General features: G+C 63.1%; 48 protein-coding genes (1 of these 48 cut by a window edge). 18 read left to right on the top strand and 30 right to left on the bottom strand.

Annotated elements, in window-relative coordinates:
- Positions 1-152 precede the first annotated feature (152 nt).
- Positions 153-1,040, top strand: coding sequence for a threonine/homoserine exporter RhtA (gene rhtA, locus CWE01_RS28740; RefSeq protein WP_100943954.1), 888 nt, complete (start codon positions 153-155; stop codon positions 1,038-1,040).
- Between the two features lie 165 nt (positions 1,041-1,205).
- Positions 1,206-1,529, top strand: coding sequence for a hypothetical protein (locus CWE01_RS28735; RefSeq protein WP_100943953.1), 324 nt, complete (start codon positions 1,206-1,208; stop codon positions 1,527-1,529).
- On the opposite strand, the gene CWE01_RS28730 is transcribed toward CWE01_RS28735, so the two are convergent.
- Positions 1,501-2,064 carry a TetR/AcrR family transcriptional regulator gene (locus tag CWE01_RS28730; protein ID WP_100943952.1) on the bottom strand — a complete coding sequence of 188 codons (564 nt, stop codon included), beginning with the start codon at positions 2,062-2,064 and terminating at the stop codon, positions 1,501-1,503. The genes CWE01_RS28735 and CWE01_RS28730 overlap by 29 nt on opposite strands.
- Before the next feature lie 91 nt (positions 2,065-2,155).
- On the opposite strand from CWE01_RS28730, the gene CWE01_RS28725 reads away from it, so the two are divergent.
- Positions 2,156-2,896: an SDR family oxidoreductase gene (locus CWE01_RS28725; RefSeq protein ID WP_100943951.1), complete on the top strand. Its 741-nt coding sequence runs from the start codon at positions 2,156-2,158 to the stop codon at positions 2,894-2,896.
- 39 nt (positions 2,897-2,935) lie between these two features.
- Positions 2,936-3,532 (top strand): 2-hydroxychromene-2-carboxylate isomerase, encoded by a 597-nt coding sequence (locus CWE01_RS28720; protein ID WP_100943950.1) that lies wholly within the window; start codon positions 2,936-2,938, stop codon positions 3,530-3,532.
- Between the two features lie 5 nt (positions 3,533-3,537).
- On the opposite strand, the gene CWE01_RS28715 is transcribed toward CWE01_RS28720, so the two are convergent.
- On the bottom strand, positions 3,538-4,536 hold the full coding sequence (locus CWE01_RS28715) for a zinc-dependent alcohol dehydrogenase family protein (protein ID WP_100943949.1): 999 nt from the start codon (positions 4,534-4,536) through the stop codon (positions 3,538-3,540).
- A 101-nt stretch (positions 4,537-4,637) separates the two neighbouring features.
- Here CWE01_RS28715 and CWE01_RS28710 point away from each other — a divergent pair, with 101 nt between their 5' ends.
- Positions 4,638-5,534, top strand: a complete 897-nt coding sequence (locus CWE01_RS28710) for a LysR family transcriptional regulator (protein WP_177145132.1) — start codon at positions 4,638-4,640, stop codon at positions 5,532-5,534.
- A gap of 21 nt (positions 5,535-5,555) precedes the next feature.
- Here the strand turns inward: CWE01_RS28710 and CWE01_RS28705 are convergent, their stop codons facing one another.
- Both CWE01_RS28705 and CWE01_RS28700 read right to left on the bottom strand, forming a co-directional pair.
- Positions 5,556-7,364, bottom strand: coding sequence for an aminopeptidase P family protein (locus tag CWE01_RS28705; protein ID WP_100943947.1), 1,809 nt, complete (start codon positions 7,362-7,364; stop codon positions 5,556-5,558).
- A 46-nt stretch (positions 7,365-7,410) separates the two neighbouring features.
- Entirely contained in the window at positions 7,411-8,580 is a 1,170-nt protein-coding gene (locus tag CWE01_RS28700) for a cysteine desulfurase family protein (protein ID WP_100943946.1), read from the bottom strand.
- Between CWE01_RS28700 and CWE01_RS28695 the strand changes: the two genes are divergently transcribed.
- Entirely contained in the window at positions 8,579-8,803 is a 225-nt protein-coding gene (locus CWE01_RS28695; RefSeq protein ID WP_100943945.1) for a hypothetical protein, read from the top strand. The two genes, CWE01_RS28700 and CWE01_RS28695, sit on opposite strands and share 2 nt — an antisense overlap.
- Here the strand turns inward: CWE01_RS28695 and CWE01_RS28690 are convergent.
- Positions 8,794-9,063, bottom strand: coding sequence for a hypothetical protein (locus CWE01_RS28690; protein WP_100943944.1), 270 nt, complete (start codon positions 9,061-9,063; stop codon positions 8,794-8,796). The genes CWE01_RS28695 and CWE01_RS28690 overlap by 10 nt on opposite strands.
- A 399-nt stretch (positions 9,064-9,462) precedes the next feature.
- Here CWE01_RS28690 and msuE point away from each other — a divergent pair, with 399 nt between their 5' ends.
- Genes msuE through CWE01_RS28670 form a run of 4 tightly spaced genes read left to right on the top strand, consistent with a single transcriptional unit; the run spans position 9,463 to position 13,487 of the window.
- Positions 9,463-10,026 carry an FMN reductase gene (gene msuE / locus CWE01_RS28685; protein ID WP_100943943.1) on the top strand — a complete coding sequence of 188 codons (564 nt, stop codon included), beginning with the start codon at positions 9,463-9,465 and terminating at the stop codon, positions 10,024-10,026.
- A gap of 9 nt (positions 10,027-10,035) precedes the next feature.
- Positions 10,036-11,184, top strand: a complete 1,149-nt coding sequence (gene ssuD, locus CWE01_RS28680; RefSeq protein ID WP_100943942.1) for an FMNH2-dependent alkanesulfonate monooxygenase — start codon at positions 10,036-10,038, stop codon at positions 11,182-11,184.
- A gap of 3 nt (positions 11,185-11,187) precedes the next feature.
- Positions 11,188-12,375, top strand: coding sequence for an acyl-CoA dehydrogenase family protein (locus CWE01_RS28675; RefSeq protein ID WP_100943941.1), 1,188 nt, complete (start codon positions 11,188-11,190; stop codon positions 12,373-12,375).
- Between the two features lie 8 nt (positions 12,376-12,383).
- Positions 12,384-13,487, top strand: coding sequence for a sigma-54-dependent Fis family transcriptional regulator (locus CWE01_RS28670; RefSeq protein WP_100943940.1), 1,104 nt, complete (start codon positions 12,384-12,386; stop codon positions 13,485-13,487).
- Here the strand turns inward: CWE01_RS28670 and CWE01_RS28665 are convergent.
- Positions 13,484-13,849, bottom strand: coding sequence for an antibiotic biosynthesis monooxygenase (locus tag CWE01_RS28665; RefSeq protein ID WP_100943939.1), 366 nt, complete (start codon positions 13,847-13,849; stop codon positions 13,484-13,486). The genes CWE01_RS28670 and CWE01_RS28665 overlap by 4 nt on opposite strands.
- 93 nt (positions 13,850-13,942) lie before the next feature.
- On the opposite strand from CWE01_RS28665, the gene soxR reads away from it, so the two are divergent.
- Positions 13,943-14,404 (top strand): redox-sensitive transcriptional activator SoxR, encoded by a 462-nt coding sequence (gene soxR, locus CWE01_RS28660; protein ID WP_100943938.1) that lies wholly within the window; start codon positions 13,943-13,945, stop codon positions 14,402-14,404.
- 13 nt (positions 14,405-14,417) lie between these two features.
- On the opposite strand, the gene CWE01_RS28655 is transcribed toward soxR, so the two are convergent.
- From CWE01_RS28655 to sfnG, 4 genes are all read right to left on the bottom strand, one after another.
- On the bottom strand, positions 14,418-15,188 hold the full coding sequence (locus CWE01_RS28655; RefSeq protein ID WP_100943937.1) for a MetQ/NlpA family ABC transporter substrate-binding protein: 771 nt from the start codon (positions 15,186-15,188) through the stop codon (positions 14,418-14,420).
- A 79-nt stretch (positions 15,189-15,267) separates the two neighbouring features.
- A complete protein-coding gene (locus CWE01_RS28650) occupies positions 15,268-15,933 on the bottom strand; it encodes a methionine ABC transporter permease (RefSeq protein WP_100943936.1) in 666 nt (221 codons plus the stop codon).
- 4 nt (positions 15,934-15,937) lie between these two features.
- The gene (locus CWE01_RS28645; protein WP_100943935.1) at positions 15,938-17,161 is read right to left on the bottom strand and encodes an SfnB family sulfur acquisition oxidoreductase; all 1,224 of its coding nucleotides are present in this window, start codon (positions 17,159-17,161) and stop codon (positions 15,938-15,940) included.
- A 167-nt stretch (positions 17,162-17,328) separates the two neighbouring features.
- Positions 17,329-18,429, bottom strand: a complete 1,101-nt coding sequence (gene sfnG, locus CWE01_RS28640; protein ID WP_100943934.1) for a dimethylsulfone monooxygenase SfnG — start codon at positions 18,427-18,429, stop codon at positions 17,329-17,331.
- A 374-nt stretch (positions 18,430-18,803) separates the two neighbouring features.
- Here sfnG and CWE01_RS28635 point away from each other — a divergent pair, with 374 nt between their 5' ends.
- Together CWE01_RS28635 and CWE01_RS28630 are read left to right on the top strand one after the other, a co-directional pair.
- On the top strand, positions 18,804-20,042 hold the full coding sequence (locus CWE01_RS28635; RefSeq protein WP_100943933.1) for an acyl-CoA dehydrogenase family protein: 1,239 nt from the start codon (positions 18,804-18,806) through the stop codon (positions 20,040-20,042).
- An 85-nt stretch (positions 20,043-20,127) separates the two neighbouring features.
- Positions 20,128-20,907, top strand: coding sequence for a TSUP family transporter (locus tag CWE01_RS28630; RefSeq protein ID WP_100943932.1), 780 nt, complete (start codon positions 20,128-20,130; stop codon positions 20,905-20,907).
- Here CWE01_RS28630 and nudC read toward each other — a convergent pair.
- From nudC to CWE01_RS28590, 8 genes are all read right to left on the bottom strand, one after another.
- The gene (nudC, locus tag CWE01_RS28625) at positions 20,904-21,734 is read right to left on the bottom strand and encodes an NAD(+) diphosphatase (protein WP_100943931.1); all 831 of its coding nucleotides are present in this window, start codon (positions 21,732-21,734) and stop codon (positions 20,904-20,906) included. The two genes, CWE01_RS28630 and nudC, sit on opposite strands and share 4 nt — an antisense overlap.
- A gap of 16 nt (positions 21,735-21,750) precedes the next feature.
- The gene (locus CWE01_RS28620; RefSeq protein WP_100943930.1) at positions 21,751-22,563 is read right to left on the bottom strand and encodes a crotonase/enoyl-CoA hydratase family protein; all 813 of its coding nucleotides are present in this window, start codon (positions 22,561-22,563) and stop codon (positions 21,751-21,753) included.
- Positions 22,564-22,815: 252 nt separating this feature from the next.
- Complete coding sequence (locus CWE01_RS28615) at positions 22,816-23,640, bottom strand: HAD family hydrolase (RefSeq protein ID WP_100943929.1); 825 nt, start codon at positions 23,638-23,640, stop codon at positions 22,816-22,818.
- Positions 23,637-25,160 (bottom strand): glucose-6-phosphate dehydrogenase, encoded by a 1,524-nt coding sequence (gene zwf / locus CWE01_RS28610; RefSeq protein WP_100943928.1) that lies wholly within the window; start codon positions 25,158-25,160, stop codon positions 23,637-23,639. Before zwf ends, CWE01_RS28615 begins: the two co-directional genes overlap by 4 nt.
- Complete coding sequence (gene gnd / locus CWE01_RS28605; protein ID WP_100943927.1) at positions 25,157-26,137, bottom strand: phosphogluconate dehydrogenase (NAD(+)-dependent, decarboxylating); 981 nt, start codon at positions 26,135-26,137, stop codon at positions 25,157-25,159. Before gnd ends, zwf begins: the two co-directional genes overlap by 4 nt.
- 115 nt (positions 26,138-26,252) lie before the next feature.
- The gene (locus tag CWE01_RS28600; RefSeq protein ID WP_100943926.1) at positions 26,253-31,037 is read right to left on the bottom strand and encodes a hypothetical protein; all 4,785 of its coding nucleotides are present in this window, start codon (positions 31,035-31,037) and stop codon (positions 26,253-26,255) included.
- A 102-nt stretch (positions 31,038-31,139) separates the two neighbouring features.
- On the bottom strand, positions 31,140-35,927 hold the full coding sequence (locus CWE01_RS28595; protein WP_100943925.1) for a dermonecrotic toxin domain-containing protein: 4,788 nt from the start codon (positions 35,925-35,927) through the stop codon (positions 31,140-31,142).
- Between the two features lie 192 nt (positions 35,928-36,119).
- Positions 36,120-36,611 carry a GNAT family N-acetyltransferase gene (locus CWE01_RS28590; RefSeq protein ID WP_100943924.1) on the bottom strand — a complete coding sequence of 164 codons (492 nt, stop codon included), beginning with the start codon at positions 36,609-36,611 and terminating at the stop codon, positions 36,120-36,122.
- A 256-nt stretch (positions 36,612-36,867) separates the two neighbouring features.
- On the opposite strand from CWE01_RS28590, the gene CWE01_RS28585 reads away from it, so the two are divergent.
- On the top strand, positions 36,868-38,343 hold the full coding sequence (locus CWE01_RS28585; protein ID WP_100943923.1) for a basic amino acid/polyamine antiporter: 1,476 nt from the start codon (positions 36,868-36,870) through the stop codon (positions 38,341-38,343).
- An 86-nt stretch (positions 38,344-38,429) separates the two neighbouring features.
- Here the strand turns inward: CWE01_RS28585 and CWE01_RS28580 are convergent, their stop codons facing one another.
- Positions 38,430-39,317 (bottom strand): universal stress protein, encoded by an 888-nt coding sequence (locus CWE01_RS28580; protein ID WP_100943922.1) that lies wholly within the window; start codon positions 39,315-39,317, stop codon positions 38,430-38,432.
- A gap of 365 nt (positions 39,318-39,682) precedes the next feature.
- Between CWE01_RS28580 and fnr the strand changes: the two genes are divergently transcribed.
- Entirely contained in the window at positions 39,683-40,438 is a 756-nt protein-coding gene (gene fnr, locus CWE01_RS28575; protein WP_100943921.1) for a fumarate/nitrate reduction transcriptional regulator Fnr, read from the top strand.
- A gap of 111 nt (positions 40,439-40,549) precedes the next feature.
- On the top strand, positions 40,550-41,119 hold the full coding sequence (locus CWE01_RS28570) for a GNAT family N-acetyltransferase (protein ID WP_100943920.1): 570 nt from the start codon (positions 40,550-40,552) through the stop codon (positions 41,117-41,119).
- A gap of 41 nt (positions 41,120-41,160) precedes the next feature.
- On the opposite strand, the gene CWE01_RS28565 is transcribed toward CWE01_RS28570, so the two are convergent.
- The 7 genes from CWE01_RS28565 to CWE01_RS28535 all read right to left on the bottom strand — a co-directional run bounded on the left by CWE01_RS28565 (position 41,161) and on the right by CWE01_RS28535 (position 47,422).
- Positions 41,161-42,075 (bottom strand): universal stress protein, encoded by a 915-nt coding sequence (locus tag CWE01_RS28565; RefSeq protein WP_100943919.1) that lies wholly within the window; start codon positions 42,073-42,075, stop codon positions 41,161-41,163.
- A gap of 155 nt (positions 42,076-42,230) precedes the next feature.
- Positions 42,231-43,361: a cell division protein ZapE gene (gene zapE / locus CWE01_RS28560; RefSeq protein ID WP_100943918.1), complete on the bottom strand. Its 1,131-nt coding sequence runs from the start codon at positions 43,359-43,361 to the stop codon at positions 42,231-42,233.
- A 47-nt stretch (positions 43,362-43,408) separates the two neighbouring features.
- Positions 43,409-43,750 (bottom strand): nuclear transport factor 2 family protein, encoded by a 342-nt coding sequence (locus CWE01_RS28555; RefSeq protein ID WP_100943917.1) that lies wholly within the window; start codon positions 43,748-43,750, stop codon positions 43,409-43,411.
- Positions 43,751-43,805: 55 nt separating this feature from the next.
- Positions 43,806-44,522: a YafY family protein gene (locus CWE01_RS28550; protein WP_100943916.1), complete on the bottom strand. Its 717-nt coding sequence runs from the start codon at positions 44,520-44,522 to the stop codon at positions 43,806-43,808.
- Positions 44,523-44,837: 315 nt separating this feature from the next.
- A complete protein-coding gene (locus CWE01_RS28545; protein WP_100943915.1) occupies positions 44,838-45,479 on the bottom strand; it encodes a hypothetical protein in 642 nt (213 codons plus the stop codon).
- Positions 45,480-45,494: 15 nt separating this feature from the next.
- Positions 45,495-46,268, bottom strand: a complete 774-nt coding sequence (locus CWE01_RS28540) for an OmpA family protein (protein WP_100943914.1) — start codon at positions 46,266-46,268, stop codon at positions 45,495-45,497.
- 227 nt (positions 46,269-46,495) lie between these two features.
- The gene (locus CWE01_RS28535; protein ID WP_100943913.1) at positions 46,496-47,422 is read right to left on the bottom strand and encodes a carbon-nitrogen hydrolase family protein; all 927 of its coding nucleotides are present in this window, start codon (positions 47,420-47,422) and stop codon (positions 46,496-46,498) included.
- Positions 47,423-47,655: 233 nt separating this feature from the next.
- On the opposite strand from CWE01_RS28535, the gene CWE01_RS28530 reads away from it, so the two are divergent.
- Positions 47,656-48,657, top strand: coding sequence for a FecR family protein (locus CWE01_RS28530; RefSeq protein WP_100943956.1), 1,002 nt, complete (start codon positions 47,656-47,658; stop codon positions 48,655-48,657).
- Between the two features lie 84 nt (positions 48,658-48,741).
- Here CWE01_RS28530 and CWE01_RS28525 read toward each other — a convergent pair whose 3' ends face one another.
- On the bottom strand, positions 48,742-51,066 hold the full coding sequence (locus CWE01_RS28525) for an acylase (protein WP_100943912.1): 2,325 nt from the start codon (positions 51,064-51,066) through the stop codon (positions 48,742-48,744).
- A 318-nt stretch (positions 51,067-51,384) separates the two neighbouring features.
- Between CWE01_RS28525 and CWE01_RS28520 the strand changes: the two genes are divergently transcribed.
- Entirely contained in the window at positions 51,385-51,792 is a 408-nt protein-coding gene (locus tag CWE01_RS28520) for a fe2+ zn2+ uptake regulation protein (RefSeq protein ID WP_100943911.1), read from the top strand.
- Positions 51,793-51,794: 2 nt separating this feature from the next.
- On the opposite strand, the gene CWE01_RS28515 is transcribed toward CWE01_RS28520, so the two are convergent.
- The 3 genes from CWE01_RS28515 to CWE01_RS28505 all read right to left on the bottom strand — a co-directional run.
- Entirely contained in the window at positions 51,795-51,983 is a 189-nt protein-coding gene (locus CWE01_RS28515) for a hypothetical protein (RefSeq protein ID WP_100943910.1), read from the bottom strand.
- A 339-nt stretch (positions 51,984-52,322) separates the two neighbouring features.
- On the bottom strand, positions 52,323-52,484 hold the full coding sequence (locus tag CWE01_RS34415; RefSeq protein ID WP_371917165.1) for a gp19.5 family protein: 162 nt from the start codon (positions 52,482-52,484) through the stop codon (positions 52,323-52,325).
- Between the two features lie 591 nt (positions 52,485-53,075).
- Positions 53,076-53,976, bottom strand: the 3' portion of a protein-coding gene (locus CWE01_RS28505) for a tyrosine-type recombinase/integrase (protein ID WP_100943908.1). The gene runs 1,904 nt beyond the window's last position; the window shows 901 of its 2,805 coding nt (coding positions 1,905-2,805); the start codon falls outside the window, past its right edge; it ends in the stop codon at positions 53,076-53,078.

The following is a 53,976-nucleotide window of genomic DNA, read 5'->3' as shown; positions in this document are numbered from 1 at the left end:
CCAGCAAGCCGGCTCCTACAACGGCGAGGTACGCCTCAAGCCCTACCTATATAGAAGAACGCGGGCATCGATGAGCAATATATTGCTCATCAGCAGTTTGTTCCGCATCATATACACCCGCCTCCCTCTATAGCCCGGATGACACCCTCCCCATGACCCAGCCGTCCCGCAGCCTGGCCTCGACACTTTTCCCGGTCGGCCTGCTGCTTATCGCAATGGCCTCGATTCAATCCGGCGCTTCCCTGGCCAAAAGCATGTTCCCGATTGTCGGCGCCCAGGGCACCACCACCCTGCGCCTGGTGTTTGCCAGCATCATCATGGTGTTGGTCCTGCGCCCCTGGCGAGCCAAGTTCACCGCCAAGTCCCTGCGCACCGTGATCATCTACGGCATCGCCCTGGGCGGCATGAACTTCCTCTTCTATATGTCCTTGAGAAGCGTGCCCCTGGGCATCGGCGTCGCCCTGGAATTCACCGGCCCCCTGGCGGTAGCAATCTACGCCTCACGCCGGGCCATCGACTTTCTCTGGATCGCCCTGGCAGTCAGTGGCCTGCTGCTGTTGATCCCCACTGGGGCCGCCAGCGCCAGCCTTGATCTGGTCGGCGTGAGCTATGCACTGGGCGCCGGCGTCTGCTGGGCGCTGTACATCCTCTACGGTCAGAAAGCCGGCCACGACAACGGCGTTCAAACCGCCGCCCTCGGCGTGGTGATTGCAGCCCTGTTCATCGCCCCCATCGGCATCGTCCACGCCGGCGCCGCGCTGCTCACCCCAGCCCTGATCCCGGCGGCCATCGGTGTTGCCATCCTCTCCACCGCCCTGCCCTACAGCCTCGAGATGGTCGCCCTGACGCGCCTGCCCGCGCGCACCTTCGGCACCTTGATGAGCATCGAGCCCTCCTTCGGTGCGCTGTCCGGGATGCTGTTCCTCCACGAGTACCTGTCCGTTGCCCAGTGGCTCGCCATCGCCTGCATTATCTGCGCCTCCGTGGGCGCCACGCTGACCCTGCGCAAGGAGTCCGCACCGCCCGTCGCGGTCGATTGAAACAGAGTGTGAGTCAGCTCTGGTATTTGCCGCTCAAATAAGACATGTTTACACCTAACTCAATGCCAGCCTTGGATATTTTGGACAAGGGCCTCAAGGAAGAATCAGGCGGCACGAAAAAGCCAAACCGGACGAATTGATCCGGGGGCAGAGATAGGGAAGGTAATGAAACGCTTCTTGATAGTCCTGGCAGTACTTGCCGTCGCCGGCTGCGCCGCGACCTCGAAACCGATGAAATACGGTAAGCGTGGCGTGCATATCAACTGTTCCGGGCTGACCTCTTCCTGGGAAAAGTGCTACACCAAAGCCGCCGACTCCTGCAGCGATAACGGCTATAAAGTGCTGGCCAAATCCGGCGACGCCGTGGAAGACCCGGGCGACTACCCGTTCGGCATCAACCCGGCGGGCTATACCAGCCGCAGCATGATCATCATCTGCAAAAAGCCGTCCGCGCTGAGCCCTAGACCGCCCCTGCCAGTTGCCGATTGATTTCGTCATGGCTCGATCGCAACACCTGGCGCTGCATGTCCGCAGTCACCAGCATTCGCGCCACCACCAGTGCCCCCACGCACTGGGACAGAATCGACCAGGCCTGGCTTTCGCTGCCCAGCGCCTGTGCCCAGCGCTGCTGCAACCGGTAGATCCAGTCTTCGGCCTGCTGGCGCACCGCCAGATCCGCCCGCGCGATTTCCGCCCCCAGCGCGGGCAACGCACAACCGTTCTCCGGCTGCTCGACATGGCTCATGCTCAGGTACAGCTTCAGGCAACGCTTGAGCTGCGCTTGATCGGGCTCACCCTCCCCGCCCAGTCGCACCAGGCTCTGGCTCAATTCCCGCTCGACAATTGAACTGAACAGTTCGTCCTTGGACGAGAAGTGGCCATAGAACGCCCCGCCACTGAGGCCGATGGCTTTCATCAGGCCGTCGACGCCGACGCCCGCAAAACCTTCCCGTTTCGCCGACAGCGCGCTGCTTTCGAGTAGCCGCTCACGGGTTTGCTGCTTGTGACTGAGGGAATAACGCATGGTGCCGTTCCTGTTGACCGCCTTGACGCTGGATCAATCGTAGCATAACGTACGTTTAGTTAACGACCGTTTACTAAAGAGCGATCCACACATGACTACTGCCACCCAGAACAAGAAAGTCGTATTGGTCGTCGGCGCCGGCGACGCTACCGGCGGCGCCATCGCCAAACGTTTTGCCGCCGAAGGGTTTATCGCCTGCGTCACGCGGCGCAGTGCCGACAAGTTGCAACCCCTGGTGGAGGCCATCCAGCAGGCTGGCGGCGAAGCCCATGGATTTGCCTGCGATGCGCGCAAGGAAGAGGACGTCATCGCCCTGATCGAACAGATCGAGAGCCAGATCGGCCCGATCGAAGCCTTTGTCTTTAATATCGGCGCCAACGTGCCCTGCAGCATCCTTGAAGAAACCGCGCGCAAGTACTTCAAGATCTGGGAAATGGCCTGTTTCTCAGGGTTCCTCAATGCCCGCGAAGTCGCCAAGCGCATGGTCACCCGGCAACGCGGCACGATCCTGTTCACCGGCGCCACCGCCGGCCTGCGCGGGGCGGCGGGTTTTGCCGCGTTTGCCGGTGCCAAGCACGGTATCCGGGCCTTGGCCCAGAGCATGGCGCGGGAATTGGGCCCGCTGAATATCCATGTGGCCCACGTGGTGGTCGACGGTGCCATCGACACCGACTTCATCCGCACCAGCTTTCCGGAAAAGTATGCCCTCAAGGATCAGGACGGCATTCTCGACCCCGCCCATATCGCCGAGAATTATTGGTACCTGCACAGCCAGCCCCGCGACGCCTGGACCTTCGAGCTCGATCTGCGCCCCTGGAATGAACGCTGGTAAGCTCAAGCCCACGACAATAACAACAAGGATGCTTTATCCATGAAAAAAACCGTCGAGTTCTACTTTGACCTGGGTAGCCCGGCCTCCTACCTGGCGTACACCCAGTTGCCCGGCCTCTGCGAACAGACCGACAGCCAGCTGGTTTATCAGCCGATGCTCCTGGGCGGCGTATTCAAGGCCACGGGCAACGCCTCTCCGGCCGAGATACCGGTCAAGGGGCTCTATATGATCCAGGACCTGACACGCTATGCCCACCGTTACGGCGTCGCCTTTCGCTACAACCCGTACTTTCCGATCAATACCCTGCTGCTGATGCGCGCGACCACCGGCGTGCAGCTGCGCCAACCGGAACGCTTTGTCGAATTCGTCGACACCCTTTATCGCGCCCTATGGGTCGACGGACGCAACCTGAACGACCCGGCCACCGTCGCCCAGGTCTTGGCTGACAAAGGTTTCGACCCACAGCAGATCCTCGCGCTGACCCAGGACGAAGAGGTCAAGGCCGCTCTCAAGGCCAAGACCGACCAGGCCCTGCAGCGTGGTGTATTTGGAGCGCCGAGTCTGTTTGTCGGCGATCAGCTGTTCTTCGGCCAGGACCGCCTCGACTTCGTCCGCGAAGCCCTGCTCCAGGACTGAAGCCCCTAGATCTCGATCACCAGCCGACCTTGCGCCGCGCCACTGGCCAGCAAGGTATAAGCCTCCTCGGCGGTTTGCAGGGTAAACCGCCGAGGATCGAGCAAAGGCTTCAATTGACCGGCTTCGATCAACCGAGTGGCCTGCGCCAGTATTTGCCCGTGATGCTCGCGCCCGTGACCGCTCAGCAACGGCAGCAAGGTAAACACCCCGGAGTAGGTGGCCCCGCGAAAGGACAGCGGTGCCAGGCTGTGCTGCCCCCAACCGAGACAGCTCAGGACATGCCCGTGATAGGTCCGCGCCGCCTGGAACGAGCGGTCCAGGGTTTCGCCGCCCACCGTGTCATAGACAATATCGAAACCCTCGCCAGCGGTATGCTGCGCGACATACTCCTCCACGCCCTGCTGCCGATAATCGATAAAGGTCGCGCCAAAGCCCTCGATCCGGGCCTGATGCCTGGCGGAACCGGTGGCGAAGACCCTGGCGCCGAAAGCCCTGGCAATCTGCACGGCCACATGGCCGACCCCACCGGCTCCGCCATGAATCAACACCGACTGATCGGCGCCTACTCGGGCACGATCGACCAGCCCCTCCCAGGCGGTAATCAGTACCAACGGCAATGCCGCGGCCTCACGCATGCTCAGGTTGGCCGGCTTGCGCGCCAGCAGTCGGGCATCGACTGCGGCAAACTCGGCCAGCGAGCCCTGGGCACCCCCGATCCCGGTGGCCAACCCGTACACCTCGTCACCTACCGCCCAGTCACTGACCCCCTCACCCAGGGATTCAATAACCCCGGCCAGATCCATGCCCAAAACAGCCGGCAACGGTTGGCGGGCATGGCCAGCCTGACCCGCACGGATCTTGGCATCCAACGGATTGATGCCGCTGGCCTTGATACGGACCAACACCTGACCCGCCGCGGGTGCGGGACGGTCGATGGAAACCAGGCGCAGCGGCGCATGGGCGGCGTCGACCAGCAAAGCGTTCATTTCAAGGGAGTGGGACATGTCGGCGATCTCGATCAGTGGAAGTGAGACCGATCATGCGCTCCGCCACTCATGCCGATAAGACGCTCTATTGCTATAGTGATCATGCCCTTTTGGCATGAATGAGGCGTCCCGTGGATAAACTCAATGCAATGGCCATTTTTGTCCGGGTCGTCGAGCGCGGCAGTTTTTCCGCCGTGGCCCGGGAACTGCAAACCAGCCAGCCGACCATCAGCAAAATCCTCAAGGCCCTGGAGACCGAACTGGGTGGCAAGCTGATTGCGCGCAGCACCCGCCAACTGTCACTGACCGATGAGGGGCAGCGCTACTACGCACAATGCCGACAGATCCTCGCTGCCGTGGACAATGCCGAACACAGTTTTCAGTCGGGCCGGGAACAGGTCGCCGGCAGCTTGCGCATCGGCTCCTCGGTGAGTTTCGGTCGTTTGCAGATCGCCAGCCGACTGCCGGACTTCCTCGCCCGCTATCCGCAGTTGGAGATCGACCTGCAACTCAACGACCAGAACCAGGACCTGGTCGAGGAAGGTCTGGATGTCAGCCTGCGCATTGGCGAACTGAGCGACAGCAACCTGATCGCCCGGCGCATCGGCGATACCCAGCGGATCACCGTCGCCAGCGCCGCGTACCTGGCGCGCCGGGGCGAACCGCAAACCCCGGAACAACTGGGCGAGCACAACTGCCTGCAATTCAATCTGCTGAGCAGCCAGAACCTCTGGCACTACGAAAAGGACGGGCAGCGCCACAGCGTACGCATCAAGGGCAATGCCCAGAGCAACAATTCGGAGGCGATTCGGGAAATGGTCCTGGGCGGGCTCGGCATTGCGCTGTCGCCGGTGTGGCTGTTCGCCGAGGATCTGCAGGCGGGGCGGGTCATGGCGATCCTGACGGGTTATCAGACCCAGTCGTTGCCGATCCATGCGGTGTTTCCGGCCAATCGCCGACAGTCCGCCAGGGTGAAGGCGTTTGTCGATTATATGAGTGATGCCCTCGGGGCCTGAGTCAGGCCCCGAGGTCATCGGTCAGATCGCGACCGTACGGGTATTCAACCACTCCAGCCCCGCGCCCTCCAGCAACGGACTCAAACGCTCGCGCACTTCGGCGTGATAGGCGTTGAACCAGTCACGCTCTTCCTGCGTCAGCAACGACGGTTCCAGGCAACGGGTATCGATCGGGCACAGGGTCAGGGTTTCGAACTTGAGGAACTCGCCGAACTCGCTCTTGCCCGCTTCCCGGTTCAACACCAGGTTTTCGATACGCACGCCCCAACGGCCCGGACGGTAGGTCCCTGGCTCGATGGAGGTGATCATCCCCGGCTGCATGGCGGTCTGCGGCGCCGGCACCGCCTGATAGGCGATCACCTGCGGGCCTTCATGCACATTGAGGAAGTAACCGACACCATGGCCGGTACCATGCCCGTAATCCACGCTTTCGGCCCAGATCGGCGCCCGGGCGATGGGGTCCAGCAGCGGCGAAAGAATGCCGCGAGGGAATTGCGCACGGGACAAGGCGATCACGCCCTTGAGCACCCGCGTGCAATCGCGTTTCTGCTCGGCCGTCGGCGTGCCCACCGGCACCATCCGGGTAATGTCGGTGGTGCCGCCCAGGTATTGGCCGCCGGAGTCGATCAGCAGCAGGCCGTCGCCCTCGATCAACGCATGCTCCGCCTGGGTGGCGTGATAGTGCGGCATCGCCCCATTGGCGTTGAAGCCGGCAATGGTATTGAAGCTCAGCGACACATACCCCGGACGTCGCGCACGGGCGGCGGTGAGGCGTTCGTCGATGGTCAGCTCGGTGACCGGCTCGCGACCCAACGCGGTCTCCAGCCAGGCAAAGAATTCACACAGCGCAGCGCCGTCCTGCTCCATGGCCTGGCGGATATGCACCGCATCGTCGAGGCTTTTGCGGGACTTGGCCAGGGTCGTAGGGTTCAACCCTTCGACCAGGGTCACCTCCTTGCCAAGGTTATCCAGCAGGCCGACCGTCACCCGCGCCGGGTCGACCAGCAGGCTCGCCCCCGCCGGCACGCCGGCCAGTACCGCGCCGACATCACGGTAGTCACGCAAGGTCACGCCATCGGTCTTGAGCACCTGCGCAAGCTCGGCACTCACCTTGTCCAGGGCCACGAACAGCGTGGCCTGCTCCTGGCTGACCAGGGCAAAGGAAATGAACACCGGGTTGAAGGTCACGTCGGCACCGCGCAGGTTGAACAACCAGGCGATATCGTCCAGCGTGGCGATGAAGTGCCAGTCGGCACCGCGGTTTTTCAACTCACTGCGCAGCTGCACGAGCTTCTCGCCACGGCTGACCGTCGCTTGCGGCGGCAGGTGCTGGTAGATCGGCTGGTTCGGCAGCGCGTCCCGGTCTTCCCAGATCACGCCCAGCAGGTCGAGGTCAGTGCGCAGTTGCGCGCCGCGGGCCTGCAACTTGTCCTTCAGGGTCCGCGCCGACGCCAGCGCCATGACCGCGCCATCCACCGCGACCACACCGCCTGGCGGGGTCTGTTCGGCCAGCCAGTCCAGCGGACCGGGCAGCCCCGGCGCCAACTTCATCAGCTCGATGCCACTGCCGGCCAACTCCTTGGTCGCCTGCTCCCAGTAGCGGCTATCGGCCCAGACGCCGGCGAACTCCGGCGTCACGATCAAGGTACCGACCGAGCCCTGGAAACCTGACAGCCACTTGCGGCCCTGCCAGTAAGCCGGCATGTATTCCGACAGGTGCGGATCGGCCGACGGTACCAGCAAGGCCTGCACGCCTTCACGGCGCATCAGTTCGCGGGTACGTGCCAGCCGCTCGGGAACGGTTCCTTGACTCGGGGTCTGCGTGCTCATCGTGTCTCCTGCTAACCACTTATTATTCAATTATTATCCGACGCTCTCACGGCTGGGCAATCGCCCAGAACGGCGCCGGTGCACTCAGGCTTGCCTTGATCGCCGCGGCGGCGCGGTCGATGTCCTGCTCAGAGGTAAAACGCCCCAGGCTCAGGCGAATGGTCCGGCCAGCCAGGCGCGCATCGTGCCCCAGTGCCAGCAGCACATGGGACGGCGCCTGGCTCGCGGAGTTGCAGGCCGACGTCGCCGAATAGGCCAGGGCCCGACCCAACGCCGCGCCGTCGAACTCGCCTTCGGCAAAGGTCAGACTCAGGGTATGGGGGATGCGTTCAGTCGGGCTGCCGTTCAGGCGCAGGCCCGGGACATCCGCCAGTTGCTCGAGCAAGCGCTGGCGCAGATGACCGATGCTGGCGATTTCTTCTTCCAGGTGCTCGGTGGCCAGGGCAAAGGCACTGCCCATGCCGGCGATCTGGTGGGTGGCCAGGGTGCCGGAGCGCAGGCCACCTTCATGGCCGCCGCCGTGGATCTGCGCGTGCAGTTTCTGCTGCGCGCGTGGGCCGACGTACAACGCACCGATGCCCTTGGGCCCGTAGACCTTGTGGGCGGAAAACGACATCAGGTCCACCGGCAAGGCGGCCAGGTCGATCGCCACCTTGCCCGCGCCCTGGGCCGCGTCCACATGAAACAGCGCGCCGTGTTCACGCACCCGCTGGCCAATGGCCGCGATGTCATTCAGGGTCCCCAGTTCATTGTTGACCAGCATCAGCGAGACCAGGAAGGTGTCCTCGCGCAGGACCTCACTGACCATCGCCGCGGTGATCAAGCCTTCGGCATTCGGCACCAGGTAGGTGACGGCGACACCGGCTTCCTGAAGCTGCCGGGCGGTATCGAGCACCGCCTTGTGTTCGATCTGGCTGGTGACCACATGCCCGCCGCTGACCCCACGGGCCTGGGCCACACCCTTGAGGGCCAGGTTGTTCGATTCGGTGGCCCCGGAGGTCCAGACGATCTGCTCGGGGCTTGCGCCCACCAGGCTCGCCACCTGTTGCCGGGCCTGCTCGACCGTCTGCCGGGCGCGCTGGCCGAAGGCATGGGAGCTGGACGCCGGGTTGCCAAAATTACCGGAAAAGCCGAGACACTCGACCATCACCCGGATCACCCGCTCATCCACCGGCGTGGTAGCGGCATAGTCGAAATACAGAGGAAGTTCATTCATGGCAAAAAGACTCATAAAGCGTGTCCCGCGGATCGATCTCTTGCTGATCACCAACACGGTGGTTGGGCGGACAGCTATACCCGATGGAAAACGATTAAAGAAAGATAACTTTCATTTAAAAGTGCGTAGGAACGCTCCTGAAATCCAGCTTACAGGCCCGGGGAAAGTGTTGCGAGTGTCAATCGTGCAGGAGCTGGGACAAGCCTTTGGCTTTCAGCTCTGAGGGCTGTGTCGGTGACTGCCGCGATCGGCGCTGATCTCGCCCTGATCGTCAAAACCCTGGGCTTTCCGCGGCTGCCCCATCAGTTGCGCCTTCTGCTGCTGGTATTCATCGAAGGACAGCCCGCGACGGTTCAGGGCTTCCAGCGCCAGTTCCCGGCTCTCTTCAGCACTATAGGGCCGCAGTTCGGGAGACGAATGACTGGCACAGCCGCCCAGCAACGAAAGACCGAGCAGCAGCAAGAGCATGGATGAGTGTTTCATGGTGCAACTCCCAAGAACCTGGCGTGAGGCAATGGACACAGGCTACCCGGCGCGCCGTCAGGGCAAAAATCACCCGTCTCGATAGTCGCTATCGATCGCCTCGGTCGTTCCGGGCCGGGGGCACCATATATTTCCAAACGAACTATAAATATGGAAATACGTTCGTTTACGGAATATCAAAAAACCCTTACAACAGTTCCCACACCTTGTCCGCTGTTGCCCGGGCAACTGTTCGCCCACCAACAGTCGATCAACAAAACAGTCCGCCAGCCAGCACACGGCACCTCGCTCACCACGCCAGACGCCCGTAAACACGGGACCTGGGAGCTTGGTACAGCTCTTGCTGATGCCCTGTCACTGACCCTGCTCGCTGAGCAACTGTTTGAAAAGGAACTGATCATGTCCCGTACACTGAAAGTCGTTGCCCTGTCCGGCGGTACCTACCGCCCCTCCCGCACCCTGGTCCTGACCCAGGCGGTACTGGCGGAGCTGGCGCAACAACTGCCCATCGAAAGCCACCTGATCGAGCTGGGCGATATCGCCCGCCCCCTGGGCTCGGCGTTGTCCCGCGCCGAACTGGGCGCCGAGGTCGAGGCCGAGCTGCAGGCCATTGAAAACGCCGACCTGCTGATCGTCGCCGCGCCGGTCTATCGCGGTTCCTATCCGGGCCTGCTCAAGCACCTGTTCGACCTGATCGACCTCAACGCCCTGATCGACACCCCGGTGCTGCTGGCCGCCACCGGTGGCAGCGAGCGACATGCGCTGGTGCTGGATCACCAGTTGCGCCCGCTGTTCAGTTTCTTCCAGGCGCTGACCCTGCCCATCGGCGTCTACGCCACCGAGGCCGATTTTGCCAACTATCAAATCACCAGCGAACCCTTGAAGGCTCGAATCCGCCTGGCCGCCGACCGCGCCACCGCCCTGTTCGGCGTACACGCCAAACCCCTGCTGAAAATCGCCTGAGGAACTGTCATGGATGTTTTCTGGTTTCTCCCGACCCACGGCGATGGCCATTACCTGGGGACCACCCAGGGCGCGCGCCCGGTGACCCTCAACTACCTGAAACAAGTGGCCCAGGCCGCCGACAACCTCGGCTACCACGGCGTGTTGATTCCCACCGGACGCTCCTGCGAGGACTCCTGGGTCATCGCCTCGGCCCTGGTGCCGTTGACCGAACGCCTGCGTTACCTGGTGGCGATCCGTCCCGGGATCATCTCGCCGACGGTCTCGGCACGCATGGCCGCGACCCTCGACCGCTTGTCCAACGGCCGCTTGCTGATCAACGTGGTGACCGGCGGCGATCCCGACGAGAACCGTGGCGATGGCAGTTTTCTCGACCATGGCGAACGCTACGAAGTGACCGACGAATTCCTCCAGATCTGGCGCCGGGTACTGCAAGGCGAAGCGGTGGACTTCGAAGGCAAGCACCTTCGCGTACAGAACGCCAAGGCGCTCTACCCGCCGGTACAGAAACCTTATCCGCCACTGTATTTCGGCGGCTCGTCCGAAGCTGCCCACGACCTGGCCGCCGATCAGGTCGATGTCTACCTGACCTGGGGCGAACCACCGGCCGCCGTGGCGGCGAAGCTGGCCGACGTGCGTGAGCGCGCCGCCCGCAAGGGCCGCACCGTGCGCTTCGGCATCCGCCTGCATGTGATCGTCCGGGAAACCGCGGAAGACGCCTGGAAGGCCGCGGACAAACTGATCGAACATATCAGCGACGAAACCATCGCCGCCGCCCAGAAATCCTTTTCGCGTTTCGATTCCGAAGGCCAGCGGCGCATGGCCGCGCTGCATGACGGACGGCGTGACAACCTGGAGATCGCGCCGAACCTGTGGGCCGGTGTCGGCCTGGTCCGTGGCGGCGCCGGTACGGCCCTGGTCGGCAATCCGCAGCAGGTGGCCGAGCGCATCAAGGAATACGCCGACCTGGGTATCGAGAGCTTCATCTTCTCCGGCTACCCGCACCTGGAAGAAGCCTATCGCTTTGCCGAGCTGGTGTTCCCGCTGCTGCCCGAGCCCTATGCCAGCCTGGCCGGACGCGGCATCACCAACCTGACCGGGCCGTTTGGCGAAATGATCGCCAACGATGTGTTGCCGACCCAAGCCACAGGATCCTGAACCGTGACCGCCCAGCCACGCAACGCCCTGTTGAGTCCTCTGCAAACCGCCCGGCAGCTGGCCGCCGAATTTGCCCTGACCGCCGTCGAGCGCGACGAGCGCGGTGGCACGCCGAAAGCCGAACGTGACGCCTTGCGCCACAGCGGCCTGCTGGCCCTGAGCATCCCCACCCAGTACGGCGGCCTCGGGGCCCGTTGGAGCGAGACGCTGAACGTGGTCCGCGAATTCGCCAAGGTCGACAGCTCGATTGCCCATGTCTTCGGCTTCCATCACCTGATGCTGGCCACCGTGCGCCTGTTCTCCCGTCCGGAACAATGGCAACCCTGGTTCGAACAGACCGCACGCAAGAACTGGTTCTGGGGCAACGCCCTCAATCCGCTGGACACCCGCACGGTGGTGCGCAACCTCGGCGGCTGGCGCGAATTCTCCGGCAAGAAAAGCTTCTGCTCCGGCGCCAGCGACTCGCAGATGCTGATCGCCTCGGCGGTGGATGAAAGTGCCGGCGGCAAGTTGCTGATCGCCGCCATTCCCAGCGGGCGCAGCGGTATCACCCTGCATGACGACTGGCACAACATGGGCCAGCGCCAGACAGACAGCGGCAGCGCCAGCTTCGAGCGGGTGCGGGTCGAGGAATCCGAGCTGCTGCTCGATCCCGGTCCCTTGAGCACACCCTTTGCCTGTCTGCGGCCACTGATCGCGCAACTGACCCTGACCCATATGTTCCTCGGCATTGCCGAAGGCGCTTTCGAAGAGGCACGGCAATACACCCTCGACGAAACCCGGCCCTGGTTCAAATCCACCGCGCGGGATATTCGCCAGGACCCTTACGTACTCAACCACTACGGTGACTTCTGGGTCGCCCTCGAAGGTGTCCGCTTGCTGGTGGAGCGCGCCGCCGGACTGTTGGACCAGGCCTGGGCCAAGGGCCAGAACCTCAGCAGCGAAGAACGTGGAAACCTGGCGATCGCCATCGCCACCGCCAAGGTCGCCGCCAACCGCGAAGGCCTGGCCCTGTGCAGCAAACTGTTCGAAGTCACCGGTGCCCGCTCGACCCACGCCTCCCTGCGGCTGGACCGCCATTGGCGCAACCTGCGGACCCAGAGCCTGCACGACCCGCTGGACTACAAACTCCAGGAACTCGGCGACTGGGCTTTGAACCAGACGCTGCCGATCCCCACTTTTTATTCCTAGAGAAGCCTATGCAGCTGCTAACGTTACCGCCCTCGCCGGCCCTGGCCACGTCCATCCGCGCCACCGCCCAGGTCTTCGAAGACCCCAAGTCCCAGGCCTTGCTTGCCCACCTGCAGCAGGTCGCGCCGAGCGAAGCCAGCGTGCTGATCATCGGTGAAACCGGCACCGGCAAGGAACTGGTGGCCCGGCATATCCATAACCTCAGCGCCCGCCGTAACCGCCCGTTTGTCGCGGTCAACTGCGGAGCCTTCTCCGAATCACTGGTGGAAGCCGAGCTGTTCGGCCATGAAAAAGGCGCGTTTACCGGCGCCCTCAGTGCCAAGGCCGGCTGGTTCGAAGAGGCCGATGGCGGCACCCTGTTCCTCGACGAGATCGGCGACCTGCCGATGCCGATCCAGGTCAAGCTGTTGCGGGTCCTGCAGGAGCGCGAAGTGGTGCGCCTGGGCTCGCGCAAAAGCATCCCGATCAATGTGCGGGTACTGGCGGCCACCAACGTGCAGCTGGAAAAAGCCATCAACGCCGGGCACTTTCGCGAGGACCTGTACTACCGCCTCAACGTCGTCAGCCTGGAGCTCAGCCCCCTGCGCGAACGTCCCGGCGACATCCTGCCGCTGACCCGGCACTTTATCGAGAGCTACAGCCAGCGCCTGGGTTATGGCGATATCCGCATCAGCCCCGGTGCCGAACAGAAACTCAGGAGCTACGGCTGGCCGGGCAATATCCGCGAGCTGGAAAACGTTATCCACCACACCTTGCTGATCTGCCATGACGGCGTGATCGAGCGCGACGACCTGCGTCTGTCGAACCTGCGCATCGAGCGCCAGGACGACAGCAGTGGCGCCCTCGATGACTCGGCCGAGGCCTTGCTCAACCGGGCCTTCCAGAAACTCTTCGAGGAGCAGGCCGGCGCACTCCATGAAAAGGTCGAGGACGCGCTGCTGCGTGCCGCCTACCGCTTCAGTCACTACAACCAGGTGCACACCGCCAGCCTGCTGGGCCTGAGCCGCAATGTGACACGCACGCGGCTGATCAAGATCGGCGAGCTGGCGGTGAACAAGCGCCGTGCAGGCGAAAACGTCCAGGGTGACCGCATGTTGCAACTGTCGATCTAGCCCACCAGGGCACACTGCAAGGCGTCGTCCTGGCTGCGCTCGATGCTGCGTAGCACCTGGAACGAATCGAAGCTCACCGCCTTGGCGTGGTGGGCGCGGATCAGTGCCCAGAAATCCTCTTCGCCGCTTTCGAAACGGGCGAATGCCGCCTCGCCATCTTCCCTGGAACGCCATTGCAACGCGTTGAGCACGCGCCGGCCGTCGTCGCTGGCCTGCACCGTGCCGCTGATAAAACCGCCCTCGACCCGGGCCAACCGCTCGGTCTGTCCGGCCAGGGCAAGCACCAGCGCCTCGAGTTGTCCGGGCTCGATCTCGAACTGGATCAATTGGGTAAAACTGCGATTTTGCGCTGTCGACGGCATGAAAGGCTCCCCAGGAAGTCGAACAGGATCTTGTGATCCGAGGCCACGCAGGGTAAAACCTCCAGTTAACTCAAGGTCAAGAGGTTTCTCGCCATGGCAACGCAAAAGCCCCTGCCCACGGACAAGGCCCTGACGGTCGGCCAACTGGCAGCCCGCAGCGGCGTGGCGGTGACCGCCCTGCACTTCTATGAAACCAAAGGGTTGATCCAGAGTTATCGCAATGCCGGTAACCAGCGTCGTTATCCGCGCGAGGTGTTGCGCCGGGTATCCCTGATCAAGGTCGCCCAGCGCCTGGGCATTCCGTTGGCGGAGATTCACCAGGCCTTGCAGAGCCTGCCCGAAGGCCGTACGCCTACGGCCGAGGACTGGAGGCGCTTATCGGAAAACTGGAAGACCGGACTGGACGAACGCATCGCCCAGTTGACCCGCCTGCGGGACAAGCTCAATGGCTGTATCGGCTGTGGCTGCCTGTCGATGGAGAACTGCCCGCTACGCAACTATGGCGATATGCTGGGTGCCCATGGGACAGGCGCGCGGCTGCTGGAGCCGCGGTGAGCCTGTCCGTGGCTCAGAACCCCGGGGCGATCTGGCCCTTGTAGCGGGTCAGGATAAATTGCCGCACCGCATCGGAATTCAGCGCCTTGGCCAGTTTCTGGATACGTGGGTCATTGATATTGTCCGGCCGTGCCACCAGGAACTCGACGTACAGGTCCTTGCCCTTCTCGACGATCAGCGCGCTATGGGTGTCGATCCCGGCTTCCAGCGCATAGTTGGCAAACACGAACGCCAGATCCACCTGGCTCACCGAACGGGCCAGCATCGCCCCTTCCAGTTCGCGGATCTTCAGGTGCTTGGGGTTCTCGACGATATCGTGCTGGGTCGCCAGGGTATTGCTCGGGTCCTTCAGCTTGATCAAACCGGCTTCGTGCAGCAGCACCAGGGCCCGTCCGGTATTAACCGGGTCATTGGGAATCGACACCGAGGCGCCGTCCTTCAGTTCGGAAATATTCTTGATCTTGGTCGAGTAAGCGCCGAACGGCTCGATATGCACGCCGACCACCGGCACCAGGTTGGTGTGGCGGGTCTTGTTGTAGTCATCGAGGAACGGTCGGTACTGGTAGTAGTTGGCGTCCAGGTTCTTCAACGCCAGCTGCTGGTTGGGCTGGATAAAGTCATTGAACACCTTGATCTCCAGGTCCACGCCTTCCTTGGCCAGTTCCGGTTTGACGAACTCGAGGATCTCCGCGTGGGGCACCGGGGTGGCGCCGACAATCAGTTTTTCATTGGCGTGAACCGCCAGGGACATCAGGGCAGCCAGGATGGCCAGGGTCTTTTTCATGCTGTGCTCCAGAGAGGCAAAAGGGGCCGGCGTGTGGCGGACGTTGGGCCAGGGTTGTTCAGGGTTATGGGTAATGAATTCAACGATGGCTGTAGCGGGCCACCAGGCGATCACCGGTCATTTGCAGGCCCTGGACCAGGACCAGCAGCAGGATCACGGTGACCACCATCACATCGGTCTGGAAACGCTGGTAGCCGTAGCGGATCGCCAGGTCCCCGAGCCCGCCACCGCCGATCACCCCGGCCATGGCGGTGTAGTCCACCAGCACGATGGCGGTCACCGTCACCGCCGCCAGCAGACCCGCACGGGCTTCGGGCAACAGGGTGTGGCGGATCACCTGCCAGGTGCTGGCGCCCATGGCCTGGGTCGCCTCGACCACGCCGCGGTCGACTTCGCGCAAGGCGGTTTCCACCAACCGGGCGAAAAACGGCGTGCAGCCCACCACCAACGGCGGGATGGTCCCCGGCACACCGAGGGACGTGCCCACCAGCAAGGTGGTCAGGGGAATCAGCACGATCAGCAGGATGATGAACGGCAGCGAACGCAGGATATTCACCAGCACCGACAGGCTGCGGTACACCAGCAGGGTTTCATGCAACTGGCGCTTGCCGGTGAGAAACAGCAGCACGCCCAGGGGCAAGCCCAGCAATACGGTGAAACCCAGGGCCGCGGCGAGCATGCTCAGGGTATCGAGGCAGGCCTGGGCGATGTCCGCCCAGTAGATGTTTTTCAGCAATTCAGCCATGGGCTCAGGACCAGTCGTGACGCGGTGGCTTGATGCCGTTGAGCAGCCAGTTGCCAACCACGTGATACTTCCAGCGCACCGGGTCGTGCAGGGTGTGGACCCGGGCATTGCGCCAGTGACGGTCGAAGTTGTGCTTTTTCAAGGTCGAGCGGGTGCCACCCAGTTCGAAGAGTTTGTTGCTGGCCTCGATGGCGATCTCGGTGGTCAACACCTTGGCCTTGGCCACCGCCAGCGAGGCCCGCGCGACGTTGTCTTCATCGGGAGCCGGGCGCGCGGCATCCAGGGCTTTGCCGGCCCGTTCGAGCAAGGCTTCGGCGGCTTCGAGACGGATCTCCAGGCCGCCGACCTGAATGATGGTCAGCGGGTCTTCACTGGCCTTTTCCACCCCGGCATCGATCCACGGACGGGCGTGTTCGCGCACAAAAGCCACGGTGTCACGCAGGGCCGCCCGGGCGATGCCGGCGTCGATGGCGGCGGTGGTCAGTTGGGCGAAAGGCCCGGCCAGGGTCGGGCTTTCGTAGGAGCGATACGTGGGGAACAGGTTGAAGGCCGACACCTTCAGATCCTGCGCCAGCACCGTTCCGCTGGAAGTGGTGCGCTGGCCGATGCTGTCCCAGTCATCGACGATCACCAGCCCCGGAGTACCCCGCGGGACAAACGCCAGTTGGCCTTTCTGCTCTTCATCCAGGGCCAGTACCGCCAGCCAGTGGGCGTACAACGAGCCGGTGCAGTAGCCCTTGCGACCGTTGATCACATGCCCGTCACCGTGACGACGGATCGTCGCCTGGATGTCCTGGACATGCTTGCCGCCGGTTTCCGACAGGGCATTGGCAAACCGATGACCCTGCAAGGCCAGGGCGAAGAAATGCGCTTGCTGCTCGGGAGTGCCCTGCAAGCGGATATCTTCCAGCAGGCAGTAATGATTCTGCGGGATCTGGCCCAGGGACGGATCGGCTGCCGAGATGATCGCGATCACTTCGGCCAACACCGCATAGGAGACCTGGGCGCCGCCGAATTCACGGGGCACGCTGATGCCCCAGAGGCCACTGTTGGAATAACGATCCACCACTTCGGCGGGCACCTGACGGGTGCGATCACGTTCGGCGTCGTGCTCCAGCAGATAAGCGGCGACGCTGTGGGCAACCGCGAGCGCTTCGTGCTCGTCACGGATCAGATGGGCATTGGGGGAATGGATCGGGTAGACGGCAGATTCAGGCAGGGACGACATGGAACGCTCTCGGGCGAATAGTGTTACCTGAGTCATTGCAGCTTCTGTGCCTGAATTATTATTTGTTTATTTTCATTGGGTTATGGAGTTTCCCAAGCAACAGCGAGCGCACGCTGACGAGCACAATGCGGCTTCACTGTTGCTGGGTGAACACCTGGATCGAGACCTCAGGCCAGTGCCTCTTCCGTCCGCCCGACCTTCTTCGCTTCCAGCTCGCGCACCAGCGGCAACACCCGTTTGCCGAAGTACTCCACCTCTTCCTGGAAGTGCAGGAACCCCGCCAGCACCAGGTCCACGCCCACGGCTTTCAAGGCGACGATCCGCTCGGCGATCTGCTGCGGCGTACCGATCAGGTTGGTCTTGAAGCCGTCGTTGTACTGCACCAGGTCCTCGAAGCTGGACTTGGCCCAGTTGCCCTCGCCTTCCGGCGACGACTTGCCCGCCTGTTTCGCCGCATCGCCAAACGCGCCGACGGCCTCGGGATCGGCCTTGTCGATGATTTCCGCCAGCACCGAACGGGCCTCTTCCTCGGTGTCGCGGGCGATGACAAAGGCGTTCACCCCGACTTTCACCGAGTGGCCGTTGGCGGCCGCCTTGGCGCGGATATCATCGACCTGGGCCTTGATCCCTTCGGGCGTGTTGCCGTTGGTGAAATACCAATCCGAGACCCGCGCGGCCATATCCCGCGCCGCCCGGGAGCTGCCGCCCTGGAAGATCTCCGGGTGTGGTTGGCTGAGGGGCTTGGGTTTGAGGCTGTAGTCATTGAAGCGGTAGAAATCGCCCTTGAAGGTGAACTGCTCCTCGGTCCAGATGCCTTTCAGCGCACGGATGAACTCTTCGGAACGGCGATAACGTTCGTCATGCTCCAGCCAGTGTTCACCGATGGCGTGGAACTCGCCGCGGAACCAGCCGCTGACGATATTGACGGCGATCCGGCCTCCGGTGAGCTGATCGATGGTTGCCAGTTGCTTGGCCGCCAACGCCGGCTGCCAGGGGCCGGGCAGGATCGCGGCGATCACTTTCAGTTTGCTGGTGGCGGCCAGCAGGGCATGGCTGAAGGCAACCGACTCATGCTGGTACTCGGCCCCGTAGCCGGCGGTGAAACGGATCTGGGTCAGGCCGTACTCGAACCCCGCCGCCTCCGCCAATTGCGCCAGCTTGCGGTTGTAGTCGATGTCCCAGCTGGTGCGCTGTTCGATCTTGCTGACCACCAGGCCGCCACTGACATTGGGCACCCAGTAGGCGAATTTTACGGCTTGCTGACTCATGGCGTTGAACCTCGGACCAGGGAATGTCAGAGGGTCAGAGCAGCAAGCGTGCCAGTGACCGGGAACCTTCCTCGCGGCGCTGATAGCAGGCTTGCCGCAATCCCCTGTAGGAGCCGGCTTGCTGGCGATGACGGCCGATCAGACGATGCAAGGCTCACGGGCCCCATCGCCAGCAAGCCGGCTCCTGCAAGGGACGGTGCAGACCGCAGATTTGTGGCGTGGCGGGACGATTTGCTGATGCACTGTTCGCCAGGCAACAGTTGTCCCCAGCCGGCCCCGACAAACACCCGCCCCGCCGGGCTCCTCGCCCTCGGCATGGACCGTGCAACCGCCCCTGGCAAGTCCCTCTTTCTCTGCCCTCAAGGAGCTGTCCCATGACCGAACACCAGGTGATCAACCCGCTGTCCCTTGGCGTCGACTACGAATCCCTGGCCGAACGCTTTCGGCCGATCTTCGCCCGCATCGCCGCCGGAGCGCTGGAACGGGAACAATCGCGCAACCTGCCCCACGAGCCGATCCAGTGGCTCAAGCAGGCCGGCTTCGGCGCCGTGCGGGTACCGCTGGAATATGGTGGCGGCGGCGCTTCCCTGCCCCAGCTGTTCCAACTGCTGATCGAACTGGCCGAGGCCGACTCCAATGTGCCCCAGGCCCTGCGCGGGCATTTCGCCTTTGCCGAGGACCGCTTGAATGCCGCGCCCGGGCCGAATCGCGACCTGTGGTTCAAGCGCTTCGTCGACGGCGATATCGTCGGCTGCGCCTGGACCGAAATCGGCAACGTGGTGATTGGCGATGTCGGCACCAAAGTCACCCCGGATGGCGAACACTGGCGCCTCAATGGCGAGAAGTTCTACAGCACCGGGAGCATTTTTGCCGACTGGATCGACGTCTACGCCCGCCGCAGCGACACCGGCGGCAATGTGATCGCCGCCGTGCGCGCACGCCAACCGGGGGTCGAACACAGCGACGACTGGGATGGTTTCGGCCAACGCACCACCGGCAGCGGGACCTCGCGGTTTATCGATGCCCCGGTGGAAGCCGGGCATGTGATCGACTTCGCCACACGGTTCAAATACCAGACCGCGTTCTATCAGTTGGTGTTGCTGGCGACCCTGGCAGGAATCGGCCGGGCGGCGTTGAAGGATGTGGAACATCAGGTACGCGCGCGCAAGCGGATCTACAGCCACGGCAATGCCCCCCATGTCAGTGGGGATGCCCAGGTGCAACAGGTGGTGGGCGAAGTCGCGGCCCTGGTCTATGCCGCCGAAGCCAGTGCGGTGCGGGCCGCACAGCCGGCGCAACGGGCCTATATTGCCCGCTTTGGCGCTGACGCCGAGGTTGAACGGCAAGCCAATGTGGACGCGGAAATCGAATCGGCCACGGCCCAGGTGGTGGTGTCCGAGTTGATCCAGCGGGCCACCAGCGAATTGTTCAATGCCCTGGGGGCCTCGGATGTCCGCCAGGGCAAAGCGCTGGATCGACACTGGCGTAACGCACGCACGGTGTCGTCGCACAACCCGGTGATCTACAAGGCAAGGATTGTCGGGGACTGGGTGATCAACGGGACTGAGCCGCCCTATGATTGGCAGATCGGTAACGGCCCGCAGGCCAAGTAAGGTCGCAGCAACATTCGGTAATAGGTAAGATGGCGGCCTTTCAGCGCGGCCCTGCCGCGCCACTTGCCGACAGTAAGCCGACCCCATGCCCTTCGATCTCAGCGTAGACCTGACCACCCTCGCCATTCTCACCGTTGTTGCCTTTATCGCCGGATTCATCGACGCCATTGCCGGCGGCGGCGGCCTGCTGACCACCCCGGCCCTGCTCACCGCGGGGCTACCGCCGCACCTGGTGCTGGGTACCAACAAGCTCAGTTCGACCTTCGGCTCGGCCACCGCCGGTTTCACCTTCTATCGGCGCAAGCTGTTTCAGCCGGGGCAATGGAAACTGGCGATCCTCGGCACCTTCATCGGCGCGCTGATCGGCGCCGTGACCGCGCACTTCATGCCGGCCGAATGGCTGAACAAGATGCTCCCGGTGATCGTCTTCGCCTGTGGCCTGTACCTGTTGTTCGGCGGCACGCCCAAGGCGCCATTGGACAGCAACGCGCCGATCAGGAAGAAATGGCAATTGCCCCAGGGCCTCGGCCTGGGTTTCTACGACGGCGTGGCCGGCCCCGGTACCGGCGCCTTCTGGACCGTCAGCAGCCTGCTGCTCTACCCCATCGACCTGGTCAAGGCCAGCGGCGTGGCGCGCAGCCTGAACTTCGTCAGCAATGCCGCCGCGTTGTCGGTGTTCGTGTTTTCCGGCCAGGTGGACTGGGTGATCGGCCTGTGCATGGGCGTGTCGGTGATGGTCGGCGCCTTCTTCGGCGCGCGCACCGCCATCAGTGGCGGCGCGAAATTTATCCGCCCGGTGTTTATCACCGTGGTCCTCGGCCTGACCGTGCGCCTGGCCTGGCAACACTGGTTCAGCGTAGCCTAGACCGGCAGCACCGGTTCCGCATACCCCAGGCGCTTGGCCAGGTACAGGTCGATCAGGTAGCGGGCAATCGAGCGCGAAGCCGGCAACGGCGGCATATTGTGGATGCTGAACCATTGCGCATCCTCGATTTCATCCGCCTGCGGGACGATATCGCCACCGGCATACTCGGCGTGAAAACCCAGCATCATCGAGTGCGGGAACGGCCAGCACTGGCTGCCCATGTACTCGATGTTCTTCACCTCGACCTGCACTTCCTCGCGCACTTCGCGAATCAGGCATTCTTCCGCCGACTCACCGGGCTCGGCGAAACCGGCCAGGGTGCTGTAGACCCCGGGGACAAAACGCGGCGAACGGGCCAGCAGCACTTCGTCACCGCGGGTCACCAGCACGATCATGCTCGGCGAGATCCGCGGGTAGCTGCGCAGGTCGCAGGACTGGCAGAACATCGCCCGCTCCAGATGCACCTGGGTCATGGCCTGGCCGCAGCTGCCGCAGAAACGGTGTTCGCGCGCCCAGGTGCCGATCTGCGCGGCATAACCGAGCATGCGGTAGATCGTGTGATCGCCCTCGAGCATGAATGCCCGCAGGCCCTGCCAACGACCGCCCGGCAGTTCGAAGCCGGACTTCAGCTCCAGCAGGTAGACCGGCTCGCCGTCCAGATGCCCGATGCCGTGCTCGGCCAACAGCGACAGGTCCTGGCGCTTGAGCCACTCACGGGGAAACAGCACCCCGTTGTCGTCCAGCAGAAAACCGGCGGGGCTGTGCACCACGGCCCAGCCACCGGCCTGCTCGATATCCAGTACAGCGGTTGTCCAGCGTTGAGTCATCGGGGAGTCCTAGGCGTCAATCAGGGAATTCGGCTTTCTGCTTGCTCATGTGCGCGGCGATGGCGACGCGCAAGTCAGTGGATTGCAACATGGCGGCGTTCCAGGTGGCAACGTATTCCAGCCCGTCATCGATCCGATGATCGCGCATGTAGCTGATCATCGCCTTGGTCCCGGTGACGGCAATCGGTGACTTGCCGGCAATTTCCCGGGCGATCGCCATCACGCCGTCGAGCAACCCGGCATGATCGGGGTAGACGCGATTGACCAGGCCGATGCGGATCGCTTCGTCGGCCCCGAACTGACGACCGGTGTAAGCCAGCTCACGCAGCATGCCGTCGCCGATGATACGCGGCAAACGTTGCAGAGTGCCGACATCGGCGGCCATGCCGATATCCACTTCCTTGATGGAGAACTGCACGTCCTCGGCGCAGTAGCGCATGTCGCAGGCGGCGATCAGGTCGACGGCACCGCCCAGGCAATAACCCTGGATCGCCGCCAGGACCGGCTTGCGGCAGTTGTCGACGGCGTTGAAGGAAGCTTGCAGCTCCTGGATCTTGCGCCGCAGCAGGCGGGCGTTGCGGCCGACATCCTTGCCCAGTTCGTTGGCCACCGAGGCCAGCATCATCAGGTCGATCCCGGAGGAGAAGTGTTTGCCGTTGCCGCTGATGACCACCACGCGCACGGCGTCGGTGTCCTCGATCCATTGGAAGATCTCGATGATTTCGCTCCAGAAGGCGGCGTTCATCGAGTTGATCTTTTCCGGGCGATTGATCCGCACATGGGCGATGTTGTCTACCAGTTCGACTTGGAAGGCTTGGTATTCGGACATGAAGGGCATCCTTGGCAGGGCACTGGAAAGGTTGGAACTATAGCAAGCAGGCAGGCGTGGCTGGAGGAAGCGGATGTGCCAAAAGCAGGACCGGGCAGTTCTTCGGTTCAGAGGGGAATGGCCGCCTGCGGCGGTTCGCGGGCAAGCACCGCTCCCACTGGTTTTTCGTCGTACGCAAAACCGGGAGCGGCTCGGACATTGTGGGAGCGGTGCTTGCCCGCGAACCGCCAGAGGCGGCCATCCACAGCTGATCTATCGCCTGGCCAGAATAAATTGCTCGATGGCCTGCGCCGCGCCATCCTCGTCGTTGCTACCGGTCACCACATCGGCCTGGCGCTTGACCACCTCCTCCGCCTGCCCCATGGCAATCGCCAACCCCGCCCGGTGGAACATCGCCGGGTCGTTGCCGCCATCGCCGATGGCCGCCGTCTGCGCCAAGGGCACGCCGAGGTATTTCGCCAACGTCAGCAACGCCTCGCCCTTGTTCGCCTGCATCGCCGTGATATCCAGGTAGGAACGTTGCGAACGACTGGCCAGCGCCTGGTCCGCCACCAGCGGTTGCAACACCGCTTCCAGATCGATCAGCAGTTGCCCGTTGCCACTGGCACCGACGATCTTGTCGATACGGTCCAGGTACGCGGTGAAATCCTCCACCACCGTCGGCGCATAACCCAGGGCATGCTGTTCCCGCGGGACCATGCTGCCGTGGGGATTACGCAGCAGCCAATGGTTGTCGGCAAACACCCAGACCTCGACCTCCTCATGCCGCGACAACAACTCCAGGGTGGTCACCGCCGCCTCACGGGGGATGTAATGCGTCACCAGATAACTGCCGTCGGGATTGACCAGCGTGCCGCCATTGAACGCGGCGGTGGGAATATCCACCCCCAGCGCCTCGATCTGCTCGCGCATGGCTCGCGGCGGGCGCCCGGTGGCGAGGCTGAAAAACACCCCCGCCGCGCGCAACGCCCGCACGGCCTCGACCGTGCGCGGGCTGAGGCTGTGATCAGACCCCAACAAGGTGCCGTCCATATCGCTGAGCAACAAACGAATCGGGTACTGCACCACAGCCTTCATTCGAGGCTGTGCCAGACACGGCCATCACGACCCAGCAGTTCGTCAGCCGCTTGCGGGCCGTTTTCCCCGGCCTTGTAGCCCTGCACCTGATTGTCCTCCTGCCAGGCATCGAGGAACGGCTGCACTGCCCGCCAGCCGTTCTCGATATTGTCGGCGCGCTGGAACAGCGTCTGGTCACCGGTCAGGCAATCGTAGATCAGGGTTTCATAGCCGGTGGACGGCTGCATCTCGAAGAAATCCTTGTAGGCAAAACCCAGCTCGACATTGGTCATCGCCAACGCCGGCCCCGGACGCTTGGCCAGCAGGTCGAACCACATGCCTTCGTTGGGCTGGATCTGGATCTTCAGGTAGGTCGGCTGCAGACGCTCGACGTCGGTGTCACGGAACTGCGCATACGGCGCCGGCTTGAAGCAGATGGCGATTTCCGTATTGCGCACTTTCATGCGCTTGCCGGTGCGCAGATAGAACGGCACGCCGACCCAGCGCCAGTTGTCGATCATCACCTTGAGCGCGACATAGGTCTCGGTGTTGCTGTCCGGCGCCACGTTGCTTTCTTCACGGTAACCGGGCAAGGCCTTGCCGCCCGACTCACCGGCCCGGTACTGGCCACGGACCGAGTTGGCCCGGGCCTCCTCGACCGTCCAGGGACGGATCGCGCCGACCACCTTGGCCTTTTCACCGCGCACCGCGTCTGCGCCGAACGCCGCCGGCGGTTCCATCGCAACCATCGCCAGCAACTGGAACAGGTGATTGGGTACCATGTCCCGCAGGGCGCCGGTGTGTTCGTAGAAACTGCCACGGGTTTCGACGCCGACGGTTTCCGCGGCGGTGATCTGCACGTGGTCGATGTAATGGTTGTTCCAGAACGCTTCGAACAGGCCGTTGGAGAAGCGGCTGACCAGGATGTTCTGGACCGTTTCCTTGCCCAGGTAATGGTCGATGCGATAGATCTGCTTCTCGCTCATCACCTTGAGCAGGCAGACGTTCAAGGCTTCGGCGGTGGCGAGATCGGAACCGAAGGGCTTCTCGATCACCACCCGGCGAAACGCCTCGGGGGTTTCCTCAAGCAGCTTCGACGAACCCAGCCGCCGCGCCACTTCGCTGAAGAAACGTGGCGCGGTCGCCAGGTAGAACACCGCGTTGCCGGTGCCGCTGGCGGCGATCTTCTCGGCCAGGGCGGCGTAAGTCGAGTCGTCGAGAAAGTCGCCCTGGACGTAGCTGATGTTCTTCGCCAGCTTGCTCCAGAGCCCGGCGTCCAGCGCTGTCTCCGCGCCTTCCCCGGTTTTCGCGGCGACTTCGGCGCGACTGAAGTCCTCGAGTTTCTTGGCGAAATCGGCGTCGCTGATGGCGTTGTGATCGACCCCGACGATATGCAGGTTGTCGCCCACCAGACCATCGCGCGTCAGGTTGTAGAGCGCCGGCATCAACAGGCGCTTGACCAGGTCACCGTGGGCGCCAAAGAGAAACAGGGTGGTCGGCGGTGCCGGCTCAACCTTGCGTTTTGTCCGGGTGGCATTCATTTTTTCGGTGTCTCCACGTGGCCGCCGAAGCCGAAACGCATCGCCGACAGCAGTTTGTCACCATAGGTGCTTTGCTGGCGGGAACGGAAGCGGGCAAACAGCGAGTTGGACAGCACCGGTACCGGCACCGCTTGTTCCATGGCCGCCTCGATGGTCCAGCGCCCTTCGCCGCTGTCGGCCACCGCGCCGCTGTAACCGTCGAGTTTCGGATCAGTGGCCAGGGCGTCGGCGGTCAGGTCCAGCAGCCAGGACGAAACCACGCTGCCGCGCCGCCAGACTTCGGCGATATCCCCCAGGTTCAGGTCGAAACGCTGGTCCTCGGGCAGGCTCGGCGAGTTCTTGGTCTTGAGGATATCGAAGCCCTCGGCGAAGGCCTGCATCATGCCGTACTCGATACCGTTGTGGATCATCTTGACGAAGTGCCCGGAGCCCGGTGGGCCGGCATGGATATAACCACGCTCGGCGCGGTCGTCGGTGCTGACCCGGTCGCGGGTGCGGGGAATGCTGCCGAGCCCGGGAGCCAGGCTGGCGAACAGCGGATCGAGGCGTTCGACGACCTTGGCGTCACCGCCGATCATCATGCAGTAACCGCGTTCCAGGCCCCAGACCCCGCCGGAAGTGCCGACGTCGATATAGTCGATGCCCTTTTGCGCCAGCTCCTGGCCGCGACGGATATCGTCCTTGTAGAAGGTGTTGCCGCCGTCGATGATCACATCACCGGCTTCCAGCAATTTGCTCAACTCGGTGATGGTGTCCTCGGTCGGCGCACCGGCCGGCAGCATCACCCAGACCGCACGCGGCTTGTCCAGGCCGGCTACCAGTGCCGACAGGTCGGCGACGCCATTGGCGCCCTCCTTGCCCAGGGCCGCGACAAAGTCGCTATTGCGGTCATACACCACTGTCTGATGGCCATCAAGCATCAGGCGCCGCGCGATATTGCCGCCCATGCGGCCCAGTCCGATGATTCCCAGTTGCATGCAGGGTACTCCCGATATCGATGAAAAAGCTCTGACACACCTTAGCCCAGCGGCAGACGGATGTCTGTCTGGATATCGGCCGAGACGCTCATTGCAGACGCCAAGCGATCTGTTTTCAAGCGGCCGTATCCACTTCGCCAGTATTGAAAAACAGCGCCTGGGCCACGCTCCGGTCGAGAATCCGGCCCCGGTGGATATCCAGTGTCAACTGCGCCCGGCCACCCTGCCCGGCTTCGATCCGCGCCGCCGCGCGCTGCCGGGCCGTGGCCTGGGCCTTGCTGCCCAGGCGCCGTTGCGCGAGGGTCTTCAAGTGCGCGCTGACAAACCCGGGATCCGCCGTGGTGGCCGCCGGGTAGTGGAAATGCGCGTACCACAGGGGGCGGCCATCCTTGTGGCTGATCACATACTCTTGCAGGAAATCGCCCTGTTCTTGCGCCTGTCGTTCGCCGGCGCGGTGAATATCCACCTGGTCCTGTTCTTTCAGGTACTGCAGACGCGCCAACTGCGGCGCATTGCGCTTGATCGCGGCGATACGCGCCTGACGCCCTTCGCCGATCAGCCGGGCAGCTTCCTGGCGCAGGCTGTCCTTGAGCGCCTGAGCGGTTTTAGCATGCGCCGATGTGCCGCTACCCTCACTGAGGGCCTGTTGGATGTCGTCGGCCAGGGTGTTCAGTTTCTGCGCCTTCAACTCCAGGATACCTTGTAGATCGCGCGGGTCCTTGGAGGTTCCGGTCAATGCCATGACTTGTCGAATCAACGCTTCGACGCCACCAAGCCCGGCCTGTCCCTGGGTCACCAGCCTGGACAGGCCGACCTTGCGCGGGCTTGGTTGTGCCGGCGCCGGCTCGGCCTTCACTTCCTCCCAGAACCTGTCCTGGGCATCTTCCTTGTTCTCCTTGAAGGCCGACACCAGTTCGCCGTTGGGATCGGTGATTTCGACGATTTCATCCTCCTGCTCGGGCGTGCGCTCGCGGACCCGGCCGACAAACACCTCGCGGTTGCGGGTCCGGATAAACTTCTTCCGCGTACCGCCAGCCACCGGGACCGGGCCAGGCTTGGGCACCGGTTCGGGTTCAGCCGGCGCACTGTCCTCCCACAAGTCGAACAGTCGGCTCAGCGCCCCTTCACGCAACTGCGCCAGCAGCCCCGACAGGCGCGTGGCGTATTCGAGCAGACGCTGTTGCGGCATCAGGCCCCGCAAGTAATTCAGCAGGTCGTGGGTCTCGTCGTAACGATTGACCGCCGTCAGCAAGGCATCGATGCGGTCCTGGCGCGGATCTTCGGCACTCAGGCGATTGATCGTGTTGGTCACGTACCGGGTCTGCTCGGCACTCTGCTTGATCGCCGAGAAGATCTGATCTTCCAGCTGCAATGTGATCTGCAAGGGCAGTTCGTCCAGGGTCAAGGCCAGCAGGGTCGGCAGTTGCACCGCCTGCCAGTCCAACGGCGTGAACGGTTGCGGCACGGCCTGCTCCAGTGCAGCGGCTTGCGCCGGCCCCGGCTCGGGAAGCGTGCGCAACTCATCGAGCGCGGCATATTCCCGGGTGCTCCAGAGGATCTGCTTGTCAGTGATATCGACATTGTTCTTCAGGTTGGCGACGACCTGGGCATATCGGGCATCCGAGTCAGCGGCGATCAGCTCGTTGATCTCCCGAGCACTCAGGCTGCCTTCGCGTCCCACCGCCAGGGACACGGTCAACAACGTCCGGCAATTGCGCACGCTGTCGGCCAGGGCAGTGACCAGCATTCGCGGCTGCGGTACCACCTGGCGATTGTCATTGTATTCCTTGATAAGGCGAATCTTGTCTTCGAGGGCAAGCTGCAAGCCCTCCAGCTTGCCCAGGTATTCACGGCGCTTGTCGCTGCGTTGCCGGGCGCTGAAGTTCTTCGCGGTCTTGCCCTCGCTCATGGTCTCAAGTCGCCTGCAGAGTATTTCGGCCTCGTTGAGCAGGACGCCGATCCGCGCCGAGGCCTGCGTCATCTGCCCGTGCAGCGCGCTGGCCCGGTCGCGCAGCTTGCGCTGCAGGCGCGCCTGCACGGTTTCACGGCCGCTGCCACCGCGCAGGCGCAGGCGCAGATCGAAGCGCCAGCGACCTTGCTCATCGCGGTCCAGAAACGGCCCCGGGGCTCCCGAACCATCGACCACACGAGGACCGTCATCGCTCCACGCAACCCGATACAGGGCCTTCTCGATCAGCACGTGCCAGTCTCTGTCCCCGGGGCCGCCGAGATGCACCAGTCCCTTGTTCGGACCGCTTGCCGAGACCGAACCGAGGCTATCGAGTCGCGGTGGCGTGTCGAAGACCCTGACGCTGAATTTCTCCAGGGCTTTGCGCGAGGCCGCCGACAGGGCCCGGCGCGGATTCGACCAGGACAAGTCGAAAGGCAGTGGCGGTGAATCATCGGCCGCCAGAGGCGCTGTCATCCGCTCAAGCGACACCTCCCCCTCGCTCGCCAGGGGCTCGCGCTGATCCGCCGACTCCGGCAACGGTTCGCGTTCGCCCGCTGTCACCTCATGCAAGAGCACCGCCGCCAGGTTGCTCAGCATATCGGCCCAGGCCTGGGCCCGGGCCTCCTCGTCGTCACCCAGCAACCCCGGCAGATCCTGGCGAACACCCCGGTAGAGCAGGATCAGCCAACTGGCCTGGGTCAACGGGCCGCTGGCAAACATCAGCAGTGAACTGAACAGTTGCCAGCCGCTGTCCTTCAAACGCGCCCAGCGTTTTTCCGCGTTCGACAACAACTGCATGTCGGCCTGGCGGATCACCGCATTGATGCAGGCATGAAACAGATGGTGGACATAGTCCTCGCTGACCTCCTCGCTGCCCAGGGTTGCCGGTGCCGGTGGTGCCGACAACGGCGCGGCTTCATCACCCGGCAGGACCGAGGCGAGATGGGGCTGACGGAATCCGCCGTTGGCATACACCGCGCGTCGATTGGCGGCGAGCCAGGCCAGCACACTGTCCTGCAATGCCCCCGATTGCCCGATCGCCTCCAGCAGCGCCGGCCGGCTGACATGTTCGCTCAGGGGCGGGTCGAACAGCGGCCGGTAAAGCAGATGCGGCCCACGGCTGGTGTCCCGGGGCTCGATAAGAAACATGCCCGCCGCCTTGTCCGGGCTCGCGTCGGGACTGGCCTGAAAGGCCAGCGGCCGGAGCACGATCGGCAGACCATCGACCTGGCGCTCACGGGCGTCAACGGCCAACACCGCCCGGACCAACCGATAACCCCTCTCGGTCATCCCCTGCTCGCCACGGAGCTTGAGTTCCAGTGCCGCGAGGGGCAGTTGGGCCTGGATCTGGTGGAAAAAACGTTGCTGGCGGAACACCGCATAACGCGTATCGTCCAACAGCCGCTGCCGCAAGTAGGCCGGGTAGCCGGCACCGATATCCACCTCGCTGATCAGTTCCAGCAGGTAGCCGGCCGTCATCCAATCCGGTAGCGGGACATCAGTGGCGAGCCGGACACGCATCCGCGTCGCGCCGAAACGAAAGTCATCGAGGTTTTCCAGCGCCAGTTCGGGCAGCGTCAGCCGGACCTCCTCGAACTCACCCAGCACGTCCGGCAACAGTGGCTTGCGCCGGTACTTCTCAAGCGTCAGCAGGATGTCCTGCATGCGGATCGCCGGCATCTGCGGATGCCGCCGCGCCATGGCCTCCCTCAGCGCCTGCCGGCTATAGCGCGACAGCGAAGCCACCTCGTCGAAAATACTGTGGGACGATGACTTGCCCAGCGCCGTAACCAGGCTCGATAACAGCCCGGCATAACCGCGCCGGTCCGCGTCCGCGGCGTTCAGCAGCCACAGCGGCGCCGTCTCGCGCACCCGCCGTTGCAGAGGGGTGAGCGGCGCGGGTGCGGGCGCAGCGAACCAACCTCCCGGATCGGTGATCCGCTCGACTCGCGCCGACCAGGATTCGCCAGTTCCCTGCGTAACGCCGCGCGGCAAACGCTCCAGCGCGCGCAACTGGTTTTCCAGCAAGGCCCCGGCCAGGTTGTCGAAGACATTCAGTTGCGAGGGGATCAGTTCGACCTTCCCCGGATCCGGCAGTTGCCCACGCAACAGCGTCCAGAGTTCATCGACAGGCTGCAAGCGCTGCACGTCATGGCCTGGACGGAGCAGGAAATAGGCAAAGTCCGACGCTGATAACTGGCGGGCGAAGACCACTGCGACGGGCATGACCGCAAACCGTTCCCGACGGCCCTTGGCATATAACAGATAAGTCGCCAGGACATTCTTGCCCAGCAGGCTGTCACGTATCGACTGGTCTTCGCTGACCAGCGCCTTGGGCAGCAACTGGTTGGCCTGGAGCGCCAGGCTATTGGGCAGGTTTCCTGCACCGTACATCGAAACGAACAGCAGGTTCGAGAGCGCCGCGCAACGGCTGGGAATCTCCGGCATGTGCCGATCCCAGCCAGGCACCCAGGCGTCCGATCCCGGCACCTTGCCCGCCCAGTCGGGCACCGGTTCATTCCAGAACGCGACCAGTTGCGCCTTGAACACTTCGAGCAGGGCATCGCCCCACTGATCGAGCGTCGCGCCCAGCCGTTTCAGATCCACCGTCGAGACGGGCACATCGACCCGCGAGCCGGGCCCCCGGCTCACCAGTCTCGAATCGGGAGCGTCATAACGCGGACTCCGGCCCTCGCTGAAACGGCGCCACAAGACTTCGGACAAGCCGCTGTATCGATAGCCGGAGGCCGGCTCCCGCTCTCCCAGCCAAAGGCTTTCAGCCTTGATCGGTTGTCCCTGGACCCTGAGGTCGGGAGCGTGCTGGTCCAGCGCCGCCTGCACCAGCGAGCGCAGCACCGACGACAGGGTCGGTCGAGCGGCGAAGAGCCCGCGGGCAGTGTTTCGATAGTGTTGAAGTGAAGTCTCCAGCGAGGTCGGCGGGGAGGTCATGAGGTCGCAATCCTTGATGTGGGAAAGCGACCAGCTAACAAGAACCCCGAAACCCTCAAGCGGTAGCCGGGTATACCGCATCACCCGGCTCGATCACCGGGACTAACGGGAACCCGGAAAAAAATGCTGTTGAGCCGCGGCCAGGTCGATCCGGCTGCGATAGATCTGCAACGCCAGGTTGGCATTGCCGCCCTTCCCCGTCTGGATCTTCTTGAAGGCCTTTTCCTGCTCCAGCGACTGGTATTTGCCGCCGAGCTTGCGCTGCTCGGCAGTTTTCAAGTGGGCGGCCTCGAAAGCCGAGTCGAGTGCCGACAGGCTCGGGTAGTGAAAGTGCGCGTACCACAGCGGCTTGCCGTCCTTGTCGAGCAGCGCATACTCCTGCAGGAAGTCATTCTTGCCGAGCGGGACCCGCTCGCCTTCCTTGCGAATGCTCACTTCGCCCAGTCCCAACAGGTAGTCGATACGCGGCATTTCCGGCGGGTTGGCCTTGATCGCGAGGATCCGTGCGTACTGCCCGGAGGCCCGCAGTCTCGGTACCGCGTCACGCAGTTGTTGCGCCACCGCCTGGGCATTCCTGACCCGCTCCGGGTTGCGCGGCGGTGTTTGCGCCACGCCGAGGAGCTTGTCGATCTCCGTGGCCTGGTGCTCCATCGCCTCGGCCTGCAAGCGCAGGATGTCCTCCTGCGCCCTCGGCGCATTGGAGCGCACGGCCTGGCGCATGACCCGATCGATCGCCGAGGCTTCGTCATTGAGCAACTGGCGTGCGCTCGACACCCGCTTTTCCAGTCCGACCTCGGGCCTGATCACTGCGGGTTTGGCCGGTTTGTCCGGGGCGACGACCGCCTCCCAGAGGCCATCGGCGGTATTTTGCCGGTAGGTTTCGATCACCTGCCCATAGACATCGCTGATCTGCACGGTCTCTTCGCCATCCGCCGATGCCGGTGCCTGGACTTCACCGGACAACAGCTGTCGGTGGCGCGTACGGATGACTTTTCTCGTGGTCTTTTTCGCCGATGGGCCAGCAACCGGCAGGGGCGGCAGCTCCCAATCATCCTGGCCCAGCAACTGGCGCAGATCTTCCCGGGTCTCCTGCCCGAGTGCCTTCAGTGCCGCGAGCACCTGGTCGAGTTTTTCCGTAGGCAGGCGACGACTGACCAGCGTCGCCAGATAGAACTCGAGTTTTTCCTGAAGATCACTGGATTGCTCGACCACCGACTCCAGCAGCTCGATACGCTCGCCGGCCAACAATTTGACCTCATCAAGGGCATCGAGGGAGGAGTAATAGGACACATACGACCGTTGGATCTGATCCCAGATGTCCTCAAACATTTCCTGCCCGAGATGCTCGGGCGTCAGCTCGCCCAGGGCAAAACGGTTCTTCAACTGTGCAATCTTCCAGGCGCGGACTTCCACTTCGATGGAGCCCCAGCCGACCGTTTTGATCAACCGCTGATAACTTTCCCGGCCATCGCGCATCTGTCTCAGTTGATCGAGCCAGTCCTTCTGCAAAAGGGCCCAGTCGACCGCCTTGTCCGTGGCCGCGGCATCACGCTCCCACTCGGCCTGAACCAAAGCCGGCGCCAGCTGCTCTGCCTCAGGCAGTTGGGAAGCCCTCGAATAGGGCATACCCAGTCTCTCCAACAACCAGGTTTGCTGGGCATGGAGCAAGGTCTGCAGTCCGTTCACCCCATTGTCCAGCGCATTGATCTGAAAGGGCCGCACGGCCTTGATCAGCCGGGTATCGGCCATCAACTTCTTGCTCAGGTCCATTTGTTGGCGATAGTTCTGCAGGTTTTCCTCCAGCAAGGCGGTCATCTCGCCAAGCAGTTCGGTTCGACGCTCATAAGTGATCCGCTTGGCCGTCTCGCCCTCGGTCGCCAGCCTCCAGCGCTTGACACTGTTGTTGATCAACGGCGCGCTATCCTTGGTCTGCTGGTTGAGTGCTATCAGTGTCTCGCGCGCCTCGACGAGGTTTTGCGATCCACCGGCCTGGGCCCGCTTGGGCGGACTGCCACCGCGCAAACGCATATCCAGGCTCCAGCGCCCCTGCTCGTCGCTGCGCACCCAGGGTCCGGCATTGCCGTGCTCGTCGACGACTCGGATGCCCTCTTCGTCGGCCTCCCAGGCCACTTCGTAAAGATCGCCCTGGATCAAGGCGCACCATTTGCCCTTGCCGGCATCCTCGATATGGACCAATCCCCGAGCCGCCCCCGAGTCCGCCACGCGGCCCAGTTCGGCCAAGGCCGATACCGGCTTGTCAAACGGGCGCAAACGATAGGCGCGAACCCGCCTCATCAGCGAATCGGGGATTGGCCAACCGGACATCGACCACCCACTCAGTTCGGCACGGGGCAAGTCGGGCGCCCGCGCGATGGTCGGCGCGGGCAATACCTGCTCACGCGGCGGCTCGAGCCTGGGCAACGGCGGCACCTCGGTCTCGCCGGGGGCGGAAGCGGCGCGATAGTGCAGCAGCAGGGCCGCAAGATTGAACAACAGGTCCGCCGCCCCCGCCGACTGTTCCGCCCGATTGTCGCTGTCCAGCGCCCGCAGATCGTCGTGGCCGATCTTCAGGATCACCAGCCAGCCGAGCATCTCCACCAGACGCCCGACATAAGGCAGCAGGCCGGCAAACGGCAGCTGGGTGATGCCCAGCAACACCCGCCAGGCGCCCTCCTTCCAGTCCGCCCAGCGCTGTTCGGCATTGGACACCGACTGCCGGTCGGCCTGCTCGACCTGGGCCTTGACCATGGCGGTGAAGATCGCCGCCAGATAATCACCTTCGACAGTGCCCTCGGCGAGCGTCGCGGGGACAGGCCTGGACGGTGCCGGGGCGAACTCGTCGCCACCGAGGAACTGCTCGATATGCGGCGCGTCGAAGCCGCCGTGGCCATAACGCTGGCGTGCCGTTTCGGTCATCCAGGTCAAGACGCCGCGCTGCAGATCGCCGGGCTGGCGGATCGCGGCGAGCAACGCCTGGCGGGTTTCGAATTGGCGCAACGGTTGTTGCAGGAACAACGGGCGGTACAGAATCAGCGGGCCGCGGCTCATGTCCCGTGGACCGATCAGGAACATCGCCTGCACCTCGTCCGCCTGCCAGTCGGCCCTGGCCTTGAACGCCAGGGGCCGCAGGACGATTTCCACGCTATCGACAAACCGCCCCCGGCCCGCCGGCTGGACCAGCGCCTGCACGTAACGGAAGCCGTCGAGGCTGAACCCCGACTCGCCCTTGATCTTCAACTCCAGGGCCTGGAGCGGCAAACGCACCCGCCACTGCGCGACGAACAATACCTCGCGCCGCCTGGCCTCGGCGGCATCAGTGATCAAATGCGCCTTGAGCAGGTCCGGGTAGGCCTGGCCGATGTCCGCACGGGTCACCAGGCCACGCAGGTAATCCGCCGTCATCCATTGCGGGACGGGCTCCGGCAACCCGCGCACTTCGATGCGAATCCGCATACCGGTATGGCGCATGCCCCCCAGGTTGGCCAACGCCAGTTCCACCAGGGTCATGTCGACCGGTACCGTGACCTGCGCCTGTTGCGGATCGAGGGTCTGGGTAGTGCTGTAGTCGAGTTTATCGATATTGAGCTTGACTGCATTCGGGTCGATGACGCTGGCCGTGGGATGGTCCTGGTGCATCAGTTCCTGCAATCGTCGCGCGGCAAATTCATTGAGGGTGCCGATGTCTTCGAGGAAATGCCGGCCTCCAGACTCACACTGCTGGCGCGCCAGTTCGCGCAGCAGAGCGCTGTAGCTTGAACGATCGGCAACCGATGCACCGAGCAGCCAGTCCGGCAGCGACTCGCTCGTCAACCCCAGGGCCGCCGGGCCACAACGTTCTTGCCTGAGCACCTGGAAACGGCTGGCATCGTAGGTCCTGGCGGGCACGGCGAACCATTTGCCCGGATCGGTAATGTCGTCCACCCAACGCTGAAGATGAGCCCTGGCCTCCCAGTCGCCCGGAGGCGTCGCGCTCAACGCCTGCAATTGATATTCGAGCAAACCTCTTGCCAGGCTGTCACCGATCACTTCGGCGGGTTCATTCCAGCGCCAGACCAGCGACTCCCTTATTTCCAGATTGCGCCCGGCGGTCCGGCTGCCGATCAGCATCGCGACCAGCTCGGCACTGTCCATCTTGCCCTGGCGCAGGCCGCCTTCGCCCGGATGAAAATAGAGCGGATAGGGCAATGGCTGCAAACTCTCTTCATAACGCAGGAAGTCGATCACCGGAAACAACTCCGGGTAGCGTCGCCCCTGGGCATCCACGCTGAAGACCCGGGTCTCGAAGGCGCGAATATCCAGGGCCGGGCTTTCGTCGGGCGCATCGCCAGGCGAGTAGCCCATGTAGAACGGCAGGCGACTCAGGTCAGGAAGCCCTGTGCGGCCAGGCGTCTGCCCCGGCACGAGCAAGCGTCCGATCGCCGCCGCCAGCCGCGCCCAACGGCTCGGCCCGTGCCCCTCCGGCGATTGATTCCAACGCTCGATCAGCTGCTGTTTCAGGCGCTCGAGCAGCAGTGACCGCGCCGCCTGGTCCAGGCGCTTGAGCAACCCGTCGAGATCGATCGCCAGGGGTTTCTTCGCAGCCGGTGGCTGCTCGCGCCAGAGCAGGTTATGGGTCTCCAGACGCAAGCTCCTGGAAGCCCCCCAGACCGGAACCCGCAGGGCGAAGCGCTCGACCATGACCTCACTGAGGCTGTAATAGTTATGCCCTGCCGGGGCTCCGTCGATACCCTGGGCCAGGACCCAATAGGGCACGGCGAGGCGGACCCGCTCGGCCGACAGATCGAATTGGCCATAGTGCTCGTCCAGCACCCCCTGAACCAGCGGTGTCGCGACCGAGAGCAAACTGGGGCTGTCGGCGAAAAGTGCCTTGGCGACCGAAGTCGGATCCATTGATTGACTGTCCGGAACCGGCGACTGCGTTGACATGGTTGGCGTCCTCGTTCGAATGATAGGAACGAGTCGTTACCGGGAGCATCGGTTTGCCGGCCACGACTCCAGGAGGATTCAAACCTCCCGGCAGGCACCGTGTGCGGTAGATGGATAGGCCCTCTTCCGGCAGAGGGCCTGGGCGCTGCGGCGGGACTAGAGGTACTTGTTCCAGAACAGCATCTGGCCGTGCTCCGGATCGAGCTGCGCGCCGCTGAAACCGAACTTTTTGTAGGAAGCCTGGGCCACGCCGTTGCCTTCCAGCACCTCCAGGGTGATCTTGCAGCAGCCACGTTGACGGGCGATGTCCTCGACCTTCTGCAGCATCTTCTGGCTCAGCCCGAGGCCACGAAACTTGCTCACCACCGAGACATCATGCACGTTCACCAGGGGCCGGCAGGCAAAGGTGGAAAAGCCTTCGAAGCAGTTCACCAGCCCGGCCGGTTCGCCGCCGACAAAGGCCAGTACGCTGAAGGCGTGGGGCCGCTTGGCCAGTTCGCCGGGCAACTGTTGCAGCATGTCCGGTGCCAGGCTCTGACCGCCGCCCATCGGGTCTTCGGCATAGTGATTGAGCACCAGTCCAATCGCCTCGGCGTGTACCGGGTTGGTGTAGCTCGCTTGCAATACCAGTATGTCTGCAACGTCCATGTCAGTCCTCGGCGAAACCATTAAAGGGAGCTCTTGCGTGTCAGGAGCCCGATTGTAACCACGCCCGGCGCGGGAAAAGGAAGAAAATTCATGCGTCGCCCCCCGGCTGCGGGAGGCAGCAACGCCTATCCCTCCGAGCCTTGATAAAAATCAACAGCCCCGGGCTCCCGGGCGTAGACATTCGCACCATGCGTTCAAAGCGCGTCGCCGTTGCTGATCGGCGCACACGAACGCCCCGCCCCCTGGAGGTGTCATCATGGCAACGCCCCTGCAACAGGCTTCATCCCCCGGCACGACCGCGCCCTTATTGAAAGCGGCGCCCCTCGTGCAATCGGCCCGCTTGTCCCTGAGCCTGCTGATCGCCCTGGTGGTGGGCTCGATCATCGGCAGCGGCGCCTACAGCCTGCCGCAAAACATGGCGGCGGGTGCCGGTGCCGGCGCGATCCTGATCGGCTGGCTGGTCACCGGGGTCGGCATGTTGTCCCTGGCCCTGGTCTACCAGATGCTCTCCAACCGCAAACCGGAACTGGACAACGGCGTCTTCGCCTACGCCAGGGCCCTGGGTGGCGACTTTGTCGGTTTCAACTCGGCCTGGGGCTACTGGATCAGCGCCTGGATCGGCAACGCCGGCTACCTGGTCATCCTGTTCGCCGCCGCCAGCTATTTTTTCCCGGCCTTCGGCGAGGGCAACAACAAGGTGGCAATCATTGCCGCGTCGCTGCTGCTCTGGGCCATGCACTTCATGATCCTGCGGGGCGTACGCACCGCGGCACGGGCCAATGCCATCACCACGGTGGCCAAGATCGTTCCGGTCCTGGTGTTTATCGGTTTCGCCGCCGCCGCCTTTCATCGCGAGACCTTTGTCAGCGGTTTGTGGGGCGCACCGGCCCTGGGCTCGATCCTCGACCAGGTCAAGAGCACCATGCTGGTGACCGTCTGGGTCTTTATCGGCATCGAGGGCGCCAATGTCTATTCCGCCCGGGCGGCGGAGCGGGTCAACGTCGGCCGGGCCACCATCATTGGTTTTGTCATTACCCTGTTGCTGCTGATTTCGGTCTCACTGCTGTCGCTGGGCATCCTTGGCCAGCCCGAGCTGGCGGCCATGAAAAACCCTTCGACCGCCGGCGTGCTGCAAGCCATTGCCGGTCCCTGGGGCGCCATGATGATCAGCCTGGGCCTGATGGTTTCCGTGGGCGGCGCCCTGCTGGCCTGGACCCTGCTCTCGGCCGAATCCTTGTTCAGTCCGGCCAGGGCCAGTGTGATGCCTGCGCTCCTGGCCAGGGAAAACAGCCATGGCGTGCCGGCCAATGCCCTGTGGGTCACCAACGGTTGCATTCAGCTGTTCCTGATCCTCACGCTGTATTCGAACGCCACCTACCTGGCGCTGATCTCCCTGGCCACCTCGATGATCCTGCTGCCCTACCTGTTCAGCGGCCTCTATGCACTCAAGGTCAGCTGGCAGGCACGTGACCAGGACGGGCACGGCGGCCTGAGATTGCGCGACCTGGCCATCGCCCTCGTGGCCAGCGTCTACTGTTTCTGGCTGTTGTACGCGGCCGGTCCCAAGTACCTGCTGCTCAGTGCCCTGCTCTACGCCCCCGGCTCGCTGATCTACCTGGTCACCCCTCAGCGCAAACCGCTCAATGGTTTCGCCAAAGGCCTGCTGGTGCTGATCTGGCTGGCCGCCGCAGTGGCCGCCTGGATGCTCTGGCAGGGCCTGTTGAGCCTCTGACACACCTTGGCGTGGCGTCATGAAAAAGCCCCTTGCCGGTCACCGGCAAGGGGCTTTTCGATTGACGCCACAGGGCAAGCCGCGACTCAGTCGGGCTTGACCGTCAACACACTGCATTCGGGAATCAGCAAGGTCCGCTCGGTGGTATCGCCGATCAGCTTGCCCAGCCCCTTGGGCTGGACCGAGCCCATGACCACCACATCGATTGCCTGGTCACGGACAAAGTCGGTGATCACCCCCACCGGCGAGCCCATCAGGAAATGCCGGCGCTCGGCCGGCACGCCATAGTCGTCCGCGAGCCTGGCGAAAGGTTCGAGCAAGGCGACACGCAGCTCCTCGACCCAGACCAGCGTGACACAGGGATCGGCCATGAGCGCCGGAGCCAGGTCGTAGGCATACAGCACATGCAGCTCGGCATCGCATTGCAGCGCCAGGGACTCGGCCTGACGGATGATCTTGCGGTTGAACTCGCTGATACCCGCCTCCCCCGTGGAGGTATCGACGGCTGCCAGCACCCGCCGGGGCAACGCCGAGGCGATCTGGTTGACCAGGTGCACCGGCACCGGACTTTCCTGCAACAGTTGCCAATCCAGCGGCGTGGTGAAGACCCGCTTGAGCAGCGGCTCCAGGTACACATCCTTGATCAGCAGATCGGGTTTTATCTCGCGGGCGTGGATCAGGATGTCGCGCAAGGGATGGGTGGTCCAGAGCGCTTCGGTGGTCAGTTGCAGGCCACTGTCGCGCAAGCTCGCGGTCACCCCCTCCAGCCAGGTCCGGTATGTTTCCATATAGGCGAGCCGGGCCTGTTCATCCAGGTTCGACTCGATCAGATGAGTGCGCGGCGGCGGCTCGACCAGGGCGGTGATATGCAACGCCGCACCGCTGGCCGCGGCGAGGGCGGCGGCCCGCCTGGCCGCCGGAGAATGGGGCAGATGCTGATCGGTGATCAGCAGCAGACGCTGGTATTGACTCATGACACACCTCCAAGGGCAGGACGTTCGGCGCTCCGGATAGCGGGCGGTGCCTTCACAAGACAAGGATTGAAAGTGTCCGCCCGAAGAGAGTCGGTCATCCTCGATTCTGCGACGCCCAGCCGACCGGGCCTTGATTTACATCAAGTGCCGACGGCTTGCCTGCTCGCCCGGTAGTCAGCGCACTCGCCCCGCGCGGCCTCGGCTTGATCTGTATCAAACCGCCGCCCAGGGCGGGACGAAACAAGGCCGTGGCCTGATTTATCTCAAGCCGCCCTCCGTACCTGCTAGGCTGGTCCGACTGGCCCTGCTGTATCGGTGTGCTTGCCCGAGGTGGACCTCTCCTTTTCCGATACAGAGGAATCCCCATGAACGATTGCGACGACCTCAAGCTCAAACCCGCGAGCCTGAAGTCAGCCTGTGCCAATTGCAGCGTGCTGGAGCTGTGTCTGCCCCTGGGCTTGAACGATTCCGAAGTCAAACGCCTGGACGACCTGATCGTCCAGCGTGTCAGGATCAAGAAAGGCAACACCCTCTACCGCCAGGGCGATCCCCTGCATGCCCTGTACGCGGTACGCCTGGGCTTTTTCAAGACCACCCTGACCTCGGAAGATGGCCGCGAGCAGGTCACCGGCTTTCAGATGACCGGGGAAATGCTCGGCATGGATGCCATCAGCGAGGACCGCCACGCCTGCAATGCCGTGGCGCTGGAGGACAGCGAAGTCTGCCCGATCCATTTCTCGCAGTTGGAACGCTTGTCCCGGGACCTGCCCTCCCTGCAGCACAACCTGAACAAACTGATGAGCCGGGAAATCGTCAGGGACCACAGCCTGCTGCTGATGATGGGCAATATGAATTCGGATGAGCGTCTCGCGGCGTTTTTTCTCAACCTCTCGCAACGCTTGTCCTTGCGCGGTTACTCGCCCTTCAGCTTCGTCCTGAGAATGCGCCGTGAAGAAATCGGCTCCTACCTGGGCCTGCGCCTGGAAACCATCAGCCGCGGGATCGCCCGGCTGCGGGAGCTGGGCCTGCTGGAGGTCCATGCACGGGAGGTGCGGATCCTTGACGTGGGAGGCTTGAAGGCGCTGATCGCCGGTTGCAGCCAGCAGGCCAAACCGCTGTAGCCAGGCCGTTGTGCCCGGGCTTGACTTGAATCAAACGCGAACACCCGCCGTGGCGTAGAAAAAGAACACCGATACCGGCCTACGACCGTACCTGTTCGAGGAGTTCTGATCATGCCCGACCTCAATAGCCCCACCCTGTCCCCGCCCGGCTTTCCCTCCGTGACAGGCGAACACTGGATCGAAACCCTGCAGGACGGTACTCCGGTCCTGATCAGGCCCCTGCGCGCCGAGGACCGGGAGCGGGAAAAAGCTTTTATCCTGCGGCTGTCCCCGGAATCGCGCCATCAGCGTTTTCTGGGAGAAATCGTTGAGCCCGGTACCAGCTTGATGGATCAACTGATGGATGTCGACGCGCACAACCGCGTCGCCTACGTGGCCCTGGCCCATGACAATGGCCTGTTGCTGGAAGTCGGAATCAGCCGCTATGCGGCCTCGGGCGTCGAACACGAATGCGAGTGCGCCATTACCGTTGCCGATGACTGGCAACAGCGCGGCCTGGGCACACGCTTGATGAACCACCTGATCGCCACGGCACGCCTGAATCACTTCAAGCGAATGTACTCCATCGACAGTGCTTCCAACACCCACATGCGGGCGTTGGCCGACGCCCTGCACTTCAGCCGCGAACGCGATCCCGACGATGCAACCCAGGTTATTCATCGGTTGTCGCTGCAATCCTGATCGCCCCCCCTGGCGCGGACCGATCCGCGCCAGACGCCTGTTCAGGCCGTGCACTCCGGGCTCAGGGTCAGGAGGCTGCAGGTACTGCGATACAGGACATTTTCCGCCGTACTGCCGAGGATGCTGTCCAGGCCGTGGGAATGGCGGGTGCCCATCACCATGACATCCACCGCGTTGTGCTCGACGAAAGCGCCAAGGGCGTCGATAACCGACCCTGTGAGAAAATGCCGCTGGGTCTTCGCGACCCCGTTGCGCTCCGCCAGGGCCTTGAACCCCTGTTGCTCATCGGCACGGCTGGCCATTTCCAGGCCTTCGGCCATCGGCAAGGTGCCCCAGCCCATTTCGTGGATATAGGAACGGGACTTGTCATGCACATGCACCAGGCTGAACGTCGCCGCGCATTGCCGGGCAAACGCCTGCCCCGCCCGGACCAGTGTGTCGTTGAAGCGCTCCTCGGACTTTTCCCCGCCCAGGTCCACCGCTACCAGGACATGGCGCGGCAACGGCCGGGTCTCGCCGGCCACCAGATGCACGGGCACCGGGCAATCGCGCAACAACTGCCAGTCCAGCGGTGTGGCGAACAGTCGCTTGAGCCCCGACTCCAGGTGGACATCCTTGATCAGCAGGTCGATCTCCAGGTCGCGGACGTACTCGAGAATGAGTTGCAACGGATGATGCTGCCAGAAAATATTGCAGCTCACATCCAGGCCCCGACCACGCAGACGATCCGCCTCCTGGTGCAGCCAGCGGCGATGCAGGTCCAGATAGCCCTCGCGGGCCTGGGTCATGGCTTTCTGATCGAACAGCGTGACCCCGTCAAGACTCGGGACATAGGCGAAGGCCAGGATATACAAGGCGGCCCCCGTGGACAGGGCCAGCTCGGTAGCCCGCTCGAAGGCGGGGCTGCGGTTCATCTCGGCGGGAGCCAGCAGCAGAATACGGTGGTAGTCGGACATGGCGCACCTCTGGAGCAACAGGGTCCCGGCCCACAGCGGCACTGGTTGACGAGCACCGGGCAAATCTCGCCATCATCGGGAGATCGGGACATTGCATGCATGATGGCGCGCGCCGGCCGCACAGGCTTGATTTACATCAAGGCGCACCGGCAGCCTTATTCAGGACCGGCAGATGCCTGGCCGAAACGCTGCAATTGCATCTCGCGCAAACGACTGAGGGTGCGACGGAACGGGAACGCCAGGTAGCCTTCGGTGTACAGCTCATCCAGCGGCACCTGGGCGGCTATATACAGCGGCACCTTGCGGTCGTAGCACTCGTCCACCAGGGCGATAAAGCGCCGCACGCTATCGTCGTGGACCGACAACTGCGGCAATTCGCGGTCCCCGGCATCGACACGCTGCGCCGCGTCTTCGGTGCCACGGGCGATCCGTCCGGAACGCTGGCGGGCACTGAGGTTCGGCACCTCGCTGAGGAAAATCGCCGTGTAACGATCACACAGCGCCATGAAGTCCATGGCCGCCAGGGGCTGCTCGCACAGCTCGGCATAGCGGCACCAGAGCACCGTCGGTGAAGCCTGCACCACCGCCAGGGTCCGATAGCCCATGGCGACCGGTTCGGCGGACAGCGGCTGCCCGGCCGTCAGCGCCTTGAACGCCTCGGCCAACGCCGCCGATTGCTCCTCGGGCTCGACCCAGTAACGCTGGACGCCGGTCCCCGGATGCAGACGATGATCCTCGCCGCCATCGACATCCACCACCTCCATATGCTGCTCGATGGCGGCAATCGCCGGCAGGAACCGCTCGCGATTGAAGCCATCGGCATAGAGCTGCCGCGGTGGCTGGTTGGAAGTGGCAACGATCACCACGCCCTCGTCGAACATCACCTGGAACAGCCGGCCGAGGATGATCGCATCGCCGATATCGTTGACGAACAGCTCATCGAAACACAGCACCCGGACCTCTGCGGCCAGCTCACGGGCCAGGGCCCGCAGCGGGTCGGCGATGCCGCTGAGCTGGAACGAGCGCTGGTGCACCCAGCCCATGAAGTGATGGAAATGCTGGCGTCGCGACGGCACGCGCAAGGTCTGGTGGAATTGATCCATCAGCCAGGTCTTGCCACGCCCGACCGGCCCCCAGAGGTAAACGCCCTGCGGAACCTGGCCCCGGTGCAACGCCTCGTGGCAGCGCTGCAAGGCCTGCACCGCCTGCCATTGGGCCGGGTCATGGAGAAAGCCGCGCTGCTCGACGGCCGCGCGGTAGGCACTCAGGGGAGAATCGACAGTCATGGCGTCGTGCAGGCTCGCAACCGGGGCTCGCAGTATGCCAGCTTGTCCTAGAGGGAAATATCCAACCGGGCGATCTTGCCCTGCTCGTTGAGCCGGAACACGTAGCGCAACTCCACCGAGCCGCCAGGGAACGTCCCCGAGACCAGTTGCTTGACCAGCACTTTGCCGGTGCGTTGCGCCACGTCGAGGACTTCGACCCGTGGCTGGTATTTACGCGCGGTTTCATCCATCCACTGGGCGATGGCGAGGGTGCCGACCCGATGATGGCCTTCATCGAAGACATTCGCGTCTTCGGCGAAGAAACTCGCCACCGTCGAACTGTCGCGGGCATTGGCGGCGCTGATATAGGCCTCGATGGCCGGGGCGAGCACCGAAGTTTGAGTGGTCATGCTGTTCACAGCTCCTTGCTGGTAGAAGGTGGAGCCATCCTAGAACAGCGCTCCGTCAATTCTTGTCAGGAGTGAAGCGCTCGTGTTCGTCCTGGTCGAACAGCTTGCGCCATTGCCTCAGCAGGTCGCTGCGCCGGCCCGGATAACGCTCGCCCTGCTCCCGGGCCGCGGCGATACGGTCGGTGCGAAAGGTCCGGAAGGCCTGGCGCAACTCACACCAGGCGACCACCACCCGCGCCTCGTTCATGAAACCCAGGGCCAGGGGCCAGATCAGCCGCTGGCTGGGCACCTGGTGCACATCGGCGTAATCGATATGCAGCTTGGCCTGGTCGCGAATGGCCTGGCGAAACACATTCAACGGCACGGCATTGTCCGGGTAGCCATACCCACGCGGCCCCGGCAGCAGGGTCGGATTGCGCAGGGCCTCCTGGGCGGCCGGCGCCAGCACCGCGGCGATCTTGGCCAGGGCATCGGAAGCGGCCTTGCTCAGCACCTCGTCGCCACGCTGATCGACATATTGCAGGCCAAGGACAATGGCCTCGGTTTCATCGGCATTGAGCATCAGCGGCGGCAGGAACAAGCCACTACGCAGGATGTAGCCGACACCCGCCTCACCCTGGATCGGCGCGCCGAGGGCGGTGAGTTCGGCGATATCGCGATAGACCGTACGCTCGGAAATCTCCAGCTCGCAGGCCAGCGCCGCAGCGGTGGTCGGACGGCTTTTGGCACGCAATACCTGGAGCAAGGTGAGTAAACGCGAAGTGCGGGACACGGTGGACGACCTCTGGCCGGATCAAGGGCCGCAGCTTAGCAGAGCCCCCTGTCAGGAATTGTCAGGAGCGCGGCGGCCTGGATGAAGTCAGCGCGGAGGCGTTGCGGGGCAAGGCCCGATGCACGATTTTTGAGGCGAGCGCGATCTTGTGGCGAGCGGGGCGCTCGCTGCGAAGCAGTCGCAAAACCGGCTATCTCAGCCTACCTGATGGACCGAGCTCTCTGGTTTTAGGGCCGCTTCGCGTCCCAACGCGGGCAAGCCCGCTCGCCACAAATTTAGACCAGGCCTGAGATCGCACCCAACGGCATAGGGGCATCAATCTTCAGACGTATCGACCTCGCCTCTTCTCACCCGCTTGGCAAACTCGGTCTCGATACCTTGCGCCAGTATCCGTGCCTGGCCTCGCCAGTCCTCGCGCTCGACCCGCCCTGGAAAGCTGAAGTAATGCTCTATCCAGTGCACCTGCGGCTCCGTCCATTGGGCAATCTGGGAAAACCGGTAAATACCCAGCTCATGCAGCACGGCTTCATTTTTATGACCCACCCCTGAAATCAGCTTCAGGTTATCGAGGGCGCCGGTGGGTTTTTCCATGACCAGCGGACGACTGCCCACCCCGGCGGCATCGATTGCCGCCGCCCGGGTTCCAGGCTGTGGAGCGGTGGTGCTGGTGGCGGCATCGGCCGCCAGCAGGGTGTGAACCCAGGCACTGAACCAGCAACCGACCAGGTAAGCCGCAAACAACAGCAAGGCACTTTCCAGCCACAAGCCGGCACGCCCCGGTAACAACTTGAGCACGGCGATCACCACACCGACGGCAAAGATCCATAACGCCCCATGCAACCAACCGGCGACCCAGCGGGCATGACGCTCGGTCTCACTGACGATCCAGCCCACCAGCAAACCCAGGATCCCGGCTATCAGCATCCAGCCCCAATACTGTTCAAATAAATAACTCATGATGGTTGCTCCTGGTTATTTAGCGTCAGTCGGGGCTGTGACAGCGTTGTCATCCGATACCTTTATTTCTATCCGACGATTTTGTGCCTGGCCCTGCGGCGTATCGTTCGACGCCACCGGATCAGCCTCGCCAAATCCCGCGGCTTTCAGGTGTTGCGCAGTGACGCCATGTTTGGCCAGATAAGTGACCACGGCTTCGGCCCGGCGCTTGGAAAGTCCCAGGTTGAAGGCAGCATTGCCGGTGTTGTCGGTGTAGCCATCCACTTCGAACTGCTCGTCGGGACACTGTTTGGCCGTGGTCACCAACGCATCCAGCGCCGTTTGCGAAGCCGGTGACAAGATGTCCTGGGCGGTATCGAACAGCACTTTGTATTGATTCAGGGCTGCGTCGAACTGTTGTTCGCAAGCCTTGGCATCAATAACACCGGTTGAGTTCTGTGCATTGGCCTGGGGCTCCTCGACAACGCCGGTCGTCGGTGCGGCCGGCGCGGGAGGGACAACTTCGGGAGGGCTGCCGATATCGCTATCGGGCGGTGTCACGGGCTCGTCGCCCAGGGTGCCGATCACCTGTCTGACACCATAGGTTTGACCGGCTGTGTCACGGGTTTTTGATGTTGCATTGGGCAGGGTCACGTCACGTCCGGCGACAGCAACGGGAGCACTATCAATCGCACTCCCCACGCGGGTCTGCAAATCCTGTTCGACTTCAGGCGTTGTTATCCAAAGAGCGGCCAACCACAGCAAAGCGAGTAACGGTAAACCCCACCACCACTTTTTCGAGCGTGCCATTTGTCTTCTCCTTAACGTAGAAAAACCAACGGACTGCGAAAAATGCTGTAGCAGGTGATACTCAAGTGTAGGTAATAGTGGCCGACCGTCAATATAACGACAATGAACACCCAGAGTGTCAAAGTATTGTTCCGCTCGACAAGTAAGCCGAACCCCCTGTGGACACCCCTGAACTCAGCACCGAACGACTGCTGCCATGTCTCGTGAACAGGCCTGTGCCGCGTTGATCAGTCCTGGATAAAACGCACGCCGGGCTTGGCTCGCTCATCGACCTGCAACTCGAACACATCGGGGCGGGCATAGTGGCCGGTGACGTCAAAATCATAACGGGCGCGAACCAGTTGCTCGGTATCGATCTGCGCGGTCAGCAGGCCGGCCTGGCCGACCAATGGCCCGGCCAGCACCTCGCCCATGGGCCCGACAATCAGGCTGCCGCCGTTGATCAACGGACGTTCGGCCGGCCAGTTGGCCACCTCGACACCCAGCGCCTGCGGCGAAGGCTGGACCTGGCAGGCCGTAACCACAAAGCAGCGGCCCTCACAGGCGATATGACGCATCGTCACCTGCCACATCTCCCGCTCATCCACCGTCGGCGCGCACCAGACCTCGACGCCCTTGGCGTACATGGCCGTGCGCAACAGCGGCATATAGTTTTCCCAGCACACCGCCGAACCGATCCGCCCGGCCTTGCCCTCCACCACCGGCAGGGTCGAGCCATCGCCCTTGCCCCAGATCAGCCGCTCGGTGCCGGTGGGCATCAGCTTGCGGTGTTTGGCCACCAACCCGCCCTGGGGCTCGAAGAACAATACCGTGCAATACAAGGTAGAACCTGCACGCTCGATGACCCCGAGCACCAGGCTCGCCCCGGTGCGGGCGGACAGTTGCGCCAGCGCATCGGTCTCGGCGCCCGGTACATCGATGGCATTGGCGTGATAACGGGCGAAGGCCTCACGGCCCTCGGGCAGCCGATAACCCAGCTGGGTGCCGAAGGTCTCGCCCTTGGGGTAGCCGCCCAGCAAGGCTTCGGGCATCACCACCAGGCAGGCGCCGGACTCGATGATCGCGCGCTCATAGCCGAGGATCTGCTCCAGGGTGTCGCCCTTGCCGCCCGGCAGGGAACCGATTTGCAACGCGGCAACGATGGACTTGGACATGACGTGAACTCCATGAAGATGGGCTGCCGATTGTCATGCCGGCCGCCATCATGAATAAAGCCACGCTCGGAACTGAATGATATTAACTAAATAAATATCGAACCCGGACGTCACACCCTGTTCCAGGATCTTCGAAGACGCGCGGTGCGAGCCATCAAATTGACATGTTTGTTATCCGCTGTTCTCGACAGCGACTGCCGAGGGTTAGAATGGCCGAAACCAGGGAAGAATTCATGAGCGAACCGATCCTTTCAGAAGCCGAGTACGACGCCATCACCGACGCTGCCGCGCATTGGTGCATGCGGCTGCATGAAGAGGATTGCACCGGCGCCGAGCGCGAAGCCTTCGCCGCCTGGCTCAAGGCCGACCCGCTGCATGCCTTCGAATACGAAGCCATGCTGGAAATCTGGGACGTGGCCGATCAACTGCCACCGACCGCCGCGCCCCAGGTGGTGGCCCTGGTACCGAAGCGCCCTAGCTGGCAACGCTACGGCATGGCCGCGGCCATCAGCCTGTTGGCGGTTCCTGTCGCCGGCTACCTGGGCTGGAACCTCGGCTGGATTCCCAATACCTACCAGAGCTTCGAGGCCTCGAACCAGTTGCGCCAGGTCACCCTGGCCGACGGCAGCCAGGTGGAACTGAACCTGGGAACGCAACTGACCTACAGCAACTACAAGGATCAGCGCCGGGTGACCTTGAAAAAGGGCGAGGCCTATTTCGAGGTGCGCCACGACGCCGAGCATCCCTTCGTGGTGAAGGCCGCCGAGGGTCAGGTGCGAGTCACCGGAACCAAGTTCAACGTGTGGATGTACCAGGACCAGGTTCGCGTGACCTTGCTGCAAGGCTCGGTGCTGGTCAGCAGCAACACCGCCCGTCCCGGCGATGGCTATCGCCTGGACCCGGGCATGCAGGCCCGCTACAAATCCGGCGACTATGAACCGCAGATCAGCCAGACCTATGCGCAAGACGCCAACCTGGCCTGGCGCACCGGCAAGCTGGTGCTCGACAACCTGATGCTGAGCGATGCCCTGCCGTTGATCAACCGCTACCTGGAGCGTCCGGCACTGCTGGCCGACAAGACCACCGGGGCGATTCGTATCGGCGGGATCTACAGCACCGGGGAAGTGCAGCGGTTGCTGACCTCCCTGCCCAAGGTCCTGCCGGTGTACCTGACGCAGAACAAGGAAGGCCAGGCAGTGATCAACGCAATCCCGCAGGATACCCCCAAGGGCTGATCAGCCTCTTGAGCGTGTCGCAAAACCTGTAGGAGCCGGCTTGCTGGCTCCTACAAGGGACCGCGTTGCCCATCGCCTTCTAGGTTACTGCTGCGGTTCGCGGATCACCTGCACGCGGTACTCGGCATCCGCCTTGATCTGCTGTTCGGTGAACGGCAACACACTCCACTGCTTCTTCGAGAACGCGTCGGTCTGATCGCGGAAGTGCGGCGATGTCGGGTCAGTGGACAACGAAAACGCCAGCAACCCCAGCGCCTGGGGTCCCTTGTCGTCAAAACTCACTACCTGCAGATAGCTGGTGCCACCCACGACTTCGCGCTTGCCACTCTCCCCCGGCACACTCTGAATCGCGTTGTAGATGCCCAGGGTCGCCGGACCGCCATGCACCGGCACCGGCTGCCCGCCCTGGCTGACCTGCTGCACATCGCCCCAGTGACTGTCGGCCGTCAGCCCCGCCGCCTTCACCTGTTCCAGCGACGCCAGCATCGCCGCGTGCAGCGCCCTGGCCACCTTGATCTGCTCGAAAGCCAGGCCACGCGGGGTGTGCTGCGGATCGGCCGGATCGAACCTGACCCGCCAGAAGTTTTCACCTTCGGACAAATGCGCCAGGATGTTCTGGAAATGCACCATGCCCAGCCCGCTTTGCAGGTTTGCGTGGGCGTCCCAGTCCTTGAGGCTGGCGCACACCGGCGCCAACGCCGCGGCATCGCTGCCCAGGTCGCCGGCGCAGAAACGCAGCAGGTCCGGTAGCACCAGGCTGGCCAGGTATACCTGATCGTCCATCACCATCGCCTGCAAGTCCGCGACCTTGATCGCCGCGGGCCGGTCCAGCCGCGCCAGGCGCTCGAGGGCAAAGCGCGCCCGTGGCCCGAGGGGCTCGCCCTCACGACTGACCAGCGGCGAAAAGCCCTTGAGCGGCGCCCGCGGGTTGACCATCCAGGCCGAATCGTTGGAGTTCTGCAGATAGTCGCCACGCTCCAGTTGCGGCAACTGGTCCGCCGGGAAGATGCCTTTCTGCGCGGCATTTGCCGCCACGTCCCAGGCACAGGTCTTGCGCGAGCCGTCGAGCACCACCAGCGGCCCGCTGCCACGGGGGTCGCCGCACAAGGCCAGCTTGGCTGCATTCACATAAGGCACCACCGACAGGTTCATATACAGCGCCTTCCCCTGGTCATCCACCGCCAGGGTATTGACCCACGGAATGCCCTGAATCCGCTGCACCGACGCCTGCAACGCCTGGAGGTTGTCGGCATGATCCATCGCGTACCACTGCTGCAATACGCGGTCGTTGTCCTGGTTGGCATCGCGCAGGCTGAACGCCACCTCGCGGTTCCAGTCGAGCTTGCCGGGCCATTGCACCACCGGCCCGAACACCGAGCTGTAGAGCACCCGCTCAACCGTCCTGGTGCTGCCATCGGCCTGCTTGACCTCGACCTTGACCAGGCGCTTGTCCATCGCCGTGGATTGGCCATCGAGCAGGTAACGGGTCGGGTCCTTGGGGTCGAGCTGCAACCGATACAGGGTGAAATGCCTGGACGTGTCCACCGTGTGGGTCCAGGCCAGGTGCCGGTTGAAGCCGATATTGATCATCGGCAGGCCCGGCAAGGCCGCGCCCATCACATCAAGCTGGCCGGGAATGGTCAGGTGCATCTGATAGAAACGCAGGCCGCCGACCCAGGGGAAATGCGGGTTGCCGAGCAACAACCCACGACCGTTGAACGAACGCTCGCCGCCGACCGCCACCGCATTGCTGCCACGGTCCAGGGCAAAACGTTGCAGGCGTTCGGCCGCCAACTGGAACGACGGGCTCGCCACCTGGGCGGTCTGCTGGGGTGGCGTGGCGGCGGCCAGGGCTTCGGCGAACTGCCCGGCACCGCCTTCCATCAGCAGGCGGCGGGTCAGCCTGACCAGGTCCTGCGGCGTGATCGGCCGTACCCACTCGCCCCGGCACTGCTCCGGCAAGCCCCCGGCCTGGCGCTCGCTGAGCTGGCGGTTGTAGCCGGCGACATAACCTTCGATCAACTGCGCGACCTGCGGGGTTTGCGCCTTCCAGAAGGCCGCTACCGCCTCCGGCGTATTGAGCCAGTTGAAGAACAGGTCGCTGGTGAGGTTGTCACGCCGCTCGAGGGTCATCTGCTCGGGGCCGAAGTAACGCGAGCGCTGGCCATTGACCGTGACGATTTCGTTGGCCAGCAGGCACAGATTGTCCTGGGCATAGGCGTAGCCGATGCCGTAGCCCAGCCCGCGCTCGTCGCTGGCGCGAATATGCGGTACGCCAAAAGTGGTGCGACGGATCTCGGCGCTCAGGTCGCGACTCCCGTCAGCCCCCACGCGGGCCACGGCGTGGGTACCGAGGCCGATCAACAACGTCGCCAGGCACAGCCTGGATAGCGAGCGGGTAATAATCACACTGACTCCTGATGGAATATCGAACACCAGGCGAGCGCGCGCGCGACAGCGAACGGCAGCCCGGAAATCGGCCACCGTGCAAATCAAACAAGGGACGGCCGATGCCTGCCCATAAAGACGAGTCTGAACATGAAAATTTAGGGGTATCCAGGAGCCCGAACATGAAAGTTTGGGGATATCGGGGTGCCATCGCCTGTCTGCGACCTGATACTGACAAATTTTCTACATTCGAAGCTTCATGATTTATCCGTCTCGCTCGTCCTTATCAAGGAGAGCCGACATCACCTTCCTGATCAGGCTCTGAAAAGGAGTTTTTGCATGTACGACCAGCACAGGTCAACGGACGGTATTTCCTTGCAACGCGATCCTTCCTACAGCTCGGGCGCCATGTTGGCCAAACCTGCCGAACGCAGCGGTAACCACCGTATTCGTCAGTTGCTCAAACACTTCGGTTTGCGCACCAGCCTGATCCGCCTCAAAGTCATCGATGCGCTCTTGAGCGCCGGCGAAGACCATCGCCGGCTGGGTGTGCGCGGGGTTCACAGTCACTTGCTGGAGCTGGGCATTCCCTTGTCCTTTCTCAGCGTGCGCGAGGTGCTCAAGCGCCTGTGCAGCGAGGGCGTCGTGGTGCTCAACGCGGACAAGAGCTACAGCCTGCACCCGGATGCGACCGCGACCCTGGAGCTACAGGACGCCGAGCCGCAGGCCACGGGTCTCGATACCTGAGTTCAGGGCTTGACCTTGCGGCGCATGACACCGTTGATCACCACCACGAGCACCGCCACGCCAATGGCGATGTACTGGAACAGCTTCTCGCTGATGACCCCGGTGTTTTGCAGATAGGACAGGCCGAACATGATCCCCAGCACCACTAGGGAAATCAGAATCGAGTACTTCAGACGCTGCGATTGAGTCATTACCTATTCCTGAATAGTTAAAACTTGAAACGATAAATGTATCCGATTGATTGGGAGAGCGCGGGCGGCCATGCTACGGGCCTGTTTGCCGGGGGGTCAAGCCTGTTTGTAACACTCTTGACGCATCCCTGTGACACCTGGGAGGCGGCTGAACGACCAGCCTACAGAGGCGCGCATGGGCGCACGATAAGGACCCATGCGCGCACGCCATAAGGCTCAGGCGCGCGCGCGAGGGCCCTACGGGGGAACTTGGCGCACCGCCCTGACTGAGGTGGTCACTCAGATTTTTCTGTCAGATTCTCATTGGCCCTAACGGCCCCTGCAAGTATACCCAACACGTCACCCATCACAGCCACCAAGTAGAAGGCACATGACATCCCCAAAGGCTTCGACCAGTGGACCACCTTGAACAGCTCCAAGAGAGACAACGAGTAAAGCAAGAAATCGGTAGGTGACACGGTGGGTCAGCAGGGTCCGAAGGATGCTTAGTGCTGCCTTCATGTCCATGTGTGCTCCTTTGTGCCTGCCCTTAGAAGGTGATGCTTATCAGCATAATCACCCACCTATGAGGGTCTTTAAGTAGAGGGTCTCTTAGAGGCCTGAAAGGACCTGTAAGAGACCCTAAAGGGCCCTACCAGTAATGCCCTAACGGGCCCCTATCCTAATAGTGAGGGGTTTTGAGAGGCCCGGTCTGTAAGGCTTCCAGCCTGTACATAAAGTAACCAATTGCTGAAATAAAGGGCCCCGTTAAGGACCCTCTATGGTTACCACTCGATAAAGCTTCCGGTGTCCGTGTCGTCCTCCCAGGACATGACAACCTCCCCGGTCACAGCCAACTGCATAGCTGACTCGAAACCGTGGAGGTGACGCTCCATGTGTTCTTCTATGAAATCCGAGAGCATCTCCTGAGCGCCTACTTCGGAGTCTCGCTCCATGGATTCTGTGAAGAACTGCACCCCGATTGCCAGGGCGTCTAAACGGTCATCATGTGCCAGGGCTCCCCGGTCCTTGGTGATCCTCGTGAGCTGGTAGAAGCCGCTGTATTTAACATCCGTGGTCCCATCAGGGTTCAGGGCGGTCTGGTAGTCCCGCTCAATGACAGACTCGTGGACACACAGTTGAGCATGAACTGAAGAGCGAAGCCGCCCTGCCCAGCGCCCCGAAGGCGTTGTAGCCAGTCTGATAACCGTTCGCCAGGACGCCCATTGCGGGGACCTGCTCAGTGACTCGACCGAGGAACCCGGTGAATCGCTTGTCCTGGGTGGCGCTGTACTTCATTGCGCCCAGCTCGGGCTTCTCCTTGGGCCCCCGTGGGAGGATCGACGAACGTACAGCCGCGCCCTGATCGAAACCGAAAGGCGCCGCTACGATGTTCAGTAGACCCAATGGGGCCCCGATATGGGAACTACGGGACAGACCCGCGTAACCCAGCATCTTGGGATCAAGCGAGTTCTTTAGGAAGCCATCACGCTGGTCCTTGGGCATGCCTGCCGCTTGGCTGTACTTCATTGCCACATAGGTGGAAACGGCGAGGCCAGTAGACAGGACCGCTTGCATCGTCTGGTCAATCGCTCGACCGTTCTTCGTTGCATCGTGGAAGCCACGGACAAGCCGGGAGTTCACAGAGCGCATGGTGAAGTTCTTGAACTGCATAGCCATCTTGACCCCTGCCCCGTAAGCAACGGTGTCAGCAGACGACAGAGCGTGTGGCCGCAAGATGGTCTCGTGGGCAATCTTGTCGCCCATCCGCCACATGTCCATTGTCCGAGGGTCACGCTGTAGGGCTGCACGGTCCTTGATGGTGTACTTACCGTTCTTCCCAACGACCATGTGTTCCCGGATCGCCGCCTTGATGCCCTCGAATTGCTCGGGGCTGATAGACATGGAGTGGAGCCTTTGAGGATCGAACAGACTCGACTGGCGCCCTGCCAACACATGGTCAACGAGGTCCGAAAGGACGCCCGACCGACCAGCATCCGCGATGTAGTTAGAC

The sequence above is a fragment of the Pseudomonas sp. QS1027 genome, assembly GCF_002814235.1.
GTDB lineage: Bacteria > Pseudomonadota > Gammaproteobacteria > Pseudomonadales > Pseudomonadaceae > Aquipseudomonas.
This window is presented reverse-complemented; position numbering and strand designations above follow the sequence as displayed.

What these genes read in the sequence shown, in the direction of transcription:
- gnd (WP_100943927.1), bottom strand. Translation starts at nt 26,137, where the DNA reads ATGCAACTGGGAATCATCGGACTGGGCCGCATGGGCGGCAATATCGCG.
- CWE01_RS28600 (WP_100943926.1), bottom strand. Translation starts at nt 31,037, where the DNA reads ATGACCTCCCCGCCGACCTCGCTGGAGACTTCACTTCAACACTATCGA.
- CWE01_RS28580 (WP_100943922.1), bottom strand. Translation starts at nt 39,317, where the DNA reads ATGAGTCAATACCAGCGTCTGCTGCTGATCACCGATCAGCATCTGCCC.
- CWE01_RS28635 (WP_100943933.1), top strand. Translation starts at nt 18,804, where the DNA reads ATGACCGAACACCAGGTGATCAACCCGCTGTCCCTTGGCGTCGACTAC.
- CWE01_RS28725 (WP_100943951.1), top strand. Translation starts at nt 2,156, where the DNA reads ATGACTACTGCCACCCAGAACAAGAAAGTCGTATTGGTCGTCGGCGCC.
- CWE01_RS28630 (WP_100943932.1), top strand. Translation starts at nt 20,128, where the DNA reads ATGCCCTTCGATCTCAGCGTAGACCTGACCACCCTCGCCATTCTCACC.
- CWE01_RS28710 (WP_177145132.1), top strand. Translation starts at nt 4,638, where the DNA reads ATGAGGCGTCCCGTGGATAAACTCAATGCAATGGCCATTTTTGTCCGG.
- CWE01_RS28555 (WP_100943917.1), bottom strand. Translation starts at nt 43,750, where the DNA reads ATGACCACTCAAACTTCGGTGCTCGCCCCGGCCATCGAGGCCTATATC.
- CWE01_RS28620 (WP_100943930.1), bottom strand. Translation starts at nt 22,563, where the DNA reads ATGTCCGAATACCAAGCCTTCCAAGTCGAACTGGTAGACAACATCGCC.
- zapE (WP_100943918.1), bottom strand. Translation starts at nt 43,361, where the DNA reads ATGACTGTCGATTCTCCCCTGAGTGCCTACCGCGCGGCCGTCGAGCAG.
- rhtA (WP_100943954.1), top strand. Translation starts at nt 153, where the DNA reads ATGACCCAGCCGTCCCGCAGCCTGGCCTCGACACTTTTCCCGGTCGGC.
- CWE01_RS28665 (WP_100943939.1), bottom strand. Translation starts at nt 13,849, where the DNA reads ATGCCGTCGACAGCGCAAAATCGCAGTTTTACCCAATTGATCCAGTTC.
- CWE01_RS34415 (WP_371917165.1), bottom strand. Translation starts at nt 52,484, where the DNA reads ATGAAGGCAGCACTAAGCATCCTTCGGACCCTGCTGACCCACCGTGTC.
- CWE01_RS28595 (WP_100943925.1), bottom strand. Translation starts at nt 35,927, where the DNA reads ATGGATCCGACTTCGGTCGCCAAGGCACTTTTCGCCGACAGCCCCAGT.
- CWE01_RS28670 (WP_100943940.1), top strand. Translation starts at nt 12,384, where the DNA reads ATGCAGCTGCTAACGTTACCGCCCTCGCCGGCCCTGGCCACGTCCATC.
- CWE01_RS28540 (WP_100943914.1), bottom strand. Translation starts at nt 46,268, where the DNA reads ATGGCACGCTCGAAAAAGTGGTGGTGGGGTTTACCGTTACTCGCTTTG.
- CWE01_RS28650 (WP_100943936.1), bottom strand. Translation starts at nt 15,933, where the DNA reads ATGGCTGAATTGCTGAAAAACATCTACTGGGCGGACATCGCCCAGGCC.
- CWE01_RS28515 (WP_100943910.1), bottom strand. Translation starts at nt 51,983, where the DNA reads ATGACTCAATCGCAGCGTCTGAAGTACTCGATTCTGATTTCCCTAGTG.
- nudC (WP_100943931.1), bottom strand. Translation starts at nt 21,734, where the DNA reads ATGACTCAACGCTGGACAACCGCTGTACTGGATATCGAGCAGGCCGGT.
- CWE01_RS28720 (WP_100943950.1), top strand. Translation starts at nt 2,936, where the DNA reads ATGAAAAAAACCGTCGAGTTCTACTTTGACCTGGGTAGCCCGGCCTCC.
- zwf (WP_100943928.1), bottom strand. Translation starts at nt 25,160, where the DNA reads ATGAATGCCACCCGGACAAAACGCAAGGTTGAGCCGGCACCGCCGACC.
- msuE (WP_100943943.1), top strand. Translation starts at nt 9,463, where the DNA reads ATGTCCCGTACACTGAAAGTCGTTGCCCTGTCCGGCGGTACCTACCGC.
- soxR (WP_100943938.1), top strand. Translation starts at nt 13,943, where the DNA reads ATGGCAACGCAAAAGCCCCTGCCCACGGACAAGGCCCTGACGGTCGGC.
- CWE01_RS28565 (WP_100943919.1), bottom strand. Translation starts at nt 42,075, where the DNA reads ATGTCCGACTACCACCGTATTCTGCTGCTGGCTCCCGCCGAGATGAAC.
- CWE01_RS28535 (WP_100943913.1), bottom strand. Translation starts at nt 47,422, where the DNA reads ATGTCCAAGTCCATCGTTGCCGCGTTGCAAATCGGTTCCCTGCCGGGC.
- CWE01_RS28590 (WP_100943924.1), bottom strand. Translation starts at nt 36,611, where the DNA reads ATGGACGTTGCAGACATACTGGTATTGCAAGCGAGCTACACCAACCCG.
- CWE01_RS28520 (WP_100943911.1), top strand. Translation starts at nt 51,385, where the DNA reads ATGTACGACCAGCACAGGTCAACGGACGGTATTTCCTTGCAACGCGAT.
- CWE01_RS28570 (WP_100943920.1), top strand. Translation starts at nt 40,550, where the DNA reads ATGCCCGACCTCAATAGCCCCACCCTGTCCCCGCCCGGCTTTCCCTCC.
- CWE01_RS28615 (WP_100943929.1), bottom strand. Translation starts at nt 23,640, where the DNA reads ATGAAGGCTGTGGTGCAGTACCCGATTCGTTTGTTGCTCAGCGATATG.
- CWE01_RS28655 (WP_100943937.1), bottom strand. Translation starts at nt 15,188, where the DNA reads ATGAAAAAGACCCTGGCCATCCTGGCTGCCCTGATGTCCCTGGCGGTT.
- CWE01_RS28690 (WP_100943944.1), bottom strand. Translation starts at nt 9,063, where the DNA reads ATGAAACACTCATCCATGCTCTTGCTGCTGCTCGGTCTTTCGTTGCTG.
- CWE01_RS28695 (WP_100943945.1), top strand. Translation starts at nt 8,579, where the DNA reads ATGGCAAAAAGACTCATAAAGCGTGTCCCGCGGATCGATCTCTTGCTG.
- ssuD (WP_100943942.1), top strand. Translation starts at nt 10,036, where the DNA reads ATGGATGTTTTCTGGTTTCTCCCGACCCACGGCGATGGCCATTACCTG.
- CWE01_RS28585 (WP_100943923.1), top strand. Translation starts at nt 36,868, where the DNA reads ATGGCAACGCCCCTGCAACAGGCTTCATCCCCCGGCACGACCGCGCCC.
- CWE01_RS28715 (WP_100943949.1), bottom strand. Translation starts at nt 4,536, where the DNA reads ATGTCCCACTCCCTTGAAATGAACGCTTTGCTGGTCGACGCCGCCCAT.
- CWE01_RS28735 (WP_100943953.1), top strand. Translation starts at nt 1,206, where the DNA reads ATGAAACGCTTCTTGATAGTCCTGGCAGTACTTGCCGTCGCCGGCTGC.
- CWE01_RS28545 (WP_100943915.1), bottom strand. Translation starts at nt 45,479, where the DNA reads ATGAGTTATTTATTTGAACAGTATTGGGGCTGGATGCTGATAGCCGGG.
- CWE01_RS28730 (WP_100943952.1), bottom strand. Translation starts at nt 2,064, where the DNA reads ATGCGTTATTCCCTCAGTCACAAGCAGCAAACCCGTGAGCGGCTACTC.
- CWE01_RS28700 (WP_100943946.1), bottom strand. Translation starts at nt 8,580, where the DNA reads ATGAATGAACTTCCTCTGTATTTCGACTATGCCGCTACCACGCCGGTG.
- fnr (WP_100943921.1), top strand. Translation starts at nt 39,683, where the DNA reads ATGAACGATTGCGACGACCTCAAGCTCAAACCCGCGAGCCTGAAGTCA.
- CWE01_RS28705 (WP_100943947.1), bottom strand. Translation starts at nt 7,364, where the DNA reads ATGAGCACGCAGACCCCGAGTCAAGGAACCGTTCCCGAGCGGCTGGCA.
- CWE01_RS28645 (WP_100943935.1), bottom strand. Translation starts at nt 17,161, where the DNA reads ATGTCGTCCCTGCCTGAATCTGCCGTCTACCCGATCCATTCCCCCAAT.
- CWE01_RS28530 (WP_100943956.1), top strand. Translation starts at nt 47,656, where the DNA reads ATGAGCGAACCGATCCTTTCAGAAGCCGAGTACGACGCCATCACCGAC.
- sfnG (WP_100943934.1), bottom strand. Translation starts at nt 18,429, where the DNA reads ATGAGTCAGCAAGCCGTAAAATTCGCCTACTGGGTGCCCAATGTCAGT.